General features: G+C 59.9%; 33 protein-coding genes and 3 pseudogenes. 21 read left to right on the top strand and 15 right to left on the bottom strand.

The features are described from left to right. Positions 1-488: pseudogene (locus X760_RS70135) on the top strand (ATP-dependent DNA ligase); the annotation flags it as partial. 880 nt (positions 489-1,368) lie between these two features. Here the strand turns inward: X760_RS70135 and X760_RS70125 are convergent. After that, entirely contained in the window at positions 1,369-1,614 is a 246-nt protein-coding gene (locus X760_RS70125) for a hypothetical protein (RefSeq protein ID WP_023722427.1), read from the bottom strand. A 533-nt stretch (positions 1,615-2,147) separates the two neighbouring features. On the opposite strand from X760_RS70125, the gene X760_RS79240 reads away from it, so the two are divergent. Further along, positions 2,148-2,567 (top strand): hypothetical protein, encoded by a 420-nt coding sequence (locus tag X760_RS79240; RefSeq protein ID WP_156948289.1) that lies wholly within the window; start codon positions 2,148-2,150, stop codon positions 2,565-2,567. A gap of 580 nt (positions 2,568-3,147) precedes the next feature. Here the strand turns inward: X760_RS79240 and X760_RS70120 are convergent. Further along, a complete protein-coding gene (locus tag X760_RS70120) occupies positions 3,148-3,903 on the bottom strand; it encodes an SDR family NAD(P)-dependent oxidoreductase (RefSeq protein WP_023722425.1) in 756 nt (251 codons plus the stop codon). A 188-nt stretch (positions 3,904-4,091) separates the two neighbouring features. Here X760_RS70120 and X760_RS0139925 point away from each other — a divergent pair, with 188 nt between their 5' ends. From X760_RS0139925 to X760_RS70090, 7 genes are all read left to right on the top strand, one after another. Continuing rightward, positions 4,092-4,688, top strand: coding sequence for a L,D-transpeptidase (locus tag X760_RS0139925; protein ID WP_031195120.1), 597 nt, complete (start codon positions 4,092-4,094; stop codon positions 4,686-4,688). Positions 4,689-4,887: 199 nt separating this feature from the next. Continuing rightward, entirely contained in the window at positions 4,888-5,028 is a 141-nt protein-coding gene (locus tag X760_RS78475; protein ID WP_023722423.1) for a hypothetical protein, read from the top strand. A gap of 137 nt (positions 5,029-5,165) precedes the next feature. Beyond that, entirely contained in the window at positions 5,166-5,765 is a 600-nt protein-coding gene (locus X760_RS70110; protein ID WP_031195118.1) for a hypothetical protein, read from the top strand. Between the two features lie 159 nt (positions 5,766-5,924). Then, the gene (locus X760_RS70105; protein ID WP_031195116.1) at positions 5,925-6,512 is read left to right on the top strand and encodes a protein-S-isoprenylcysteine O-methyltransferase; all 588 of its coding nucleotides are present in this window, start codon (positions 5,925-5,927) and stop codon (positions 6,510-6,512) included. 10 nt (positions 6,513-6,522) lie between these two features. After that, the gene (locus X760_RS70100; RefSeq protein ID WP_023722420.1) at positions 6,523-7,302 is read left to right on the top strand and encodes a hypothetical protein; all 780 of its coding nucleotides are present in this window, start codon (positions 6,523-6,525) and stop codon (positions 7,300-7,302) included. Continuing rightward, positions 7,299-8,189: an SDR family NAD(P)-dependent oxidoreductase gene (locus tag X760_RS70095; RefSeq protein WP_023722419.1), complete on the top strand. Its 891-nt coding sequence runs from the start codon at positions 7,299-7,301 to the stop codon at positions 8,187-8,189. The genes X760_RS70100 and X760_RS70095 overlap by 4 nt, the downstream gene beginning before the upstream one ends. 585 nt (positions 8,190-8,774) lie before the next feature. Next, positions 8,775-9,242 carry a hypothetical protein gene (locus X760_RS70090; RefSeq protein ID WP_031195114.1) on the top strand — a complete coding sequence of 156 codons (468 nt, stop codon included), beginning with the start codon at positions 8,775-8,777 and terminating at the stop codon, positions 9,240-9,242. A 271-nt stretch (positions 9,243-9,513) separates the two neighbouring features. On the opposite strand, the pseudogene X760_RS75640 reads toward X760_RS70090, so the two are convergent. The 9 genes and pseudogenes from X760_RS75640 to X760_RS70045 all read right to left on the bottom strand — a co-directional run. Further along, positions 9,514-9,945, bottom strand: a pseudogene (locus tag X760_RS75640) (recombinase family protein); the annotation flags it as partial. 708 nt (positions 9,946-10,653) lie between these two features. Further along, complete coding sequence (locus tag X760_RS70080; protein WP_245278753.1) at positions 10,654-12,534, bottom strand: CocE/NonD family hydrolase; 1,881 nt, start codon at positions 12,532-12,534, stop codon at positions 10,654-10,656. Between the two features lie 19 nt (positions 12,535-12,553). Continuing rightward, complete coding sequence (locus X760_RS70075) at positions 12,554-13,612, bottom strand: oligopeptide/dipeptide ABC transporter ATP-binding protein (RefSeq protein ID WP_023722415.1); 1,059 nt, start codon at positions 13,610-13,612, stop codon at positions 12,554-12,556. Further along, positions 13,609-14,571 (bottom strand): ABC transporter ATP-binding protein, encoded by a 963-nt coding sequence (locus tag X760_RS70070; RefSeq protein WP_023722414.1) that lies wholly within the window; start codon positions 14,569-14,571, stop codon positions 13,609-13,611. Before X760_RS70070 ends, X760_RS70075 begins: the two co-directional genes overlap by 4 nt. Continuing rightward, positions 14,568-15,491 carry an ABC transporter permease gene (locus tag X760_RS70065; protein WP_084643072.1) on the bottom strand — a complete coding sequence of 308 codons (924 nt, stop codon included), beginning with the start codon at positions 15,489-15,491 and terminating at the stop codon, positions 14,568-14,570. Before X760_RS70065 ends, X760_RS70070 begins: the two co-directional genes overlap by 4 nt. Before the next feature lies 1 nt (position 15,492). Next, positions 15,493-16,470, bottom strand: a complete 978-nt coding sequence (locus tag X760_RS70060) for an ABC transporter permease (RefSeq protein WP_023722412.1) — start codon at positions 16,468-16,470, stop codon at positions 15,493-15,495. A 58-nt stretch (positions 16,471-16,528) separates the two neighbouring features. Beyond that, complete coding sequence (gene ggt, locus X760_RS70055) at positions 16,529-18,142, bottom strand: gamma-glutamyltransferase (RefSeq protein WP_031195105.1); 1,614 nt, start codon at positions 18,140-18,142, stop codon at positions 16,529-16,531. Further along, positions 18,139-18,996, bottom strand: coding sequence for a hydrolase (locus X760_RS70050; protein ID WP_023722410.1), 858 nt, complete (start codon positions 18,994-18,996; stop codon positions 18,139-18,141). Before X760_RS70050 ends, ggt begins: the two co-directional genes overlap by 4 nt. A 12-nt stretch (positions 18,997-19,008) precedes the next feature. Beyond that, positions 19,009-20,610, bottom strand: coding sequence for an ABC transporter substrate-binding protein (locus X760_RS70045; RefSeq protein ID WP_023722409.1), 1,602 nt, complete (start codon positions 20,608-20,610; stop codon positions 19,009-19,011). A 130-nt stretch (positions 20,611-20,740) separates the two neighbouring features. Here X760_RS70045 and X760_RS70040 point away from each other — a divergent pair, with 130 nt between their 5' ends. The 9 genes and pseudogenes from X760_RS70040 to X760_RS70005 all read left to right on the top strand — a co-directional run bounded on the left by X760_RS70040 (position 20,741) and on the right by X760_RS70005 (position 29,607). After that, positions 20,741-21,634, top strand: coding sequence for an IclR family transcriptional regulator (locus X760_RS70040; RefSeq protein WP_156948287.1), 894 nt, complete (start codon positions 20,741-20,743; stop codon positions 21,632-21,634). 384 nt (positions 21,635-22,018) lie between these two features. Further along, a complete protein-coding gene (locus X760_RS76800; RefSeq protein ID WP_156948285.1) occupies positions 22,019-22,192 on the top strand; it encodes a hypothetical protein in 174 nt (57 codons plus the stop codon). A 44-nt stretch (positions 22,193-22,236) separates the two neighbouring features. Further along, complete coding sequence (locus X760_RS70035; RefSeq protein ID WP_023722406.1) at positions 22,237-23,199, top strand: LysR family transcriptional regulator; 963 nt, start codon at positions 22,237-22,239, stop codon at positions 23,197-23,199. Between the two features lie 164 nt (positions 23,200-23,363). Beyond that, positions 23,364-24,377, top strand: coding sequence for an amino acid ABC transporter substrate-binding protein (locus X760_RS70030; RefSeq protein WP_023722405.1), 1,014 nt, complete (start codon positions 23,364-23,366; stop codon positions 24,375-24,377). Between the two features lie 129 nt (positions 24,378-24,506). After that, a complete protein-coding gene (locus X760_RS70025; RefSeq protein ID WP_348633260.1) occupies positions 24,507-25,634 on the top strand; it encodes an amino acid ABC transporter permease in 1,128 nt (375 codons plus the stop codon). A 99-nt stretch (positions 25,635-25,733) separates the two neighbouring features. Beyond that, complete coding sequence (locus tag X760_RS70020; RefSeq protein WP_023722403.1) at positions 25,734-26,777, top strand: amino acid ABC transporter permease; 1,044 nt, start codon at positions 25,734-25,736, stop codon at positions 26,775-26,777. A gap of 9 nt (positions 26,778-26,786) precedes the next feature. Beyond that, positions 26,787-27,569, top strand: coding sequence for an amino acid ABC transporter ATP-binding protein (locus X760_RS70015; protein WP_031195099.1), 783 nt, complete (start codon positions 26,787-26,789; stop codon positions 27,567-27,569). 31 nt (positions 27,570-27,600) lie between these two features. Continuing rightward, positions 27,601-28,860 carry a MalY/PatB family protein gene (locus X760_RS70010; RefSeq protein ID WP_156948283.1) on the top strand — a complete coding sequence of 420 codons (1,260 nt, stop codon included), beginning with the start codon at positions 27,601-27,603 and terminating at the stop codon, positions 28,858-28,860. A gap of 29 nt (positions 28,861-28,889) precedes the next feature. Next, positions 28,890-29,607, top strand: a pseudogene (locus X760_RS70005) (aspartate/glutamate racemase family protein). Positions 29,608-30,734: 1,127 nt separating this feature from the next. Here the strand turns inward: X760_RS70005 and X760_RS69995 are convergent. Further along, positions 30,735-32,150 (bottom strand): FAD-binding oxidoreductase, encoded by a 1,416-nt coding sequence (locus X760_RS69995; RefSeq protein ID WP_023722398.1) that lies wholly within the window; start codon positions 32,148-32,150, stop codon positions 30,735-30,737. Positions 32,151-32,235: 85 nt separating this feature from the next. Here X760_RS69995 and X760_RS69990 point away from each other — a divergent pair, with 85 nt between their 5' ends. Continuing rightward, positions 32,236-33,267: a helix-turn-helix domain-containing protein gene (locus X760_RS69990; RefSeq protein WP_031195095.1), complete on the top strand. Its 1,032-nt coding sequence runs from the start codon at positions 32,236-32,238 to the stop codon at positions 33,265-33,267. 848 nt (positions 33,268-34,115) lie between these two features. Here X760_RS69990 and X760_RS69985 read toward each other — a convergent pair. After that, positions 34,116-36,284: an amylo-alpha-1,6-glucosidase gene (locus X760_RS69985; RefSeq protein WP_023722396.1), complete on the bottom strand. Its 2,169-nt coding sequence runs from the start codon at positions 36,282-36,284 to the stop codon at positions 34,116-34,118. Between the two features lie 236 nt (positions 36,285-36,520). Further along, complete coding sequence (locus X760_RS69980) at positions 36,521-37,609, bottom strand: glycosyltransferase family 4 protein (RefSeq protein WP_023722395.1); 1,089 nt, start codon at positions 37,607-37,609, stop codon at positions 36,521-36,523. Between the two features lie 358 nt (positions 37,610-37,967). Here X760_RS69980 and X760_RS69975 point away from each other — a divergent pair, with 358 nt between their 5' ends. Next, complete coding sequence (locus X760_RS69975) at positions 37,968-39,140, top strand: MFS transporter (RefSeq protein ID WP_023722394.1); 1,173 nt, start codon at positions 37,968-37,970, stop codon at positions 39,138-39,140. 183 nt (positions 39,141-39,323) lie between these two features. Here the strand turns inward: X760_RS69975 and X760_RS69970 are convergent, their stop codons facing one another. Beyond that, positions 39,324-39,800 (bottom strand): transposase, encoded by a 477-nt coding sequence (locus tag X760_RS69970; protein WP_023722393.1) that lies wholly within the window; start codon positions 39,798-39,800, stop codon positions 39,324-39,326. Positions 39,801-40,202: 402 nt separating this feature from the next. Here X760_RS69970 and X760_RS69965 point away from each other — a divergent pair, with 402 nt between their 5' ends. Then, the gene (locus X760_RS69965) at positions 40,203-40,457 is read left to right on the top strand and encodes a hypothetical protein (protein WP_023722392.1); all 255 of its coding nucleotides are present in this window, start codon (positions 40,203-40,205) and stop codon (positions 40,455-40,457) included. Positions 40,458-40,467: the final 10 nt, after the last annotated feature.

The following is a 40,467-nucleotide window of genomic DNA, read 5'->3' as shown; positions in this document are numbered from 1 at the left end:
GCCGCGAGATCCTGGAGGGCATCATCCCGTTAGACATCCGCATCCAGTTTAGCCAGGCGCTGCCGGGCGAGGCGAACGCCATCTATCACCTCGTCGATCAGGCCGGCCTGGAAGGCATGGTATCGAAGCGCATCGGCAGCAGATATGTCAGCGGCCCGACCACAAACTGGCTGAAAACCAAATGCTACACGGTGGGCGAATTCGAGTTGCTCGGTGTCGAGTGGGAGCAAGGCAAGCCGGCTTTCGCCTTGATGGCGGAGCCCGGCACGCGGAAATATGCCGGCAGCGCTTTAGTCAGCGTCAATCGCGAGATGCGGGAACGGCTATGGAAGCGGGTGCAGGAGCATGCCGGCCCGCCGCCGAAGGACATGCCCAAACGGCCGGCGACGCAATGGGTCAAGCCGGGAATCAAAGCCCGGGTGAAGCACTTGCGCGGCGCAGAAGACCTTAGGCACGCGTCGCTGCAGGATTTCTGGGATGAGGACTAGAACGGCGTTTTGTGTCTCGAAGGCGCGACAACGCAAAGTTCACCGGCCCGGCCAAGCGCCGACTATTTGACAAGCGCGCAAATGGCGTATGCTGTCAGCGTCCAAGCTGTTGGGGACGTAGCGGCTACATGCGCTTGTGCTACCCACCCTGGAGCTGGGGAAGTAACCGGCAAGCTCCTAGAAATTAGNCCGGCCCGGCCAAGCGCCGACTATTTGACAAGCGCGCAAATGGCGTATGCTGTCAGCGTCCAAGCTGTTGGGGGCGTAGCGGCTACATGCGCTTGTGCTACCCACCCTGGAGCTGGGGAAGTAACCGGCAAGCTCCTAGAAATTAGAGCATTTGAATTTGACGCGCTGGCACCGCCACCTATGACGACTTTTGGCTTGGGACACCAAGCCTGTGCGGATTTGTCTGGGCTTGNTGACGCGCTGGCACCGCCACCTATGACGACTTTTGGCTTGGGACACCAAGCCTGTGCGGATTTGTCTGGGCTTGCATCACTCGCACTTGCATACTGGGTGATTTCCCAACCGCTGACGCCGTCCTTCCCCGCTGGACCCTCAGCCCCCATTGCACCCTTAGGTCCCTGCTTGCCGGGCAGACCTTGTGGACCGACAGGCCCTTGGGGCCCTGGGGGGCCTGCCGTTGCGCAACCTGCAAGCAAGGCAACACATGCTAGAGTGGCAATAATTCTCATAACCACCACCCCGGTTTCCCGGTGAGTTTGACGACCAAAACATTCGCCAAATCAAGCGAATGTACCACCACGCGATTGTCGTGGATAGGTGCGCGATCGGCGGCTAACGGAACGTCGCATATGCGCCGTGACGACGGGCAGCCAGCAATCGTGGCGTAGAGTGTTGACGCGCTTTCCTTGCGCTAGAGGGGCCAGCCCGCCCTCATCATAGCGCGCGCGATGGCAATCTGCGCCTCCACTTTCGCGTTTTCCTTCTGCGTCATGTTGTCGGCCGCGATCAGCCGCCTAAGAGACCGCATGATCTCCCCCCGCGTCCAGCCCGCATCTATCATGCAATCGACGATCGCCTGGAAACCAGGCTCCATAGCCTCCTGGCAATCGATCTCGCGGTCGGCATACTCGCCATGCCGTCTTGGCGGGCTGATCATCCAGGCTCCTCATAGCTATCGCTCGCCGTCGGCACACGTGAGATGGGCTTTTTGCTCTAGAACAGTTTACGGAGCGAAGTTGCCGGTGATGACTGCGAGAAAGAGAGCAACAGATCGGAACACTTGCCACGCTACAATCAAGCCCAGGCAGAACACCACAGCCCACGCAATCAGATTCCCCCAATTCTTTTCGACAGTTTCGACAGGAGTTGGCTTTCTTTCCCCTTCGGTCATGATCTCGCCCTTCGTTAAAGTCTGCCAACGGTTCGCCTTTGTCCCGCCTGGCTGACTGACTGATCATAGATGGGACCATCCAGATTGGTTTCGCGCGGTGCTGACATCTGCGACGTCATAGAGATTATTGCCAGCCAGAAGATAAGTCATCCGGCACGCCCTAGACATAGGCTTCGCCATTGGCACGGTGTTCAAAACAGAACCAATGAGATGGCTCCCTCGGATTGGCGAAGCCCCATCCTGCATCCCTGCCGCAGTCGGGATGCTCGCACCTATGACACTGAACGCCCGGACGTGTGATGGGCTCTATTGCCCCGGGAAGGCGGATCAATTCATCACTCATCGGGTTAGTTTCTCGGCTTAGTTGGTCGAAAGATTCCATAGCCGGTCTTGACGATCAAGGAAAATGTTCCTTTTCTGTTCTCATGGCGCACGATCCGATCGACACGCTGGGCAAGGCGACCCGGCACAACATGCGCGTCAAGGCGGAATGCAGCTGCGGCAATGTCCGCTACTGCCGCTCGGCCGACCTGATGATGGTGTATGGCGGCAGACCGCAGGCGACCGTCAAGAGTAGCTCAGTCTTGCCGCGGCTGCACCGGCCCCGTCCCGTGCCATCGGACGAAAGCCGCATCCTTGCCGGTGACGTCTTTCACCGATTTCAACAGGGCTTCATGAACCGCTCCAAGGGCTTGATAGTGGTCGCAGGTGGGCGATAGCAGCGGGCGGACGATGCTCTTGTGAAGCTCTTCCGCAGCCGCCATGAAGCGGTCGATCTCGACCTGTGAAAGTTGCTTAGAAAGTTTGTGTCTGGCCATTTTTGCGATCTTCGTTTGAGGATCGCCGCAACGGAGCTATGAGGACCATATTCCTATTGTCTCAGCAAGGGGCGACTGAGAATTTTCCCCAAGGCTAGTTCTCTGCCTCAAGCGACTTTCGCGCCAACTGAGCGCAGCGCCCATCTTCTCCACGCTGCGACGCGAATGGCATCTGGCGGACCGATGCGTCCTTGCATTAGCAAACTCTTAAATACGTTGCGGCACTCTTTCTTGTATTTCATTACGGTTGCAACGTGGGCGGGAAACAAGGTTGCGAAAGGACGCGCGATGAACCGACATGGCCCGAAGGATTGGGAGACCCAACGACCGCGCTGGCTACTGCCGCTTTTTGCGTTCACCATCATAGTGGGTGCTGGCTTTGGCGCCGCCTTGGCCTTCGTCACCTAGCTGACACGCCACGTTTGCTCGTCGTTCTGCGCCTTGAGGCTCGCCATGCAGGCGCCATTTACGGGCCATCCACCTAATGGGCGGTGTAAGCTCCGTCCACCAGATGGTAGCTCCCAGTGATAAAGCTGGCCTGATCGGACAAGAGGAAGCACACAAGAGCCGCTACCTCGTCCGGTTTCCCGCGCCTGCCCATCGGCTGAAGGGCTGCCATGCGCCGGATGGCTAATGCCTCCATTTGCTCCGATAAAAGAGGCGTTTCGATCCAGCCGGGGCCGACGACATTGATCCGGATGCCCATCCTAGCATATTCAATCGCCGCAACCTTGGTCAGCCCAACGACCCCGTGTTTCGCTGCCGTGTACGCGGACGCAGTTGGCAAGCCGACGGAACCGAGAACGGAGGACATGTTGACGATGGCGCCTCCGCCCCGATCCAGCATCGCGGCGATTTCGTACTTCATGCTGTAGAAAACGCCATTTAGATTGACGTTTATCAGTTTGTGCCAGTTGTCGAGCGGATAGTCTGCCGTTGCTTTTCGAATGCCGTCGATACCTGCATTGTTTACCGCCATATCCAGTCCGCCGCATTTCTGGACAGTGAACTCGATCAGCTTTTCCACGGCTGCCGCATCCGTGACATCTACCGCAAAGTCATAGGCCCTGCCGCCTTGCGAGCTTATTTCGGCGGCTCTGCAGTGCGCTGCCTCGGCATCAAGGTCGGCGACAACAATCTCGGCTCCTTCTTGCGCGAGTTGCCGTGAAACAGCCGCACCTATTCCGGATCCTGCGCCGGTCACAATCGCGACTTTACCATGGAAGTCAGGCTTCATCGTCTCTGTCCTATGCCAATTTTGACATAACCGAACAGAGGCAGACGGTTATCGCAAGAAGTTTCGCTCCAATTCGCTTGTCAATCCTGTGAATTCATTTTGCCACCACAAAGCGAGACTTGGCCCGCAGGCCTTGGAATGGTAGAGACGAAGGCGGCGGTAGATGACCAGTTTCCTAGCAGGTAGAAATGGAAGAACACCACATTGCGCGCCGGGGGCTCGTGCTGGGTAGTCTGGCTCTGATGGTCTCCGGATGTACGTCGACGTTACAACAGGTGGCGGACCCGATTTCATCCGCGTTCGGACCAAGGCGTGGCCTGAATCCTCGTTACCGACGGCAGCATGTGCGGTACGACGGAAACGAGCCGGCCGGAACGATCGTCGTCGATACTTCGCAACGTTTTCTCTATGCCGTCGAGACGGACGGGTGGGCGACGCGCTACGGCGTCGGCGTCGGCGAGCAGGGACTTTCGTTCAAGGGTACAGCGACCGTCGGCCGCAAGGCGGACTGGCCGTCGTGGACACCCACCGCCAGCATGATGAAGCGCAAGCCGCGCCTGGTGAAGTATGCAGGGGGGGTCCCTGGCGGACCAAACAACCCGCTTGGTGCGCGTGCCCTTTATCTCTATCGCGACGGGCGCGACACCCACTTCCGGATACATGGTACAAACGAGCCGTGGACGATAGGCACAGCGGTATCGAACGGGTGCATCCGTATGATCGATGACGACGTCATTGACCTCTACGACCGTACTCCTTTGGGCACGACGGTGGTGGTTGTTTGATGGTGGGCAGGCCTGATCTCCGTTGGATGGTGAACCTGCCAGCACGTCACCGCAAAGGTGCCGCCTGGAACCGGGTGCCAACTGTGTCATTTCTGCACTAGGCGTTGATGTAGATCGCGGGTAGCTTGGCGGGGCTGCATATTGTTTTTATTTGTGGCGATTCCATAGGCTGTTCCGCCCTCGGGGAAAGGATTGCTTGATGAACAGGATGTTGATTGTAATGGTTGCCACCCTCGCCGTTGCCAGCCTGAGCGGCTGCGCGAATGGCATGATCGGCAAAGGAAAGGGGAAGGCTCCTCCGCCGGAACCCGCTGCCGTAGAGGAGCCCGTGATTAAATAAGGACCGGCTTTCGGTTATTTGGGAGGGGCCGCCAGGCCCTTCCCAATCGATATGCAGGGGCCGGCCGGATTCGTAGCCTACGTGCGTTAGCGGGCATAGGTTGGCGCTAGGCCTGCGGTCCTCGGAGTTCTGGATAGATGACGCTAGTAAGTGGCCGTTCAACAATTGTGGCCCTGCTCGCACTTGTCGCAGCGTCATGTCAGTCGCAGGACAGCAAGCCCCAGCCGACTTTTGTGTCCAATGATAAGGCACTGAGAACCGCGGCGATGCCGGCGCGCGCGGCGGCGTCAACTCAAGCCCAGCGGTATTTCATCGAGTTCCGCTCCCGGTACGCCCTTACCTACGGCCATTCCTACGTGATTTTTGGACGATTGAACCAGGCCGGACGGATGGTCAACCCCGAAGTGGCGGGCCTCGCTCCGAAGTCCGGTGATCCCAATGTCTATGTTCTCGGCCATTTGGCGCCCGTGCCAGCCTCGACCGGGTGGACGGACGGCGACCTGGAAGATGCTTACCGGTCGGCAAGCTGGCGTGTATTACTTACCGAAGCCGAATATAGGAAAGTCGTCGCGAGCATACGAAGGCTGCAGGCCAGTTCTCCGCTTTGGCACGCGTCGCTCTACAACTGCAACGCATTCGTAGCGGACATCGCTAGATCCATGGGGTATAAGACCCCCGGTATCTGGCTCCGGCCGCAACAATTCATAACCAAGCTTCGGGAGATGAACGCGGGTTGAAATGCGATTGGCACAACCCGCTTTCGCGCCCATTCGCCCGGTTAAGTGCGAAGGGAACGCGCTCTGAATGTCTACGGTCGACAACTCGGACGGTGACATCGTTGCGACGGCTTATCATCGCCCCAGATCGAGAAAAGGCTCCGGTGACGTGACGTGACCATTGCTGTAGCCTCAGTTGGCGAGATCATATGGGTGATCGGCATCGTTGCTTGGTACGTGATCCGGTATCCGTTCGAGCGCCGGGCAAGGCGCGTGCGAATTGTAGCTGGCGGCAGCTCAAGTTCCGACACCGTCGGGCTTGTATCGGCTCTCCTTGGCCTGGCGATCCTGCCTGGCTTCTATGTCGCTACCGGCATCCCCGGAGCGGCTGATCATCCGGCCAGCGTGTGGTCAGTGGCGCTCGGAACCATCATCTTCTGCTCAGCGCTGTGGATTTTTCGCTTATCCCACAAGGAACTTGGCCGTAACTGGTCGATTACGCTCGAGATTCGCGAACGGCATGAACTGGTCAGCGCCGGGCCATACGCCTTGGTCCGTCACCCTATGTACACCTCTTTCCTGCTTATGGGGCTCGGCCAGCTCTTTCTGCTGCCGAACTGGGTTGCGGGCATATCGGGTTTGATTGGTTTCGCAGTCCTTTTCCTGCTGAGAGTGGATAAGGAAGAGCGTATGATGCTGGAGAATTTAGGCTCGCAATACCGTGTCTATATGGAAAGGACCAAGCGGATATTCCCTTATCTTTATTAGAGGTCGTTTTATGCGAGGCCGAGCCCTCAAGCTTTCCGCGCCCCGGCGCCTTGTTGGCGATCTGATGAGGTTTTCGATCGGCGTGCCACGGGTCGCGGTGCAGCGTCAGATGAATCTCGGCCCACTCGTAAGGGCTAGAATGGCGCAGCAGACCAGGCCCTCGTGGACCGCTATCTTCCTGAAAGGGTATGCGCTTCTTGCCCTAGAGATGCCGGAGCTGCGGCGCGCCTATGTCAAGTTGCCTTGGCCGCAGCTTTACGAGTATCCGGCAAGCGTAGCCTCGATTGCCCACGAGCGCGAATATGATGGCGAGCCGGCCGTTCTGCTGAGCTGCATCAAGTGCCCGGAGCGCTACTCCATCACGGAACTTGAGGGATCCATCCACGCCGCTCGATCACGGCCGATCCTGGAGGTCCCGGAGTTTCGGCGTGCCTTGCGGGTGGCAGGTGCGCCCGCGCCAGTCAGGTGGCTGCTTATGTGGCTAGGGTTAAACATCGCCCGGCAAAGGGCAAATTACTTCGGTACCTTCCAACTGTCCGTCTATTCTGGTCTCGGTGCGGAATCACTCAACCCGCTGACACCACTGACCACGCTTCTAAACTACGGTCCGATCGGCAAAGACGGATCGGTGAATGTCCGCATCCACTACGATCACCGGGTCATGGATGGAGCGAACGTCGCACGAGCACTGGAGAGATTCGAACAGATTCTGAACGGCACTGTCGCCAATGAAGTGGTGCTGCTCGGTCAAAGTGTTGCCGCTCCTGCAAGAAAGAGGAACGCGACATGATTTCGCACCGTGAATTCCGGCCAGCCGTCGTCGTGATTGGCGGCTCGGGTGGAATTGGCCGGGCAATTGCGAGCGTCGCTGCACGGGAGCGCGGTGCGGTTGTGCTGGTTGCCCGCTCGCCCGAGGGTTTGGCCGCCGCGGCGGCTGAGGTTCGGGAGGGGGGTGGCGAGGCATTCACGCTCGCGTTGGATCTCGTGGCAGGCGATGCGCCAACGCGCCTAGAGGACTTTCTGTCCGCACACGGCCTGGTCTGTGATGTCCTGGTCAACAGCGCCGGCTATGGCCTGCGGGGCGCGGCGACGGCGCTGCCTATTGATGGTCAACTCGGCATCATCGATCTCAACATACATTCCCTCACAGAACTGACCCTCCATTTTCTGCCGGGAATGGTGGCGCGCCGACGGGGCGGGGTGCTCAATCTCAGTTCCGTGGCCGGGTTCGTTCCCGGGCCTTATATGGCTCTGTACTTCGCTAGCAAAGGTTTCGTGCGCTTCTTCTCAGAGGCGCTTCATCAGGAGTTGCGCCGAACCGGTGTGACGGTCACATGCCTGGCACCAGGTCCGGTGTCGACGGAGTTTCTCGCAAGGTCAGGCGCCTATCAGACGGTGCTCTTCAACATCTTGCCCAAGGTGGATCCGGAGTATGTGGCCGAACGTGCGTGGCGAGGGTTCAAATCCGGTCGTCGCCTCGTCGTACCGGGAATCTCGGCCAAGTTGGCTGCCCTTGCGGCGGCGCTCCTGCCTTCCGCAGCGATGCTGCCCCTGGTCGGCCGGCTGCAACGCGGCGGCAATGATCCATGTCCTTGCGGTTCAGGTATGAAGTTCAAGAAATGCTGCGGTACCCGCCAGATCCAGCTACGCCGGGGCCTTCGGGGAATTATCCCCTGACCGGACCAGCACGCCACCGCTCGCCATTTCAGGAGTCGCTGATGGTCTTGGTTGCGGCTCAACGAACAAACGCCTTTCCGCTTGACCTGAGGTGCAGGGCGCATGGAGTTGCTCTCGGCTGGCGAGACCAAAGCCCAACTTTCCAACCCTGGCGCCCTCCAAGTCATTGAGATTGCTTGCATCTGAACCTGAGAACCAAAGATGCGAGGTTGACAGCTTTGGAGAATTGGCCAGAGAACGCCCATTCACGAGGAATAGCCGGCACGCGGTTGCCAGCTTTTCTTGAAAAGCCCGCAGTTCCGCGGGATATCGATCCTCCTGGGTCGAGGCAGAGAAAGTTGGGGCAGGGTGCGTTGGCGGAGGGAGAGTAACCGAAATCCAACCTTCTCCAGCAGAGCATGCTTGCGTTGGTGCCCTGGCCGGTCCCTCCGTCTTCCGTCCAATTCGTGCGGCTCGCTGCTTCCGGCAGCGGGCCGCTTCTTTCGCGCACGAGGCTGAAATCAGCGGCAGGTCGTCTGCTACTTTTTCTTTGTCGCCAATTGTGTCCGTCTGGACAGTATATGACGCGACGCTAATTTAATGCCAATGGCACGTTTTCTGTTGAGCCTCGTTTCGATTTTATTTTGCTGCACGCTTCTCCAAGCGCAAGCGTGGCAGCTTTTCGGCTTCAGGCAGTTTGGCTTCATATTCGAAGTTCCCCCTGGCTTTGTCCTGACGCAGCGTTCGGACCAGGGCGCGGAATTTCGGGGTGAAAACGATGCCCTTCTTACCGTGTGGGGCGCAAGGCTCGGCAAGCACAGTTTTCGCGCCGAGATCGAGCACCGCATGGTCGAGGATGAAAAGGAGGGCTGGAAACTGACCTATAGGCGCGTCACGCCGAGATGGGCCAGCTACTCGGGTATTAAGAACGAACAGATCCGATATGTCCGCGCCATTGCGGTCTGCAACGACCGTGCCGCGCTCTTTGTCATAAATTACAGCAGCGATGAAAAAATCCCGTACGATCCGATTGTGGTGCGAATGGTGCGATCCCTGAGGGCGGAAGGTTGCTGAGAACCCTTAAACAGTCCATCCATCGCAAACCCGTCATGGCGCTTTCCGCCGTTGCTTCGAATACTGATCGTCAGCCGGTCCATCGCCATGCTTCTTCACAATCATTCCTGACTACGAAGGCCAGCAGCGGGCAGCGCAATCGCGATTGGAAGCCAACTTTCGAACCAGGGGGCTGAAAGTGGCCCCTCCTTGGCCTGACAGAAACTAACTGCCCGTAGAACCGCCGAGAGAACGACGGCGGACCCTGGAAGCGGGCCATCGACACGATCCGCTACTGCTGTCTTGATCGTGCGGACGGGAAGTAGGAATAGAATGTAGTTCGTGACACGCCCATTCGTTTGGCAACGTCGGCGACGGGAATCGTACCTGCCTTTAGCATGGCGCCGGCGGGCTCAATATCTCCTGCACCAAGCTTCTTCCTTCGCCCACCTTTGCGACCGCGTGCCAATGCTGATCTAAGTCCTTCGACCGTTCGTTCGCGGTTCAAATCAAGGTAGTATTCAGCCATTGCGCCATGCATCTGCAAGGCGAAACGTCCATGTGCCGTTTCGCAATCGAAATGCTCGGTGAGGCTGAGAAACTTAATCTCCTGCCGTCGAAGCGTATCAATTGTGCGCATCATCTCGACGAGGGAGCGCCCAAGACGATCGAGTTTCCAAACTACAAGAACATCATCCGGTCGGAGGTAGGCGAGAGCGGATTTGTTTAACGTGCCCTACGTTGGGGCCGGTCAGTTCCAACTCTACATCGCACGCCTTAGCCCTCGCGGCGGCAAGGTGAATGGCGTTCAGCATGCTGCTAACTGTAGTCAAGCTGGGATTTGGGGCCAAGGTCACCATCGGGTAAGTGGCACCTTGTTTGTCCCCGTTCGCGAAGGTCGTGTCCTCCATACGGATTTTCATCTGCGCGCAATCGGCGACATGAAGTCGCCGCCAGACGGCAATCAAATCCGCCAATGTCGGTCGGCCTCGCGATAGGCAGCTATCAACGCCGGTCTTGCCAAAAGCGGCAGGGAAGACGCTGAAACCCGCGCCGCCTCCGAAGTTGTGAGGTGGTTCTGTGTAGCGGGGTCTTGGTGCGATAGGACCACTTGCCGGAGTGATCGCTCCGCCAGCTTCGATCCCCAGTGTTGCATGACCGTATCCCGCTCAATCGAATTGGCTAGGGCGGTTCATCAGGAAAGCCCCAGCAGGGATGCACTCGGATGGATCGCAGAAGGGCTGACCATCAGCCGGCTACCAAATCCACGTCACGGCTCGTCAAAAACGGCCCGCCCCCACGGTTCCCTGGAGGACCGCATTCGAAGACAACATCCGCGCCGCCCGGCAAAATTTCATGATCAGATGCGATCCGGTCAAGGACGTGTCCGGTCGAAGGTTCGACAGTGGCGGTCGCGCCCAAACGCGCGCCATTAGTTGGTATCAATCTTATCCATGATCAACCGCGAGGGTCGCATCTCATCGAGAAAAACCGTATTGCGCGCCGCCTGACGGCTACGACCGAAGCCAGCTGGTTCACCGGTATTCGGATTGACGTCGAACTTTGGAAAATTGCTCGAGGATATGTCCAGCCGCAGTCGGTGGCCGGCACGAAACAGATTGGCGGTTGCAAACAGCTCGATGCGAAGCCGCATGATCTCACCTGGCCTCACCAGCTCGGCTCTTTCGAATGAATGCCGGAACCGGCATCGGAAAATCCCGTCGGTCAGATTCAAGGCAAAGCCCGTCGGATAGTCCGCGCTCGGTGGATGAACGTCGATCAGCTTCGCCGTAAAATCGCTGTCAGGCGCATCGGTCGCCGCCCAGAGCTCCACTGCCACCTTGCCAAGCACTGTCAGATCGTTGACCAGCGGCTCTGTCTCGAACGAAAGGACGTCGAGGCGGGCAGAAAGCGGCAGGCCGAAATTTCGGCAGCCGAAGAACCTCTCGTCCTCCCTCTGGTCGAAGCCGCCGCCAGCGAAGATCGGTTGGCCGCTTGTCAGCGCGCCGCCTATGGTCGGGACTGGATCGGCGGGATCGAAATCATAGCTCAGCGGCGGGTCGTCGGGCGCAGGAAGGGACTTCGAGAGCCTGCCCTCGCGATGCAAGTAGTAGCTTAGCTCCTCCACATCGGGCAGCGGCCATTCTTGAGCCCTGATCCAGCGCCCGCCGTGATCGAGACGGCCCTCGGCGTTTTTCGTACCAGAGCCTCCGCCCATGACAAAAAGGCGGATCGGCTCGTTGTCGAGATCGTCCCCCGGCCCGCCCTTCAACCAGCGGTCGAACCAGCGGCGGCGAAACTCGAGCCAGCTTGCGCTCACATTGCCGCCGAGCGGAGCGTTCGGCCCGAAATCTACGTCGCCGGCAAAGGTCAGGTTGCGGTCGCCGTGCAAGCCCGCCCCCATGACCAAGGCGAGCGGCCGTTTGCCGTTGCGGGCAAGGCCAGCCAGGTTTTCGAAGGTTGTCGGGACATAGACATCGAACCAGCTCGAAATCAGGGCGATCGGAATATTGGGTATCGCGTCGTAAAAGCCGGCCGCATGAATGCCGACCTGCTGCCAGAACGCGTCAAAGCTTTCGTGGCGCCACTGTTCGAGGAGATAAGCCTCGTATTCCGGCGCCCAGCGAAGCGGCGATCGCCCCTCCGACCAAGGCATTTTGCTGAACCAGCGATGCAGGTTCTCGGCCTCGATCGCCTTTCGGGCTAACTCATCACCGGCGGCGATGGCTCTCTCCCGGGCTTCCCGGTAGGCCCAAGTCGCCTGTTTCAGCTCGAACGCGCCGCCCTGGCGGATGCCGCAGGTGAAAGCGTTCGAGAACCCGCCGGAATCGAGGATCATCGTAGCAAGTGCCGTCGGCGCGAGGCACGCCGCCGCCATTTGGGTGTGGGCGGCATAGGAAAGGCCCATGGTGCCGATCCGACCATTGCACCATGGCTGAGCCGCTATCCACGCAAGCGTGTCATAGCCATCCGGTCCTTCGGAGAGATATTTGACGAAGTTGCCTTCGGAGGTGTAGCGGCCTCGGCAGTCCTGATAAACGACGACATAACCATGACGCACAAAATGCTCGGCGACGGTCGCGCGCTCCATCGGCTCGCTCATACCGACTTCGAGCTCAGCGCGCGACGTCATCGCCTTGCCGTAAGGCGTTCGTTCGATGATGACGGGCGCAGGCCGGTCCAGCGCGCGGCCTTCCCTCGCGGGTCGGTAGATGTCTGTCGCGAGCCTGACCCCGTCGCGCATCGTCACCATGACGTCACGACAAAGCGCCATTTCATCAGTCACCGGCTGGAATGCCTGGCGGTCAGTCACTTGTATAATTCCCAGGCGTTCAAGAGGCGGCGTCGTTGAGATGGCAGGCGCTCTTGTGTCCGGCCGCAACCAACTTCATCCTAGGTACCTCGATCCGGCAGCGAGGCATCGTGTGCGGACATCGCGGGTGGAAGTGACATCCGTTCGGCGGCGAAAGCGGGCTGGGCAATTCACCCTTGATTGCAGCGAAGCTGCGTTTGGTGGTCTCGAGGCGTGGCACCTCGGCGAGAAGCGCCTGCGTATAGGGATGGTTGGCCCGCGCGAATATCTCCTCGGCCGGAGCCTCTTCGACGATGCGGCCGAGATACATAATCGCCACACGGTCGGAAATGTGCTCGACAACTCCGAGGTCATGGCTGATGAACAGATAGGTCAAGTTAAGTCTCTCGCGCAGATCCATGAAGAGATTCAGGATCTGCGCCTGGATGGAAACATCCAGGGCTGCCACGGCCTCATCGCACACCAGAAACTCCGGCTGCACGGCCAATGCGCGCGCAATGCCGATACGCTGGCGCTGACCGCCGCTGAACTGATGCGGAAAGCGATGCTTCAGCGCCGGATCCAGGCCCGCACGTCGAAACTGTTCATCCACAAAGACGCCGAGACCGCCCTCCACCAGACCATGAACGCGTGGTGCCTCGCCGACAATATCGGCAGCTTTCCGGCGGGGATTGAGCGAGGCATAAGGGTTTTGGAAGATCATCTGCACGCGCAGCTTGGCCTCGCGCCGCGCGGACGACGACAGCGTCTTCAAATCCTTGCCGCGCCACGATACCGATCCACTGGTCGGCGACACGATGCCGGCGACGATCCGCCCAAGCGTGGACTTGCCGCATCCCGACTCGCCGACAAGGCCCAGAACCTCGCCCCTGCGAACGACGAGGCTGACGCCGTCGACCGCCTGCACCCTTGCCGCTGGTTTGCCAAGTTTGAGCGAGATCGCCAGCCGGGCGGCGAAATCCGGTCGTGTGCCGAAGCTGTGGGAGATGTCGTTCAACTCGATCAGCGGCGCCGCCTCGGCAGAGCCCGCCAAGCCGTCGCCTTGAACACTTGCTGCAAGGGGTGTGGAGAAGGTCATTTGCGGAATTCCGGCAAAGGATGGACGCAGCGATGCTCGCGCATCCCCGCGGTGAACAGCGGTACCGCCTGGGCACACATGGCATCGGCGCGCGCGCAACGCGGGGCGAAAGCGCACCCTGTCGGTAGCCGCGCAACATTGGGCGTCATTCCGGGGATCTGATGCAGCCGCTCGCCACGCCGGTTACGGCTAGGAACGGAGCCGATCAACCCAGCAGTATAGGGATGCCACGGACTGCCGAGAACGTCCGACACCGACCCGGATTCGACGATACGACCCGCATACATTACAGCGATCCTGTCGGCGAGACGCGAGACGACGGCCAAATCATGGGTGATCCAGATCAGCGACGTGTTGTTCTGCGCCACGAGCTCTTGCATCTCGGCGAGGATCTGCGCCTGGATCGTCACGTCGAGCGCGGTGGTTGGCTCATCGGCAATGATGAAGTCCGGCCGGTGCAGCAGCGCGATAGCGATGACGACGCGCTGGCGCATGCCGCCGGAAAACTGATGGGGATAGGCCCGAAGCCGTTCGTCCGGGCTCGGAATCCCGACCATACCCAGCGCATCGCGCGCCCGCGCCCTGGCGTCCGCTCGCGAGACGTTTTCGTGCGCCTGTACCGCCTCTATCATCTGCGTATCGATGCGCAGGACCGGGTTCAGCGTCATCATCGGATCCTGGAAGATCATGGCCATGCGGCGGCCGCGCAGCGCTCGCATCTCCTCGCGGCTGGAGTGGGTGATGTCGCGGCCGTCGAACACTATCTGGCCGCCGACGATCGTCCCTGGCGGATCGACTAAGCCGATGATGGAGAAGCCGGTGACCGATTTTCCGGACCCGCTTTCACCAACGAGACCCAGAACCTCGCCGCGCGCGACACTGAACGAGACGCCGTCAACGGCTTTTGCCGCTCCGAAATGGGTCCGCAGATCGCGGACTTCGAGCACAGCCGCATTCATTCGCGCCCCCGCGGATTGAGCACGTCGCGGAGCCGGTCGCCGACGAGGTTGATCGCAACCACGGTAATCAGCAGCGCAACGCCAGGGTAGAAGCTGATCCAGGTCATGCCGGAGAGCATGTATTGGTAGCCGTTGGCGACCAGCAGGCCAAGGCTGGGCTCGGTGATCGGCACGCCAAGGCCCAGAAAGGACAAGGTCGCCTCCAGGGAAATGGCGCGCGCCACCTGCACCGTCGCGATCACGATCAGCGGCGGCAAGCAGTTCGGCAGCAGATGGACGAACAGAATACGCCATCGCGGAATGGCAAGCGATTCTGCGGCTTCCATGTATTCCTTGCGGCGTTCCGTCAATGCGGTGCCACGCGCTGCACGGGCGTAGGTCGCCCATTCGACGATCACCAGGGCGAGTACGACATTGAGTATGCCCTTCCCGAGAAAGGCAAGGATCATCAACGCGACGAGAATGGACGGGAAGGAGAGTTGCAGGTCGACGATGCGCATGATCGCTGTCTCGGTGCGGCCGCCTATGTAGGCGGCGAGCAGACCGAGCGATGCGCCGAACAGCGCCGCGAAGAGCGCTGAACTGACGCCGACACCAAGGGATATGCGCAAGCCGTAGATGATGCCGGAAAGCATATCGCGGCCTTGGTCATCGGTGCCGAGCCAATAGGTCATGCCGGCCATCGACTGCGAGCCGGGAGGCAGTCGGCTATCCATGATATCCAGTTGATTGAGGTCATATGGATTTTGCGGCGCGATAAACGGTGCGAGCAGCGCCAGCAGAACGATCGCCGCCAGCAACACCAGACCGGCGACGGCCACGGGCGAACGGAAGAACGCCCGCATAAGTATCCGGAACGGGGGCTCCTCACCTCTTTCAGCGTCGGTCGGCAGTTGCGGCGGCAAGGTGTCGACACTCATGTTACGATCCCTCGCCCTGGAGCCGCACCCGAGGGTCGAGTGCGGTGTAAGTGAGGTCGACGACGAGATTGATGATGACGAAGAAGGCGACGATCGCCATCAGGTAGGCAGTGATGATCGGACGATCGAGCACGTTGATGCTGTCGATGATCAGCTTGCCCATGCCTGGCCAACTGAAGACGCTTTCGGTGACGACCGAGAAGGCGACGATCGAACCGAACTCCAGGCCGACGATGGTCACCACCGGGATCATGATGTTCTTTGAGACATGGATGCCGATGACCCGCGTCTCCTTGAGTCCCTTGGCCCGGGCGAATTTGATGTAGTCGAGCGGCAGGACTTCGGCGACACCGGCGCGTGTCAGGCGTAGAATGAGGCAGGCATCGAACAGAGCGAGATTGAACGACGGCAGGATCAGGTGGGCAAGGCCGTCTTTGGTCAGAAATGCCCATTGGACGCCGAACAATTCGGCAGTCTGCCCGCGTCCGCCGCTCGGCAGCCATCCGAGTTGCACGCCGAAAAGCATGATCAGCACCAGACCGACCCAGAACGTCGGCAGCGAGAAACCAAGAATGCTGACAGTCATGATGATGCGACTGACGATGCCATCTGGCCGCAGCCCGGCATAGAGGCCGAGCGGCACGCCGACGACGATAGCAATGAGAATCGCTGAGACGGCCAGTTCGAGCGTTGCCGGCAGGCGCTGGAGGATCACCCCGAGCGCCGGCTCATTGTAAACGTAGCTCTGGCCGAGATCGCCATGCAGCGCCGCCTGAAGGAAGCGGAGATATTGCTGCCAAAGCGGCAAATCGAGTCCAAGTGCCTGGACGACGCGCGCACGCTCGATCTGGTCCGCATCGGGCGAGATCAGAATGTCGACCGGATCGCCAATGACGTTGACCGCGATGAAGACGATGACGGTCATGGCAAACATGACCATTGCGGCCTGAAACAGACGACGCACAATGGCAGCGGTCATGACGTCCTTCCCCAGCCCGCTTGCCCGGAAGTATCGCCGGTCGTGTGCGCAAGACCCGTCACGCCGGCACCGCGATAGCCATGCCGTCGCGTTGCGGATCGGCGCCGCCACGACAAACTCCGTCCTCGATCTGGATTCCGTGAAGAGCGGCAAAAGCGTAGCTCTGCCACGAGCGCTTCACCTCGTAGCCCTTGCCCTCGATTTCGTCGGTGACATAGCGCGGAATGCGGTTGGAGACGTCGATCGTGTTCGACACCGCCACGATCCGCGGGGCGGCCACCGCTTCCGGCATGCTCATGCCGAAATCAATGATGTTCATCAGGCCCTGGGCCATGGATGGCGCGATATAGCTGCCGCCCGGCGCTCCCATCACAATTACCGGCCGGTCATCCTTGAAGACAATGGTGGGTGCCGCTGAGCTGGCTCGCCGTTTGCCAGGGGCCAGCGATCCTGCCCTGCCCGGCCTCGGATCGAAGCGACTCATCGTTCCGTTATACATGAAACCCAAGCCATCGGTGATCGCTCCCGACGGACTGCCCAGCGTGTGGGTCAAGGCGACGGCATTGCCTTCCCGGTCGATCACCGAGATATGCGTCGTCTCGCGCGGCGACCGGTCGTCCACTCGCTGGACTTCGGCCCGAACCCCAGCCTTGATCTCGTCGGCCATTTGACCGCAATACTCCCGGGACAAAAGACGCCCGACCGGCACATCGACATAGGCTGGATCGCCGAGGTGTCGATCTTTGTCGATGGTCATGCGTTTCATCGCCTCTGCCAGTACGATGACATGCTCGGTGCTGCCGTGGCCCAGGGCACCGATGTCAAAATGTTCAAGGGTATGGAGCAGTTGCAGCATGGATATGCCGCTGGCGGGCGGTGGGCTGGTCGCGATATCGTAGCCGCGATACTCCCCCCAGAGTGGCTCGGCGGTAGAGAGCTGATAGTTGGCCAGGTCGTCTTTCTCGATCAGGCCTCCATTCGCGGCCATGTCGGCCGCGATTTCGTCGGCGATCTCGCCCTTGTAGAAGATATCAGGGCCAGCTGCAGCGATGCGCTCCAACGTATGCGCGAGGTCGGCGTTGACGACTATGTCGCCCGGCAGCTTCACCGTGCCGTCGGCGCGGAAATAGATGGCGCGTCCGGTCTTGCTGAAACCGAGCTTGTCGAGGGTCCGCACTTCACCGGTATCGACTCCGTCCTGCGCCCAATACCAATGGACATGCGGACGTACCATGAAACCTCGCCTCGCCTGCCCGGCCGCGGGTGCGATGACGTCGGCCCAATCGAAGGTGCCGTATCTCGCCAGCGCCTCCGCGTAACCCTTGACGCTGCCGGGGGTGCAGACGGCGAGATAGCCGACCTCGCTGATGCCGCCTTCCAGCAGAAAAGCGAAACCGTCGCGCGATTGGCCGACCAGCAGTTCGCTCCACATATCCGGGGAGGCCTTGAGCGGCGCCCTTGCATAGAACTCAAGCACCTCGTGCACGCCGCGCCGTGGCATATAGACCTGCATAGAGCCAAAGCCCCCAAGGCCGGACATTTGTGGATCCACGACGCCCTGCAAGAAAGCGCAGGCAATCGCCGCATCGACGGCGTTGCCGCCGCGCTTGAGCACGAGGGCGCCTGCCTCCACCGCTTCGGGCTGTGGCGCAACGATCATTGCATTCATCACGACGCGTTCCGTCGTTGCTTGAGTTCTTCTGCGAGGAAATCCTGGACGGGATCAAGAACCTCCAATCGGTCGTGGGAGACCCCCGGCAGCAAATCGAAGCGGACGCGCACGCCCACTTGCTCGAACGATTGACACAATGCCCTGAGGCGTTCCGGCCTCGTGCGGCCGGCATCGTTGGCTCCGGGCAGCCAGTGGGTCCCGCCTTCACGATGCGTGATTTCCCAAGTCTCCAGATCAGCGTCGCCGACAATCATCTGGACAGGCACCTTGGCCAGTACCGCGGCGTTGAAGGTGATACCGAACTTCTCTGGAAGATCGCGAATGCCTACCCACCAGTCCCGGGTCGGGTCGAGCAGGGTCACCGAGCCGGGCGCGCCGATCGAAGCCGCCCACAGCCGATCCGGATGCAGAATGGCGAAACGATGCGTGAAATGCCCGCCGCCGGAAAAGCCGAACATGGCGAAATGGCTCCAGTCCTGACGGTATTTGGCACTGACTTCCTCGACGATGGCGAGCAACGCTTGATCGTAACGGATGTCGCCTTCCAGCATGTATTTGTAACCGCTGCGGGCACCATCGCCCAGAACGCCCATTGGAAACACCGGGCACAAAATGGCGCAGTCATTCCAGCGCCCGAACTCGGCGAAACCGTCTCGGAAGTCCAGGAAGGAGGTTCGGCCAGTGCCGTGCATGGCAACCAGCAGATCGACCTTGGCGCCGTCTCCGACCGAGCGCGGTACATAGAGGCAATAGTGAAAGCGCGGATCTGATTTGGAAGCAAAGATTGCGGTCGCGCCAAGATCATAGATAGCGCGACCGGGATCCGCAACGAACCCAGTGGTAGTGCTCGTCAAGTCGACAACTCCTCAGGCAATCTCGGCGTTCATGGCCAGCGTGTACTGATCGGCCCGCGTCGTGAACTGAATATCCTTGCGGGCAGCCACCACGAGAACCTCGTGGTGCATCGGGATCAGGGCGACATCGTTGAAGACAATGTCGCTGATTTCCGACAGCATCTTTTCGCGCTTGGCATCATCGAGCGTCCGCTTGGCCACGGCGAGCTTGGCATCGACGTCGGGATTGGAGTAGCGGCCCGAATTGGCGATGCCCAGACCAGCGTCGGAATTCTGCGTCGCGATCAGCGCCGTCAGCGGGTTCGAAGTCTCGCCTGTGTTTACGCCCCAAGAATCCAGATTGAAGCTGAACGTATGCGCATCCGCTTTGTCGGCATAAACCGACCAGGGCATGACGTCGACGCTGACCTTCAAGCCGATGCGGGTGAGCATCTGGGCCACCACCTGCACGATCTTGGAGTCGTTGACGATGCGGTCGTTGGGTCCGTGGATCGTCAAGCCGAATCCATCTGGATAACCGGCCTCGGCGAGCAACGCCTTGGCATTCTGGGCATCGAACGGAATGGGCTTGATAGCAGCTGAAGTGCCCGGCGCGCCGACCGGCAGGAATTGCGAGGCAACGACAGCATTGCCCTGCATCAGGCGTTCAACGATGGCTTTACGATCGATGGCCATGGACAGCGCGCGTCGCACGCGCAGATCCTTCAGCGGGTTGCGGTCGAGTGGCTTGCCGTCCTTGTCGGTGATGAAGGGCGACACGTCCCTGAACGTGTCCAACGAGAAGAAGACGACCCGGCTCGAGACACCACGGACGACATGAAACCGCTCGTCCTTTTCGACGCGCGCAATGCCTTCATAGGGCACCTGCTCAACAAGATCGAGGTCGCCGGCAAGCAGGTTCGCAAGCCGCGCGCCGGCATCGGTGACGATGCGAAGCTCGACCTCTGGCAGAGCAGGCTTCGCGCCCCAGTAGTTAGGATTGGCGGAGAGTGCGACACGGTTACCGGGAACATATTCCTTCAGCACATAGGGACCCGTGCCGATCGAGGCGGTGCCGTTGTTGAACTGGTCGCTCGTCGCATCCTTGAACTTAGCGCGGATTATGCGAATGCGGCTGAGCGAATTGGACAGCAGGGGCTCCGGCTGCTTCGTCTCGATGACAAGCTTGCCGGCTTGAGGTGAGGTGATTGACTTGATGTTGCGCGTATAGGTCCGGAAGGAGGCCGTGCTTTCGATCGTGTTGGCTCGGTCAAAGGAGACAGTGATGTCGTCCACCGTCAGCGGTTCGCCGTCGCTGAAGCGCACGTCAGGCCGGAGTTCGAATTCCCAATGGGTGTCGTCGATCACGCGCCAGGCCGTCGCAAGCCCCGGTCTGGAGACTGATTTTTCGTCGTTTGTGACGAGCGTATCGTAAATATGTGTGGCAAGCGCATTGTTCGGAGCATTGCTCTTCAGATGCGGATCCAAGGTCGTCGGCGGAGCGGCCATGCCGATCCGCAACTGGCCTCTTGCAGCCGCCTGGGCAAGCCCTGTCCAACTGGTGCTTTGCAAAATAGCGGCACTGCCGAGCGCCCATCGCATCAGCGCACGCCGTGAAATTGTCCGGCTGATCATTCTCGTTTTTCTCCGTGTCCACTCTGGATAGTTCAGTCCGGAGGAGTTCTTTTTGCCGCCGCTTGCCATCGTCGTGCCCTCTTAAATTGGACCCGTTAACGGTGCCGGCCTCCTTCCATTGACCAGGCAGTTGAAAAACAAGGCCCTGCTCTTGTCAATACAGATAAACCGCTGTTTCACTAGACGAAACAAAATCGATAGTTTATATGGGTATGTGACGTTTTTGGGGGTGATCGAAGACATGACCGTTCAAGTAGAGACCCGATACACGGTGGATTCCGTCGATCGCGCCATCAGCCTGTTACAGACCGTCGCGGGCGAGGCAGACCTTGGTGTTTCCGAAATCGCGCGGCGTTCTGGCGACAGCAAGGCGCGTGCGTTCCGGCTTTTGCAGACACTGGTGCGGCGCGGCTTGCTGGCGCGCTCGACAGACGGAAAGGGTTATCGCCTCGGCCTCGCCGCACTGATGCTAGGGCATGCCGCCAGCGAACAGATGGACCTGATCCGCATCGCAACACCTGTGTTGGAAGAACTCGGCCGCGAGATCGGCGAGACCACGCAACTGCGAATCCGCGATGACCATGAAAGCCTCTGCGTCGCCAAATGGGAACCGAAGCGGGATCTTCGGGTTAACGCGATTGTAGGCCGGCGGCGTCCACTGCATGCAGGTTCGAGCAAGGCATTCTTGGCCCATATTGAAGATGACGAGCGCGAAGCCATTCTTGCCAGCCCCCTGAAGCGCTTCACCAAGAAAACCGTGACCGATCCCCAGCTTCTGCGGACCGGGCTTGAGCAGATTCGCAAGTCAAAATTTTTTGTCAGTCACGGCGAGATCAATGACGATCTGATTTCGATCACCGCGCCTGTGTTCGCTTCCCCTGGCAGGATAGTCGCAGCACTAAACATCGCTGCCCCGGAAAACCGCGTACCAGAAGAACGCATATGCGAACTCGGTGAAATGGTGGCCAAAGCCGCCCAGCGAATTTCTGCCGCTCTCGGTTTCCGCTCACCGGTTATGAAATGATGCAGCGAGCGCCCTCGGCAAAGGCCCGGTTGGGATCGAGAATCTCCTGGCTATGGCGCTCGCCTACTCGCAGGCGGAGGCGGCCCATCCAGGAGGAGGACTAGTTTTTAATGCAAGCTGAGTCTCTTCAAAAAGGGGTCTATGAACCTGTGTGGACCTAAAGGTACGCGGCTAGTTTGGGGCCGCGAGCAGACGGGTCAGCTTCTAGGATGAAGTCATCAGCAAGCGGACGTTCCGCTGGCGACCCTCGTTGCGGACCCAAGCAGCACAAACTATTGGCGGAGCTCAAAACTCGCAGTCTTGCATCGGTTGCTCGCCAGCAGTGCCGATCAGATGTCTTTATCGAGCGCAAAACGCTCGCAACGCTCGCCGTCGGACTCATTGATGAAGCTCTCCGATATGTTTGAAACCGAGCTTCGCAATATCCGCAGCGAGGGGAAATTGCGCGCCGCCGCCTTGGCCGTCACCTGTTCAACCGCCAGAGTCAAAGGCGTGGCGCAGGACTTCTATCTTCACTCTTCGTGCGCCATCTGTCACCGTCGCAATCCAACGTGGTAGTGCGGCCTAGCGCGTCCGTCTCTGTGGCAAATGAGGGTAGTTCCATGAACTATAACGATATCGACCTCAATCTATTGCGAGTCTTTAACGTGATGATGCGTGAAAGGAGCGTGACGCGCGCGGCTATCGAATTAGGCAGAACACAATCAGCTGTAAGCCACTCCCTATCGAAGCTTCGGTATCTATTGCAGGACGAATTGTTCACCAGAGATGGGGGCGAGATGCGGCCAACTCCTCGGGCAGTTGAGCTGTTGTCAGATATTTCTGCCGCGCTTGCAACGATCCGCGCATCGATCGATCGGCATCAGTTATTCAATCCAGCAACGACCCGACGTAATTTTCGCGTTGGACTTACAGATTATCATGCCATGGTTTTCATCCCAGGCCTCATTCGAGAATTTTCTAGGCAAGCTCCTGGCGCGACGCTGAACGTCATTCCCGCAAACGGACCTGAAATCGGTTCATCGGTCTATTTGAGACAAGTCGACTGTGCGCTGACGGGAGCAGCGATACGCGACGACCCAGGTCTCTTGAAGGTGGAGCTTGGCCAGGACCGATTGTTTTGCGCGGTGTGGAGTGGAAGCAAGATTGCCAGAAACGCAATGACATTGGAAACGTATTTGGCCAGTTCTCACCTCCAGATTTCCGCAGATGGCCTGGCAGAAAGCCTCGCGGATGCCGCCCTCAAACAGATGGGTCTTCGTCGCAAAGTCGTTGCGACCATCTCGAATTATCTGGTGCTGCCCTGGGCGCTTCGCGGCACTGAACTGATTACCCATTGCGGTGATGCCATCCTGCAAATGCTGGACGAGAGGAGTGAGGTGACGTTGGTCCCGCCACCCCTTCCCATATCGAATGTGAATGCCTGGCTTATTGTTCACCGCCAGATGGCGAATGACCCGGGGACCAAGTGGCTCCGGGAAATCATCGTGGGCATCGACAACGAGTCGCGGACCAAGAGACACCAAGGGTCGACCGTCGGAGCACCGGGGTCGGCCGCAAAATAGGTCGCGCGCGCTGTCGTCTGTTTTACCACTCAAGCGCCTTTTCACCTGCGAGGAGTGCTTCGCAATTATGCGCGACGCTCATTTTCATCATGAGAACAATCGATTTGACGAATACTTAACCTGGAGAGCACATTCCTTTCAAACAAAAACAGGGGAATTCCGAAATGAGATCAACGTTCAAGGGCCTTCTTGGCCTCGCTATCGCGTGCACCGCTTCCTCGGCGTGGTCCGCAACCCTCGACAATGTCAAGAAAAATGGCGTGCTGACGTGTGGCACAAATTCGGCCACCGCTGGCTTCAGCCTTCCCGATAATGAAGGCAAATGGACCGGATTTGTGGTCGACTATTGTCGCGCCGTGGCTGCTGCCGTGCTCGGGAATGCGCAGAAGGTTAAGTTCATCCCATTGACGCCAAAAGATCGCTTCACCGCCTTGCAGTCGGGGGAGATCGACATTCTTGCACACAACGCAACATGGACATCGTCGCGCGATACGTCTCTCGGCATACTTTTTGCGGGGACGTACTTCTATGACGGTCAGGGATTTATGGTGCGCAAGGCGGACAACATCGCATCAGCCAAGGGGCTCGAGGGCGCATCGATTTGCGTCACCCAGGGCACCACGACCGAGTTGAACCTTGCCGACTATTTTCGCTCGCAGTCGATCAAGTACACCACGGTTGGTTTCGCCGACGAGGAAGCTGTCGTGAAGGCTTACGAGGAGGGGCGTTGCGACGTCCTGTCGGCGGACACCTCTACCTTGAACGCATCGCGGCTTCGCATGGCCAAGCCGGACGACAGCATCGTTCTTCCCGAACTGATCTCCAAGGAGCCGCTTGGCCCGGCAGTGCGGCAGGGAGACGACCAGTGGTTCAATGTGGCGAAGTGGACGCTTTACGTCATGGTGGCCTCCGAAGAATACGGGGTCACCTCCAAAAACGTTGATGCGATGAAGTCGTCGGACAATCCCAGCATCCGCCGTCTGCTTGGACTGGAAGGCAGCATCGGCAAGGACATCGGGCTCGGCGACGACTGGCCGGTCGAGGTGATCAAACAGGTCGGTAACTACGGCGAAGTGTTTGATCGCAATGTCGGCAAGGACTCCCCGCTGAAAATGGAGCGTGGCATGAACGCGCTCTGGAACAAAGGCGGCGTTCAGTACGCTCCGCCGATCCGCTAGGCAAAGCATGGTTGCAAGGCGCTGGCGCGTTACCGCCAGCGCCTTGCACAGATCCGATAGGAACCCGCCATGTCCGATTTGTCGCTTCCAGCGCCCTCGCGCAGGAGCCTATCGCTGCACGATACGAAAGTGCGCGGCGTTTTCTACCAGCTCTTGCTCGCAGGTTGCCTGTTGGCTTTGGCCCTGGGCATCGGCATGCAGACCGCATCGAATATGCGGGTCCGGGGGATTCCGCTCTCACTCGATTTTTGGGGTGAGGCTGCCGGCTTCGACATCAATCAAACTCTGATACCGTACGATGCACTATCCACCTACGGTCAGGCGTTCTGGGTGGGAGTGGTCAATACCCTCTACGTCAGCTTCCTCGCAATCTTGCTGGCCACCTTGCTTGGCTTCGTCATCGGCGTTGCCCGCCTCTCGCCGAACTGGATCGTTTCGAAGGTGGCGACCGCCTATGTCGAGCTTGTGCGCAATGTCCCGTTGTTGCTGCAGCTGCTGTTCTGGTACAACGCTGTCCTCAAGCCGTTGCCCTCCCCGAAGGCGTCCATCGCCATTCCCGGCGGCATCTACCTCAACAATCGCGGCCTCATCATTCCGGAGATTCATTTGCATCCGGGAGCGGGGCTGGTGGGCCTGGCATTCGTGGCGGCCATTTCCTGCTGCGTTGCATTCTGGTTTCGCGCCAGAAGCGTCCAGAGACGGACGGGCAAGCAGCTGCCGGTGCTTCTGGTCAGTCTGGCGACCTTGATAGGATTTCCGCTGGTCGTGTTCTTGGCGGCTGGCGAGCCGGTCTCGTTCGTCGCGCCACAGCTACGGGGTTTCAACTTTCAAGGCGGACATCAACTCTATCCAGAGTTTGCCGCTCTCCTGATCGGTCTGTCGGTCTACACCGGATCCTACATCGCCGAGATCGTCCGGAGTGGAATCCAGGCAGTGCCAAAGGGCCAGAGCGAGGCTGCGTATGCGCTGGGGCTGGCGCCGGGCAAGACGCTTCGCCTTGTCGTTGTTCCGCAGGCGCTGCGTATTATCATCCCGCCTTTGACAAGCCAGTATCTCAATCTAATCAAGAACTCGTCGCTTGCGGTGTTCATCGGCTATCCCGACCTCGTTCAGATCTTTGCAGGCACCGTGCTCAACCAGACCGGCGCCGCCGTCCAGGTCATGGCGATCACCCTGTCCGTCTATCTCGTTATCTCCCTTGCCACGTCGTTGGCCATGAACGCGTGTAACCGACATTTTGCGATCGTCGAGAGGTGATGCATGAGTGATCAGTCCATGCATTCGCCAGTTGTCAGCAGCGCGCTCATACCAGCGATGGCGCCCCCCGCTGACGTTTGGCCGGGTCCAGTGACCTGGATGAAAAAGAATCTGTTTTCGACGCCTTCTTCAGGCGCGCTGACAATATGCTTTATCCTCCTCGCCGTGTGGCTGCTGCAGCATTTTCTGAGCTTTGCGATCTTCAACGCTGTGTGGAGCGGCGGCCGCGACTCTTGCCGTGCGAACGGTGAAGGAGCTTGCTGGCCCTTCATCGCCGAGAAGTTCGACTATCTGCGATACGGCGCGTACCCGGTTTCCGAACGGTGGCGCGTTGATCTCGCAGAGGCTCTCGCCGCCATCCTCATCGTCTGGTTCCTGTGGACGAAGGCTCCGCGGCGCAAAGTGGCGGCATTGCTATTCTTCCTTGTCTACCCCGTTGCCGCGTTCGTTCTGGTGCGCGGCGTGGCTTTCCTGAATTTGCCCGTCATCGATACGACGCTCTGGGGCGGTCTCTTGATCACGCTACTGATGTCGATTGTCGGCATCGTCTTCTCGCTTCCGATCGGGGTCATCCTGGCGCTCGGGCGCAGGTCGGAACTGCCTTTCGTCAAGGCGGTTTGCGTCACATTCATCGAGGTCGTCCGGGGCGTGCCGTTCATCACGGTGCTGTTCATGGCGAACTTCATGATGCCGCTGTTCGTGCCGGACTATCTGACGCCGGATCGACTTCTCCGCCCGCTCATTGCGATAGCGTTGTTCTCGTCCGCCTATATGGCCGAGGTTGTGAGGGCCGGCCTTCAGGCGATCCCGAAGAGTCAATACGAAGCGGCGAACGCGCTCGGGATCAGCTACTTCAGCATGATGCGGTTGATCGTCCTTCCCCAGGCGTTGACGATCGTCATACCGAGCATCGTCTCCACCTTCATCGGCCTGTTCAAGGACACGACTCTGGTCGCCATCGTTGGCATCGCAGACTTCTTGAGGGCCGTCGAAACGGCGCGGGTGGATCCGAGTTGGGCAGGCCCGACGATCTCCTCGACCGGCTACCTCTTTGCGGGGCTGGTCTACTGGGGCTTTTGCTTCGGCATGTCCCGTTACTCGCAATCGATGGAGCGCCAACTGGCGCGCGGCCACAAATCCTAGGGCGCGACGATGATGTCTCAAGCAATGTACACAGCGACCAAGGGAACGCCCTACAACCAGGCGATGGCCGTTGAGCTGCGTGATGTCAACAAATGGTTCGGCTCATTTCATGCTCTCAAGAACATCAACCTCTCGGTGCCGCGCGGTCAACGCATTGTCGTCTGTGGCCCCTCCGGGTCGGGCAAATCGACGATGATCCGCTGCATCAACCATCTCGAGCAGCATCAGTCGGGCGAGGTCATCGTCAACGGCAAGGCGCTGACCGAGGATCTGCGCAAGATCGACGAAGTCCGCAGCAATGTCGGGATGGTTTTTCAACACTTCAATCTGTTTTCCCATCTCACTGTGCTTGAGAATTGCGCGCTTGCGCCGGTGTGGGTGAGGAAGATGCCGCAGACGGCGGCTGAGGAATTGGCGCGTCATTATCTGGAGCGCGTCAGAATTGCCGAGAAGGCGGACAGCTACCCAGGGCAGTTGTCGGGTGGCCAGCAGCAACGCGCTGCAATCGCCCGGGCTCTCTGCATGAACCCAAAGATCATGCTTGTCGACGAGCCGACCTCTGCACTCGATCCGGAGATGGTCAAGGGGGTTCTCGATACGATGGTGTCGCTCGCCGGCGAAGGCATGACGATGCTGTGCGTGACGCATGAGATGGGCTTCGCGCGCGAGGTGGCCGACCGCGTGGTGTTCATGGACCGCGGGGAGATCGTCGAGACGAACACGCCCCATCAGTTCTTCACCAACTCCCGATCGGAGCGGGCGCGGCAGTTTCTGGCGCAGATCCTCAAATAGAGACGTCCGCAGCGGCAAGGCGGCCGCAACCGTGGCACAGATTCCTGGTGATAAGCAAATGGCTTGTGCAGACACGCCCAAATCGGCAGTTGGGCAAAGAAATATTGCGGAAGTCGATTTCGACCAGATCCACGACCGCCAGCAATTCGGGTCCGTCAAATGGGCCAACCAATGGGATGAGTTCTCGCCACGGGTCGAGGGAGAAGACCTGCTCTCCCTATGGACGGCGGATATGGATTTCCGTGCCCCGGAAACGGTCATCGCGCGGCTGCGCGAAGCCGCGGACCACGGCATTTATGGCTACACACGCCGCGATCCGCGCCACTATGAGATCGTGCAATCGTGGTTCGCGCACCGGCACAACTGGTCGCCGAAACTGGAGACCTTGCTTCCCGCGCCGGCGATCATGCCGTCGGTGGCTGCGATACTGCGAACCTTAACCAAGCCCGGTGACGGCGTCATCGTGCAGTCGCCCGTGTACTCGCCCTATTTCGAAGTGGTTCAGGGAAACGGGCGGGTTCTGCTTACGAACCGGCTGAGGCTGCAGAACAACAGATATGAGCTCGATCTGGAGGATTTCGAGAGACTGGCGGCTGGCGGTGCCAAGGCATTCCTGCTCTGCAATCCTCACAACCCTGCCGGAATGGCCTGGACACGCGAAGAATTGGCGGCGCTGAACGACATTTGTGAGCGCCATGGGATCTTGGTCATATCCGACGACATTCACTGCGACATCAGGCTGTCGGATCGTTCCCACATCGTCTTCTCCTCCATCTCGGACGATGCCGCGGACAAGTCGTTCATCTGCACCGCCCCGACGAAGACTTTCAACCTCGCCGGGGTTCCTTCGGCAACCATTTCGGTCGCCAACAGAAAGCGCCGCGAGACGCTTCTCGCCGCAATGCAGGCGTCATTCATGGTGAACGCGAATTTTTTCGGCCGCTTGGCCCTGGAGGTTGCCTACAGCAGCGGCGCGCCATGGCTCGACCAACTCACAGGCTACGTCGCCAGCAACATTGATCTGGTTTGCGAATTCGCCGGCGAATACCTTCCAGGCATTACGCCCATGCGGCCCGACGCATCGTTTCTGGTGTGGTTGGATGCGCGCGCGCTCGATCGCAGAGTGGGTGGAATTCAGAAGTTCTTCGTCGATCGGGCGGGTGTCAATCTGTACGACGGCCGCGTGTATGGGCCTGGCGGCGAAGGCTTCATTCGTCTGAATGTCGGCTGCCCGCGTCCTCTGTTGCGCCGAGGGCTGGAGCGCATGTCCAGCGCGCTGGCATCCATGTGATCGACCGGAACCAGGCCAGGATACGCCGAATGCGAATTGCCGTCATCAATCCCAACACGACCACCTCAATGACCAGAGGGATCGTTGCCGCGGCTATGGCGGCGGCAGGCCCCGGGGACCGAAATCGTCGGCATGCAGCCAACTGTGGGACCTGAAGCAATCGAAGGGCCATTTGACGGCGCACTCTGCTTGCCGGGCCTGCTCAAGCAGGTTGTCGCGGCGGAAGCGCAGCATGTCGACGCGCATATCATAGCTTGCTTCGACGACACGGGTCTCGACGCGGCGAGGGCGATCGCCACCAAGCCGGTTATTGGCATCGGTGAGGCCTCGTTCCATGCCGTCAGCCTTGTCGCCCACAGCTTCTGTGTCGTGACCACTTTGTCACGCTCTGTGCCGCTCATTGAAGACAACATTCGGCGCTACGGCTTCTCCCATCGCTGCCGCCGGGTGTTTGCTTCCGACATTCCGGTCCTTGAGCTGGAGAGGCCTGAGAGTGGTGCGTCCGAACGGATCTCGGAGTTCATACGCGAAGGCATCAGGCTGGGGGCGGAGGGGATTGCGCTGGGTTGCGCCGGTATGGCCGAGTTCGCATCCGCTCTCCAGCGCAAGCACGATATTCCCGTGGTGGACGGAATCGGCGCCGCGGTCGGTCTTGCGGAGACCCTGATACGTTGCGGCCTCGAGCCCTCCAAACGTGGTGTATGGGCCATGCCGGCGCACGCGAAGGGGCTGGACAGGTTTGAATGATACAGAGCGGCCCCTCGCAAGGAGGGCGTCCAACCGCAGTCAATCGAGTGCGTCCAACTGTGGTCAGTCGTTTAGCATATCCACGCCGAAGCGCTCCCCCCTTCCTTTCTGCTGCCGAACGGACGCGTACGCCGAGGTGTCGCCGCCCAAGACATCATTCTCCTTAGCGAGAATTTAGGGGCCGATTGCAGGTCGAGCAAGAAAGCTCCGTGGTGCGGTGAGTGGGTCGCTCAGGCGACGTCAGCTTTTGAAAGTTGGCCAACGCAACTTGGACAACCGAAATTGGGCGCTTTGCTGACCGACAGTTATGGGGCCGTCACCTGACGGGCGGGTCCGGGAACATGTTGTCGAGAAGCGGCCGTTCCGTCATCGACCCAGGGCGGACATTCTCAGCTCGTTGACCGATTGTCTGCAACAGAGCGGAAGTACCACCCTGGGAAATGTCGCCTCAGTCGAGGCTGGCAGGCGACGAGAACGGCTGCTTGGCGTCGACCACGAAGATNGCTCATCGAGATCGGTTGTGCCGACGCTGAACACCTCCATCGGCGTGTTGGCCCCGTGTCCGATCATGGCTGTGCCAGCTTCAGCATAGGTCACTCCGTGGGGCGTCCTCTGGCCGACCTTGCCGGCCAGCACATAGAAGGCCTCCGGTCCCGGATGCGTATGGATCTTCGTCTTGACGCCGGGCGCTCCACCGGCGCGGTTGACGCGCAGCAAATACTCGCTTGCGCTGATCGGCGGAAGGGGCCCGATCTCGACGACCTTGGTTCCGCCGGTCGTAGAGCCATCCTTCGGTCCAAGCGTGAACAGCCAGACCTTGCCTGCGATCTCCGCCGCAAGCGAGGTCGGGCCCGCCGCGCTTTGGGCCTGCGCCAGCGTGGGCAGATTATCCAGCCGCCAGTACAACGGTCCGGAGGGCAGTTCCTTCACCTTTTTCTCAACCACTGGCTCGACGGCGAATTTGCTGTCTGCGGGCATTGAGGCTGACGTCATCAGCCCGAAAGCACACAATGAGAACATAAGCAGGCCAATACTGCGGGCGCTGAGGGAATGCGGCTTCATGGTTGGTCCTCCTTTGCAAAATACTAGCTACTTTTCCTTACTCGTCGGCGACGCTCTCAACGTCACTATGCGGCTCTAGGATCGATGTTCTGGTTCATCCGGAAGATGTTGTCGGGGTCATAGCGCCGCTTTACCCGTTGAAGACGTCCGTAAGTCTCCGAGCCAAACGCATCGCGGACGAGGTCGGGGTCTTCGCCGTGGCCTGGGAAGTTGAGATAGAGCCGGCCGGTCGAGTGTCGCTGCATATGCTGCCAGAAGTTGCGCACCCAGCCGACATTCGCGTCGTCGTCCGAAGCGCTCGACCAGATCGCGTCGAGGCTCAGCATGTAGGGCATGGACCGGTCGCCGAAGGCGGTCGCGTCCTCCGCCACGCGCTGCATGTCGCCGCTGAATTTCCAGATCGAGGCGAAGGTCATCTCGGACGGACGTTCTGCCATGCCCCGCGTGATGTCCGCGATGACGCCGTCGTCGAGGCGGGAGAGATAGGTCGACTTCCAGTAGCAGCGGTCACGCCCCTTCGGAAACAGCGCGTCGTACAGTGACTGAATGGTGCGATAGGGCATGCGGCCGCTGAAATCGACCAGCGGTTCGCCAAAACTGCGTAGCGGCGCAACGATTCGTTCGCCTTCATCCGCCGGCCCGTCATACACATGCGCAAGCGACACTACGCGCCGGCCGCGCGCGTGCTCGGGGAGAGAAGGATCGTCAGGGAGGGTCGAGAATTCGGCGAGTCCGCTCAGCCGATCCGGCGCCGTTTCCATAAAGTCGCGCCAGCGCACGATGACTTCATTCGCGCGTCCCTCGGGATAGGCGGGGCCGCAGAACATCAGTTCAGATGCGATCGGGTGCAGCTTGAACTCGAAGCTCACCACGACACCGAAGTTGCCGCCGCCGCCGCAGAGCGCCCAGAGAAGATCGCGGTTTTCCGTCTCGTCGGTACGGATCAGCCTGCCCTCGGCGGTGACGACATCGGCCGCGACAAGATTGTCGACGCAGAGGCCGTGAGTGCCGCGCAGCCACCCAATGCCGCCGGACAATGTCAGGCCGGCAACACCGGTCGCGGAGATGAGGCCCCCCGGCGTGGCACGGCCGAAAGGCGTTGTAGCGGCGTCGACATCCGCCCAAGTCGCACCGCCACCTACGATGGCACGGTCCAGGCCGGGGACGACGCGCACGGCGTTCATCAACGACATGTCAAGCATCAATCCACCGTCGCAGACCGCATAACCCGCGACATTGTGGCCGCCAGAACGTATGGCGATGGCAAGTCCGTGCTCGCAGGCGAAATTCACGGAGACCATGACATCAGCGGCGTTCCGGCAGCGGGCGATGAGCGCTGGGCGTCGGTCGATCATATTGTTCCAAACGACCCGCGTGGCATCGTAGGGCTCGCTCGCCGGATCGAGCACCTCGCCGCGCATTCTGGACCGAAGGCCCTCAATGCTGGCGGGCAAAAGCGAAGCGGTGGTCGTCGCGTTCATCGTGTCATTCTCCGTTTCAACGACGCTAGCGCGGAACGTGAGCGCCCGCTAAAGTCGAAAACGCAAGGAAACGGTCATTTCTGCCATGGCTAAACAGGGGACTCCGGTCAATGTGGCAATCCTCGCCGTCCCGGAGGTCACGGCGTCGGCGCTTTACGGGATGGTCGACCTTTTTTCCTCGCCGGGTCGGGATTTTCGCTTCATCACGCAGGGCGTGGCTGGGGACCAGCGGATGCGGCCCTACGTCGTTGCGCGCAGCGCCGACCGGTTTCGCGCGGCCAACAGCGTCTGGGTGCATCCCGACCACACGCTCGCCGACTGTCCGCATCCTGATATCGTCTGCATCCCCGATTTCTTCGTCAATCCGGGCGAGAGCGTCGCCGGGCAGTATGAGCCTGAAGCGCGCTGGCTGAAGCGCATGCATGAGGAAGGCGCGCTGCTCGCGAGCGCCTGCTCAGGCGCGGTGCTGCTGGGCGAAGCCGGGCTTCTCGCTAATCGCGAGGCGACAATCCACTGGGGCTATGTCGACACGCTGACGAACAACTATCCCGGTGTAAAGGTAAAGGTGGATCGGTCGCTGGTGCTGAGTGGCGAGGCGCAGCGCATCGTGATGGCAGGAGGCGGATCAAGCTGGCAGGATCTGGCGCTCTATCTGATCGCGCGCTTCGTCGGACTTCGTGAGGCGATCGAGGTGGCCAGGGTCTACATGCTGCAATGGCATGACCTCGGCCAGCAGCCCTTCGCCACACTGGCCCGCTCGCGGCAGACCAGTGACGCACTAATCAAGCAAAGTCAGCAATGGGCGGAATCGAATTTCCGCAAGCCGGCACCCGTCGCCGTTATGGCGCGCCTGTCAGGCTTGCCCGAACGCTCCTTCGCGCGTCGTTTCGCCAAGGCGACGGGCATGAAGGCATTGGACTATCTTCACGCGCTGCGGCTCGAAGAAGCCAAGTGGCTGCTGGAAACGAGCGACGACGCCGTCGAAGCGATCGCCAATGAAGTCGGCTACGAGGACACGAGTTTCTTCGGGCGCCTGTTCCGCCGCAAGGTCGGTATTACACCGATGCAATATCGCTTGCGCTTCGGGTCGCTGCGCCGGGCGGTCCAAAAGGAATGACGGTTACGCGCATGGTCCTCAAATATAAGCCGTTCGATTGCCTCGAATGTCGCTGGGGGCCAACAGAGAGAAAGATACGTTCCGTTCAAGGTGCTTCACCGTCCTTGACATGTGCGTACCGGATACCGCCGGCGAAGCGCTGGATTTGGTCGCAGTCGTATCTACCAATGGCCCCTTCAACGTATTTGGCACAAAAAGTGCCGTTCGGGATCATCCGCCAAGCGACACGTTGGTGTCATGGTGAATATCCGCTTCTGGGTAGTCGGCAAAACATCTCTGAAGACCGACATCGGGCGCAAAGCCGCCAAGCAGCATTGGGGACGATAGCGGACCGGCAGTTTTCAGGCAGAAATAGTCGGAAGCGGTTTCACTTTGCAGTTAATTATGAGAATTTCTTGTCAATGATTTCAGTTTGTTAGCTATGCACTAAAGTTGAGAACGAGCACTTAATTTGATAATCATGCCAGGCCATTGGCATTTAATCTGAGAAGCAGCCTCCACAACTAACGGGATCGAATTTCTGGAAAACGGTGTATAAATGCGATTGCAGTTAAATTGAGAATCTGAGCTGCCCCATTCTCGCAATTAACTGCCCAACCCAACCGAAACGACCGCATTCTCATCATTAACTGCAAAGAACCTCCTCTCAAATGCAGTTAATTTGAGAATCCGGCCGCCAATATTCTCACAATTAAATGAAACCGGCATCAAATCGGCGCGTTCTTACAATTAAGTACCAAGCGACAGCCGGACACCGCCCTTCGCCAAAAAGACATACAACCGCTCTGAAGCCCGGTCGGATGGGACTCGGTTGCCTGATGCACGACCATTTTTTGCATCGCCCACAGTTAAGAGCGCACAACCAGCGGCACGAGGCCCTCGTGTCGCTCGTCGAGATAGCAGACGATCCGGTCGCCGACGCGCTGAAAAGTGAGGTCGACCTTCACGTCACCGACCGCTAAGTGCCGGAGGACGATGTTGTCGATGCCTATCGGCAGCCGAGGGCGTTCGACATTGATCTCGCGCTTCCAACCATCGATCCGAATCCCCAGACAGGCTTGCAGCATCATGAAGGCGGATCCGGCGGACCATGCCTGTGGCAGACAAGCCACGGGATAGGCCACTGGCGCATCGCCGATCGCACGCGTAAACCCGCAGAATAGCTCCGGGAGCCGCATGTTGAAACGGACCGCCGCCTCGAACATGCTGCTCATAAGCTTCACGACACTGGTGCGCTCCTGGTAGCGGGCGAGCCCAGCGGCACAGATTGCCGTATCGTGCGGCCAGATCGAGCCGTTGTGATAGGACATTGGATTGAATGGAAGCTCGTCGTCGGCCAAAGTCCGAACGCCCCAACCGCTGTGGAGATGGGCTGATAACAGCTGCGCAGCAATTGATTGCGCCCGTTCCGCTGACGGTAGCCCGACATAAAGCAGGTGACCGGGGTTGGAGGCGCGCACCGCGCATTGCTTGCCTTCGCCGTCGATTGCCAAGGCGTAGAAATTGCGGTCTGGCATCCAAAACTGCGTCTCCACCGCGTTGCGGATCCTTTCTGCCATGCCGCTCCAGTGCGCTGCCTTGGCGGCATCGCCGCGCTTGGCGGCCAGCGCAGCCATGCCTTGATAGGCTGCGAAGACGTAACCTTGCACCTCGACCAGTGCGATTGGTCCCCTGGGTATCGTCCCATCGCTATGGAAGATAGCGTCTGCGCTGTCCTTCCAGCCCTGGTTGAAAAGCCCCGTATCTGCCGCCCTGCTGTAGGTCACGAAACCCTCTCCGTTGCGGGCTCCAACCTCCTCCATCCACGCGATGGCCGCACACAGCGAGTCCCACATGCGATCGACCAACTCGTCATCGCCCGTGCGATCGGCATAGGACCAGGCCAGGTAAACATAAAGCGGAGTGGTGTCGACGCCGCCGTAGTAGCGGCCGAACGGTAGCTCTCGCAGCACAGCCATTTCCCCCTTGCGCGTTTCATGCATGATCTTGCCGGGCTCGGCATCGTCAAATATCGAAGTCTCTGTCGACTGATAGCGGGCAAGGAACGCCAGGACCCCGCGGGCAAGGTCGGGGTTGAGCCACAGCATTTGCAAGGCGGAAATGACGCCGTCGCGGCCGAAGGCGGTCGAGAACCAGGGAATACCGGCGTACGGATAAGGCCCGGTCTCCAGATCAGTGGTCAGCAACGCAATGTCGGCGCGCGTGCGCGTGAGCCAGTCATTGAACACGCGGCCGGAGCTGAAGACGGTGGCGCCCTGTCGACGCTTTGAGCGCATGGCAAACCGCGCTCGCGCCGCGGCCGCGCGGAAGCGATTACTGGACGGGATTTCCTCGCTGTGACCGACCTCCAGATGGAGCGCTCTGCTGTCACGCATCCCCACCAGAATGAGGAACTCAGCGTGATTGGGGTGGATCTGATGGGGCGTCATCGAAAACGCGATGACGGATTGTCGCTCCACATTGTCGAGGCCCTCGTAGCGAAACGTCACTCTTGACTCGCCCACCAGCGCTTCATGCGCGCGACCGCGCCGGCTGCGCGTAGTGCCGCGCACCTCAAACATGTCACGGAAATCGGCGTCGAAGTCGAACCGGACCGGCAGCAGCACATCGCGCGCGGAGTAGTTCGTGAAGATGACGCGCTCGAACATGCGGTCTTGCCAAATGAACCGGGTCCGATCGATGTGCACGACACCCGGCAGCGTTTCACTACCGTTCGGCCCGATGGTGGCCCGATTTGTCAGATTGGCGGTGAATAGGATGTTATCTTGCGACAGCGAGGCGCCAAGCAGTGAGGGCATGCGGCCGCCGACGAACAGACGGAAGCGCGACAGCACACGCGTATCGTCGCGGAAAAGCCCGTCGCCGGTGCCGCGTATGTCGCCGTAGCTGTCCGCGACGATGAAGCAGTCCTCGTGCTTGAGAGCAAATTGCCTATGCGGCTCGCGCGGCGCCGATTCGTCGAGCGCCGGGAGAGCCACAGCTGGATCAAGCTTGCGTTCTTCGACTTCAGTGGTCATGTCAGTCCTCCTGTTCGAAAAAGACTTGGGCGGTGGAGACTTGGGCTGCGCAGGCACACATGCTTCCCCATAAGGCCGGCGCCGAACCATCCTCATCAACAGCGTCTCGCGTCGATCCCGCACTCGGCGCGCGATCGCGGAGAGCCTCGTTCGAATTCTTGGCGAATGATTGGCGAATTCTGCTGTAAAGCGCGATCAAAAGCGGCTCGAAGCCGATCGGTTCTAGGCCGGTTCGGTCAAACAGGCCTGACCAGCTGCATTTCAGCGCGGCCATTTCGAGAGCCAAATGCAAATCGCTTGTTGCCGGCGAGCGAGCGGTAGACCGCCATATAGTCGCTGCACATGCGCCCGACCATGAACCGCCTTTCAAAAGTTTCCCGTACCCGTGCGCGATCGAGACCGCCTATCCGCCGGACAGCCTCCACAGCTTCGTCGACGCTGTCCACTATCAATCCGGACACGCCATCATCTATGACCTCTGGAACGGCGCCGCGGTTGAAGGCTATCACCGGGGTGCCGCAGGCCATTGCCTCGACGGTTACAAGGCCGAACGGTTCGGGCCAGTCGATCGGAAACAGCAGCGCTGTCGCATTGCCCAAAAACTCCGCCTTCTGCTGCTCATCGATCTCGCCAATAAACTCGACATTCGAATGTCGAAGCACCAGGGGTTCAACTCGCTCCGCCCAAAATGATTGGTCAACCGCGTCGATTTTGGCCGCGATCTTCAGCGGCATTCCAGCGCGGGCGGCGATTTCTATCGCCGCTTCCGGGCCCTTTTCCGGTGAGATGCGGCCAAGAAATGCCAGATATCCCGAGGCTTTCCGCCGGAATGGAAGAATATCACGCGGCAGGCCATGGTAGACCGTTCCGAGCCAATTGACCGGCGGCATGGGCCGGCGCTGGTCATCGGAAATCGAGACCAACGGAATGTCGTCGAACATCGCGTAAAGCCGCGCCAGGAACGGAAGGTCGAGCCTGCCATGAAGCGTGGTAACGGTTCGCTGCGCGGACTCTCGAATTATCGGAAAGTGGAGAACATCGACATGAAAATGCAGTACATCGAATTCATCCGCCCGTTTACGGACCTGTTCAAGCATCATGATGTGGTAGGGAATATGGTTTTGGGACTTGGGATTCAGGCGCAGTGCAACATCGCAACACGCCACCAGTTCGGCCGAAGTGCGTGAATCACCGCTGGCGAACAAGGTCACCTCGTGGCCCTGTCGAACCAGCTCTTCCGTCAGATATGAAACGATACGCTCGGTCCCGCCATAGAGCCTGGGGGGTACAGATTCGATAAGAGGTGCAATCTGGGCGATCTTCATTTTTGCAGGACATCGTGAAAAGTCGGCCTTCAACGAAAGCGGGCGACGCGCACACCTCTCCTTGTATTGCACCGACGCCAACTCTCGAATTGCTAATATGTTCCCGGGAAGATCGCCCATCGTGACGTTCGGGCTAGGCAAGGCTTGAGGGCCTAGGTCCTGATCTTTGCGGAATGTTCGCGGGGGTGCGAGCATTCCAGCATGGCATCGACCGCGAGCGCCGGCATCAAGGTGATCATATTCTGGGTCAACGTGGCGTGTCGAAGCCGCTTCAGCGGGGCCGAGTTTATTCGCAGAAGAAGCATCGTTCTCCAGATCCCCCCTGTAGCGCGAGGCGCGTCCGTGGCAGAACTTTGGCATGGCACGCCTTGGCCCGCTGCTGGCATTTTTAGCGCTCTATGCCGCAATGTATGCTGCATTCGGGACAGCGTCCCCGTTCTGGCCACGGTATTTTGAGGCGCGCGGCCTGACACCTGAAGAGTTGGGCGTTCTGTTCGGGCTAGGCAACGCAGCCCGGCTGATTGCCGGACCGCTCGCCAATCGAATTGCAGATCTTCTCGGTGCCCTCCGCATCACCCTGGCGGTCTGCATCGGGATCGCGGTAGCGGCGACGCTTGGGCTGGCTGCCGTGCAAGGCGTCTTTCTTCTGTTGGTCGTCTATCTGGCCCAGTCAGCCGGGCTGGCACCGATCACAACCCTCTCCGACGCCCTTGCGGCGCGCGCATCTGTGCGCGAGCCGGGTTTTGAGTATGGTTGGGTGCGGGGTGCGGCATCAGCGGCCTTCATTGCTGGCACCCTCGCGGCTGGCCAGGTGCTCGGAGTTTTCGAGCTGGATGCGATTATATGGATGTACGCCGCGCTGCTCGCCGGAGCGTTGGCTGCCGCCGCGCTGGTGCCGGAATCAGACACCGGCGCCGAGCGGGCTGCGGACCCGGTCGGGCAAAGCATAATCGGCGGGCTGCGCGAGCTGCTCGGTCTTCCGACTTTCCGGCGCATCGTCATGATTGCGGCGCTGATCTATGGCAGCCATGCAATGCATGACACCTTCTCGGTCATCCGCTGGACGGCGGCCGGGGTCGGCACGGCGGCGAGCAGCATACTTTGGTCGGAAGCCGTCGCAGCGGAGGTGGTGGTGTTCGTTGTGGTCGGGCCGATCCTGCTGCGCCGGCTTGGCGTGGCCGGGGCCGCTGCTCTGGCCGCGGTGGCCGGAATCCTGCGCTGGGTCGTGGAAGCGGAAACGGCGGTGATCTGGATGCTTGCGTTCGTGCAACCGCTTCACGGCATTACCTTCGCACTGCTGCATCTTGCCTGTATGCGTGTTATCGCCAGCAGCGTGCCGGCACATCTTGCCGCCACGGCGCAGGCCCTTTACGCGATCGGCCCGGGGCTGGCCACCGCGGGCCTTGTCTGGGTATCAGGTCAGCTTTATGGAGCCTATGGCCCGCCCGGGTTCCTCATGATGGCGGGACTCTGTGTGCTGTCCCTTCCGCTAGTAATTGGACTTCGTGAAAGGCCCCCACCATCGGATTGACGCGTATGAGGGCGATGGTCGCCGATTGTGCGAGCTTCTAGCCAAGGGGGCGGTAGCGGCGGAATGGGGAAGATGCCAGAGGGGCTCGTCAGCGCCCTCGAGCTTCGACTTGCGGCGTCGAAACTCAGGCGGCACAAGTGCATTCGGTCCCGACCAACGGCGCAGCTTTCCCCAGGAACCGGCTCAACCAAGCCCGAGCTTCTTCCTGAGATCGGCGTTTTCCTTGCGGAGCCGGTCGGCGAGGAGCTTCTTCAGCCGGTCATTCTCCTCTTCAAGCCTCAGCAGATCCTTGAGCTCGTCGCTCTGTGGCGCCTGCCCGGCAGCCTTCTTCCACTGATAGTAGGTCTGTTCCGATATTCCTGCTTTCTTGACAGCGGCCTTGGTGCTCTCCCCCCGGCTTGTCTGCTTCTCGACCTCTCCGAGCTTTTGGGCACGCTCCTTTTCAGAGTATATCTTCCGCGCTTTCCGGACTGTGGCGGAAGCGACCGCTTCTGCTGAAGGCACCGGCTTGCCCGACTTGGCCGCTCTGGTCCGCACGGCACGCGTCTGCTGCCCGGTTGCTTTCTTCGGCCTCGACGCCGTTTTCTTGGTGTCAGATACCTGTTCTTTCACCGGCACTTCGGTCGGTGCGGAAGATTCGGTTTCCTTGAGATCGGCCATGAGATACTCCACTGCGACGCCAAATATCTATGCTCCAGCACGCAACATCAAGGACTTACGGAGCTTAGTCAATACGGGCAGAAACCCCCGCTCCCCTGCGCGGTTAGCGCCGTGCCTCAAGAAGCAGAGGCTGTCAGCGTAGTGCATATCTGTCGTCATCGCCATCGTTGCAGTCGTTCCTGGGCGTCTTCTGGCGCCACCCTGTGGCAGGTAATCCAGCTAGGTGCCGACGCCATCCTTGGTGGCGATCATCGCTCCTGGGGACAAGGGCACAGGATCGCGCCACGCCGCACATTCAGGGCCCCGCCGCAATCGAGCAGATACCTAAACCCTGCGACACGTCTCGCAGCTGGCTCATGGTCAGAGCGTTGAAATTTACTTGGAGCGAGGGAGGCGACGACCATGCTGTTAGATTTAGAGGCCGATCCCTATAATCCACTGACGCGTCTTGCGGTGTTTCGGTGTCCGTTCGACCACGACGCGGTCCTCCTCAACGCCGCCACCGCAGCGTCCCTCTTTCGGGAGACCGGCTTCACGGACATCCGATCCGAGCATTTCCTGCTGCTGCCGTCGGCAAGGCCCTTGGCCAGAAGAGTCGAGCGGGTATTCGCGCCTTTGCCGCTTGGAGCGCAGTATGCGTGTAGTGCGCGTGTCTGAGCGCCGTTCA

This window comes from Mesorhizobium sp. LSHC420B00 (assembly GCF_000503055.1).
In the GTDB taxonomy this organism is placed as follows: Bacteria; Pseudomonadota; Alphaproteobacteria; order Rhizobiales; family Rhizobiaceae; genus Mesorhizobium.
This window is presented reverse-complemented; position numbering and strand designations above follow the sequence as displayed.

What these genes read in the sequence shown, in the direction of transcription:
- X760_RS70030 (WP_023722405.1), top strand. Translation starts at nt 23,364, where the DNA reads ATGAGATCAACGTTCAAGGGCCTTCTTGGCCTCGCTATCGCGTGCACC.
- X760_RS70035 (WP_023722406.1), top strand. Translation starts at nt 22,237, where the DNA reads ATGAACTATAACGATATCGACCTCAATCTATTGCGAGTCTTTAACGTG.
- X760_RS69965 (WP_023722392.1), top strand. Translation starts at nt 40,203, where the DNA reads ATGCTGTTAGATTTAGAGGCCGATCCCTATAATCCACTGACGCGTCTT.
- X760_RS70060 (WP_023722412.1), bottom strand. Translation starts at nt 16,470, where the DNA reads ATGACCGCTGCCATTGTGCGTCGTCTGTTTCAGGCCGCAATGGTCATG.
- X760_RS70095 (WP_023722419.1), top strand. Translation starts at nt 7,299, where the DNA reads ATGATTTCGCACCGTGAATTCCGGCCAGCCGTCGTCGTGATTGGCGGC.
- X760_RS70120 (WP_023722425.1), bottom strand. Translation starts at nt 3,903, where the DNA reads ATGAAGCCTGACTTCCATGGTAAAGTCGCGATTGTGACCGGCGCAGGA.
- X760_RS69975 (WP_023722394.1), top strand. Translation starts at nt 37,968, where the DNA reads ATGGCACGCCTTGGCCCGCTGCTGGCATTTTTAGCGCTCTATGCCGCA.
- X760_RS69990 (WP_031195095.1), top strand. Translation starts at nt 32,236, where the DNA reads ATGGCTAAACAGGGGACTCCGGTCAATGTGGCAATCCTCGCCGTCCCG.
- X760_RS70125 (WP_023722427.1), bottom strand. Translation starts at nt 1,614, where the DNA reads ATGATCAGCCCGCCAAGACGGCATGGCGAGTATGCCGACCGCGAGATC.
- X760_RS69980 (WP_023722395.1), bottom strand. Translation starts at nt 37,609, where the DNA reads ATGAAGATCGCCCAGATTGCACCTCTTATCGAATCTGTACCCCCCAGG.
- X760_RS70020 (WP_023722403.1), top strand. Translation starts at nt 25,734, where the DNA reads ATGAAAAAGAATCTGTTTTCGACGCCTTCTTCAGGCGCGCTGACAATA.
- X760_RS69985 (WP_023722396.1), bottom strand. Translation starts at nt 36,284, where the DNA reads ATGACCACTGAAGTCGAAGAACGCAAGCTTGATCCAGCTGTGGCTCTC.
- X760_RS0139925 (WP_031195120.1), top strand. Translation starts at nt 4,092, where the DNA reads ATGGAAGAACACCACATTGCGCGCCGGGGGCTCGTGCTGGGTAGTCTG.
- X760_RS70015 (WP_031195099.1), top strand. Translation starts at nt 26,787, where the DNA reads ATGATGTCTCAAGCAATGTACACAGCGACCAAGGGAACGCCCTACAAC.
- X760_RS70110 (WP_031195118.1), top strand. Translation starts at nt 5,166, where the DNA reads ATGACGCTAGTAAGTGGCCGTTCAACAATTGTGGCCCTGCTCGCACTT.
- X760_RS69970 (WP_023722393.1), bottom strand. Translation starts at nt 39,800, where the DNA reads ATGGCCGATCTCAAGGAAACCGAATCTTCCGCACCGACCGAAGTGCCG.
- X760_RS70100 (WP_023722420.1), top strand. Translation starts at nt 6,523, where the DNA reads ATGCGAGGCCGAGCCCTCAAGCTTTCCGCGCCCCGGCGCCTTGTTGGC.
- X760_RS69995 (WP_023722398.1), bottom strand. Translation starts at nt 32,150, where the DNA reads ATGAACGCGACGACCACCGCTTCGCTTTTGCCCGCCAGCATTGAGGGC.
- X760_RS76800 (WP_156948285.1), top strand. Translation starts at nt 22,019, where the DNA reads ATGAAGCTCTCCGATATGTTTGAAACCGAGCTTCGCAATATCCGCAGC.
- X760_RS70045 (WP_023722409.1), bottom strand. Translation starts at nt 20,610, where the DNA reads ATGATCAGCCGGACAATTTCACGGCGTGCGCTGATGCGATGGGCGCTC.
- X760_RS79240 (WP_156948289.1), top strand. Translation starts at nt 2,148, where the DNA reads ATGGGCTCTATTGCCCCGGGAAGGCGGATCAATTCATCACTCATCGGG.
- X760_RS78475 (WP_023722423.1), top strand. Translation starts at nt 4,888, where the DNA reads ATGAACAGGATGTTGATTGTAATGGTTGCCACCCTCGCCGTTGCCAGC.
- X760_RS70090 (WP_031195114.1), top strand. Translation starts at nt 8,775, where the DNA reads ATGGCACGTTTTCTGTTGAGCCTCGTTTCGATTTTATTTTGCTGCACG.
- X760_RS70065 (WP_084643072.1), bottom strand. Translation starts at nt 15,491, where the DNA reads ATGAGTGTCGACACCTTGCCGCCGCAACTGCCGACCGACGCTGAAAGA.
- X760_RS70075 (WP_023722415.1), bottom strand. Translation starts at nt 13,612, where the DNA reads ATGACCTTCTCCACACCCCTTGCAGCAAGTGTTCAAGGCGACGGCTTG.
- X760_RS70070 (WP_023722414.1), bottom strand. Translation starts at nt 14,571, where the DNA reads ATGAATGCGGCTGTGCTCGAAGTCCGCGATCTGCGGACCCATTTCGGA.